Below are 57671 nucleotides of genomic sequence, written 5' to 3' on the forward strand. Positions count from 1 at the left end.
GAATGCCGTGCCGCTCATCCCACGACCTTCCGGGCAATCGGGGTCGATGGAGAGGCGGACGGTGCGCGTGGTGCCGGCCGCGGGTCCGGCGCTGGCGACGATTTCCAGCTGGTCGCTCTCGGCGCTCGCGAGCGCGATGGTGGTGGAGGTGAATTTTGCGCCATTCGAAGCAGCAAGGCAGACGAGGTCGAACAGTTCGGCGCGCGACTTCGCCCGCATGATCGCCTCGTTGGTGGCGCTCAGCGACGCAAACATCCGCGTCAGGCGTTCCTTCTGCGCTTCGGTGCGGGCCTTCTCCTCGGCACGATCGAAATTGTCGAGGGCGAAAGAGACGTTTTCAGCCAGACGTCCGAGCAGCTCGACCAAATCGGGTGTGAACGTATTCTCTTCCGGTGCGAGGAAAAGCAGGATGCCAATCGGCTCCTGGCCGCCCCGCAGCAGCGGGAAGCTGGCAGCAGCCCGGGTTCCATCCTCGATCGCCTTGGAATGCCAGTACACCGATCGCGGATCATTCAGATAATCGTTGATGACACTGGCCCGGCGGGTCCGCAGCGACATCCCTATGATTCCCTGGCCTTCAGGATGGTCGGCGGAAACAAGGCAGGTGCGTCCCACCATTCGTTCCTGCAGGCGTCCCTTCACGGCGACGACCCGGACAAGTTCACGTTTGTCGTCCAAAGTGGCGATTGTCGCGGAGGCGAACACCCCGCCGAGCACGGCGGCCTGGCACGCGACCTCGAACAGCTCCTCGCGCGTCTTGGCGCGCATGATGGCTTCGTTGGTCGCGCTCAGCGCCTCGAACATGCCACTCAGGCGATCGCGCTGCTTGTCGGCCCGCGCTTTTTCGTCGGCTCGATCGAAATTCTCGAGCGCAAAGGCGACGTTGGCCTGGAGCTTACGCAGGAGCTCGACGAACTCGTCCGTGAAAGTGCCGCGCTCGCGCGAGTTAAACAGGAATACGCCTTCGACCTTGTCGCCATTGAACAGCGGCAGCGCGGTTGACGACGCAATGCCGTTGCGACGCGCGCTGGCGTGCCAGGGCTCGAGGCGGGCGTCTGCCAGGATGTCGTTGCTAATGCAAGCCTTCCGGGTCCGGAACGCAGTGCCGGTCAACCCACGTCCCTCCGGCACCTTGTCGCTGACCGGCAATCTGAAGGTTCGTACCTCAGCGGCGTTCGGTCCAAAGGATGCGACAACGCGAAGCAGTCCCGCGTCGCGGTCGAGCAACGCAATCGAGGTCGAGGCGAACTTCGCGCCCTGCGCCGTGGCTTCGCAAACCAGGTCAAACAGTTCGCTGCGGGATCTTGCCCGCAGAATGGCCTCGTTGGTCGCGCTTAGCGCCGCGTACATGCGCGCCAGCCGTTCCTCCTCCAGCGCGATCTGGGCCTTCTCCTTATCGCGGTCAAAGTTCTCGAGCGCAAAGCATACGGTTTCGGTCATGCGCAGCAACAGTGCGACGATGCCTTCGTCTTTTGCCCAGGCTTTGCTCACGAAGAAAAACAGCACGCCGATGCTGGTGCCACGCTTGATCAAGGGAGCAGCCACGCAGGCGACGGCGCCGGCATCGACGTTGGTTTGCTCCCAGGTCGTCCCCTTGGTACGATTGAGGAGGTCGTCCTCGACGATCGCTTTCTGAGTCCGGAACACCTGGCCGGAGATGCCCTTGCCATAGGGACTCTCCGCATCGATCGAGTAGCGCGTGCGTCTGATCAGATCCAGATTTTGTCCGGTCGCTGCCACCGGCGTCAGCCATTCGGAATCCGGCTCGCGCAGCAGAACGAAAGTGGCAAGCGATTTGCCGCTATGCACAGCGGCGTCGCAGACCCGCTGGTATAGATCCTGCTCAGTGCTGGCGTGAAGGATTGCTTCGTTGGTCGCAGTGAGGGCGCCGAACATGCGGTTGAGCCGCCGCACTGCCCGCTCGCCATCCAGGCGCGCTGTCTCGCGCGCGAAATTCTCCAGCGCATGTGAGATATTGCTCGACATCCGCTCGAAGAGCGAGACCATCGCCTCGTCGAGCGTGCCTGCCCCCGAGCGCGTCACATACAACACGCCGATGCTGCGACCGCCACAGATCAGGGGAAGCGCCGCGGCTGCCCCGACACCCGCTCCGGCAGCGCCTTCGCGCCACGCGAGCGAGCGCGGATCGTTCAGATAATCGTTACTGATGCAAATCCCCTGGCTGCGAAAGGCTTCGCCGCCGACGCCCGACCCCTCCGGCGTGCCGGCCTGCGTGGTGATCGTGATCGCACGCAGCCGCGCAACGTCGTCGCCGCTGCCGGCCGCAAATCGGAGCCGCTGGCCATCCGGCTCCGCCAGGAACACGGCGACGGCCATGAAGTCCCCACTCGAAAACCCGGCGTCGCAGACCTTCTGGTACAGCTCGTCCGGCGACTTCGCGTAAAGGATGGCTTCGTTGATGTCGCTCAACGCTGCAAGTGTGCGCGCGAGGGTCGTCTGCACGATCTCAACTCCCCGGCATTTCTGCCATTTTCTCCCGGGTAGCTTATGAGGGCGATGGCCTAAGTGGTGGTTATTGGTTCCCGCAAACCGTCGATCAAAGTGAACGAGCTGCAAACAGCTGTCGCGAACCTGTCAAAATCGCTATACTGGATGGCGGTTTCAGCCACAGACGCGCTCCCTTTACGAATTTGCAGCCCTGTATTGGTTTACGGGAGATTGATATCGCACCGGTGCTTTGAGACGATGGCTTCCAACAGGCACAGCCCGCCAAGGGCGAGACCTGAGGAAACGCTATGCCGATCGTCCAGGCCGACCGCCTCACGCACATCAGCGCCGCGCTGCTTCGTGCCGCCGGAGCTTCCGCGGAAGAGGCCGACGCGATCGCATGCGGCTGCGTCAACGCCAATCTCGCCGGCCACGATTCCCACGGCGTGATCGCTGTTCCCGCTGATGGCGATGCGCGAAGGCATGATCGGGATCGCGACGGCGGATTCCGGCCGCTCGCGGAAGCACGTGGCGCCCTTCGGCGGCAAGGAGGCACGGCTCGGCACCATCCGATCTCGATTGCGGTGCCGTCCGACCTCGATGCGCCGTTCTACCTGGACATGGCGACCTCTGCGGCGCGCGCTGGCGCGCGAGTACAGGCTCGATACGATCCTCGACCTGGCCTGACGGATTTCGGCCTGACGCAATTCGGAGAACAGCAGCATGACGCGGCAGATGGTACTGGTCGGCTTCCTTCAGGCCCAGAACTGCACGAATTTGCCTAGCTCGTGGCGGCATCCGGACTCGCGCGACGATTCGATGTCGGCGGACTATTATCAGGAGATCGCCAAAATCCTCGAAGCCGGCAAGTTCCACATGGCGTTCTTCGACGACCGGTTGGCGATGCCGGACCGCTACGGCAACGATCACGCCCACACCGTCGAATACGGCATCCGCTGCGTGAAGATGGATCCGCTGATCGTGCTGACCACGATGGGCATGGTTACGGAGAAGCTCGGGTTGGGGGCGACCGGCTCGACGACTTATTTCGAACCTTTCGACATCGCCCGCCGCTTCGCAACGCTCGACCTGATGTCCGGCGGACGCGCCGGGTGGAACGTCGTCACCTCGCTCAACGACGGCGAGGCACACAACATGGGGCGCGACTCTCATCCCGAACATGATTCCCGCTACGACAAGGCCGACGAATTCATGGAGGTCGTGCTCGGCCATTGGGACACTTGGGAGGACGGCGCGCTCATCATGGACAAGACGAGCGGCCGCTTCGCCGATCCAGCCAAGGTGAAGCGGCTCGATCACAAGGGCCCATTCTACAAGTCGCGCGGTCCCTTCACCGTGCCGCGCTCGGATCAGGGCCATCCCGTGGTCATCCAGGCCGGCGCGTCCGGACGCGGGCAGCGCTTTGCAGGACGATGGGGCGAAGTAATCTTTACCGCTGCACGTAACCTCTCCGCCGCCAAGGACGGCTATGCGGCGGTGCGTAACGAGGCCGCGAAAGTCGGCCGCGATCCGGAGGCGATGTTCCTCTGCAACCTGACGACGCCGGTTTGCGCCGCGACCAAAGCCGAGGCCGAAGATAAGATGGCGCTGATCAACAAGCTGCCGCTGCAGATCGATGCGATGTCGCTGCTGGCCGAAGCACTCAACTACGACTTCGCCTCCAAGGATCTCGACGAGCCGCTGACGACTGAGGAGTTGAAGAGCATGCAGGGCATTCTGGGCATCCGGGACGGCGTGCTCAAGAACTCCGGTAAAAGCAATCCGAGCGCGCGCGACTTCGTCACCTTCTCCGGCCGCGGTCAGGTCCAGGATGCGATGGTTGGCGGCCCCAAGGAGATTGCGGACAAGCTCGAAGAAATGTTCGTCGAGCGCGGCTGCGACGGTTTTGTCATCGCCGCGACCTATGTGCCCGGCTCCTATGCCGATTTCGTGCAATATATCGTCCCGGAATTGCAGCGGCGCGGATTGTTCCAGAAGGAATATCGCGGCAAGACACTGCGGGAAAATCTCGGGCTGAAGCGGCCGGCGGCCGGAGACTGGAAAGTGCAGCCGCGCGATGCCGCGGAATAACAACGGAGACACGGCATGCGCTGGCTGACATTCACGGCCGCGGACAAGACGTCCTGGGGATTCGTCGAGGGTGACCAAGTGATTGCGGTCGACGGCGATCCCTTCGGCGAATGGCAGCGGACCTCGCGCACGCATCCGCTGTCGCAGGTCAGAATCGAGCTTCCGCTGATTCCGCGCACCTTCTACTGCGTCGGCCTGAACTATCTGAAGCACCTGAAGGAGGCCGCCGACAAGCGGGGCGAAGTGCCGGCAGTGCCTGACAGACCAGAGATCGGCTATCGCGCTCAGAATGCGCTGATCGCACATGACGAGGACGTCGTGATCCCGTCCTTTGCGACGGACAAGATCCACTACGAAGGCGAACTCGTCGTCATCATCGGCAAGAAGGTCAAGCATCTCACGAAGCAGAATGCGATGGATTGCGTGTTCGGCTACACCATCGGCAACGACGTCAGCGAACGAAGCTGGCAGAAAGCCGACCGCAGCCTGTGGCGGTCGAAGAACGCCGACACGTTCAAGCCGATGGGCCCGTGGATCGAGACCGAAGTCGACCTCGCCCGTATGGAGACCATCGTTCGCGTCAACGGCGAGGAAACCAACCGCTTCCGCACCAACGACATGATCTTCGGCGTGGTGCCGTTCCTTGTCGAGCTATCCAAATACTTTACGTTATGGCCCGGCGACATGATCTGGATGGGCACCGACGGTGCGTCGCCCGACATCAAGCACGGCGATGTCGTGGAGATCGACATCACCGGCATCGGCACGTTGCGGAATAGATTCGTGCGGGAGGAGCGGTAGCCCACGTTGCACCAACAGTGTCGTCCCGGCGAAAGCCGGGACCCATGCGCCGCAGCAGATGTTTTGATTAGGACTCGTCGTTACGGCTTCGCAAGGCAATTGGCATTCGTGGTTATGGGTCCCGGCCTTCGCCGGGACGACGAAGCGCTGCCTCTCAAAACGGTAGGGTCACGCTGGTCTTGATCTCCTTCAGCACCACATTGCTTCTGACATAGCGAATGCCGGGAATGCGGAACATGAACTCGTCGAGAAATTTGTTGTAGGCCGTCATGTCCTGCACGACGACGCGCAAATGGTAATCGGCATCGCCCGTGGTCGCAAAGCACTCCAGCACCTCACGCCGCGTGGTCACCCGCGCGACGAACTCGTCGACGAATTTTGCGTCGTGCCGTTCCAGCGAGACGTGGAGGATCGCGGACATCGCGAAGCCGGCCTGCTCGCGCGCGACCAGGGCCGCATAGCCCTGGATGGCACCGCTCTCCTCCAGCGCGCGCACCCGGCGCCAGCAGGCCGAGGTGGACATGCCGACCGCGTCGGCGAGCTGCTGGTTGGTGGCGCGGCCGTCCTTCTGGAGATAGGCGAGAATCCGCGCGTCTTGGTCTTCGATCATGGAAAGCACCAAAATGGATTACTCTACCGATTTGTAGATTATAACGGACAATTCTACCACAATGGATATCCTATTCGGGAAAATAGGTAGGACCTACCAGTTGCCGAGGCCTACCCTTCTCCCATCCGGCAAGGATGCCGCGGGAGGTCCGCATGGACGCCATTTCCTCACTCGACGCCTACCAGCTTTCCGACCGCTACGACCGCGAAGAAGGCCGCGTCTTCCTCACCGGCACGCAGGCCATCGTCCGCATCGCGCTCGACCAGGTGCGGCGCGACCGTGCCGCCGGGCTGAACACGGCGGGCTTCATCTCGGGCTATCGCGGCTCGCCGCTCGGCGGCATCGATCTCGAACTGTGGCGCATCCAGGAGCGGCTGAAGCGGGACGGCATCGAATTCCTCCCCGCGGTGAACGAAGACCTTGCCGCGACGGCGGTGCTCGGGTCGCAGCAGGTCGAGACGCAAGCTGACCGCGAGGTCGATGGTGTGTTCGGGCTCTGGTACGGCAAGGGTCCCGGCGTCGATCGCTCCGGCGATGCGCTGAAACACGGCAATGCCTACGGCTCCTCACCGCATGGCGGCGTTCTGGTGGTCGCTGGCGACGACCATGGCTGCGTCTCGTCCTCGATGCCGCACCAGTCCGACGTCGCTTTCATGAGCTGGTTCATGCCGACGCTCCACCCCGCAAGCGTCAGCGAGTATCTCGAATTCGGTGAATATGGCTATGCGCTGAGCCGCTTCACCGGCATGTGGGTCGGCTTCAAGGCGATCTCGGAGATCGTGGAATCCGGCGCCTCCGTCGCGCTGCGCCCGCCGCGCGCCTTCCACACTCCGGACGTCACGCCGCCACCCGGCGGCTTGCACTATCGCTGGCCCGATCTGCCGGGGCCGCAGATCGAGGAGCGGCTGGAGGCGAAGAAGCACGCGGTCTACGCCTTCGCAAAGGCCAATCCGATCGATCGTCACATCTACGATATCCCGGGCGCTACCTACGGCATCGTCACCACAGGCAAGGCCCATCTCGATCTGATGGAAGCGTTGCGGTTGATGGATCTCGACGAAGCGGCCTGCCGCAGCATCGGCATCGACATCTACAAGGTTGGCATGGTCTGGCCGCTGGCGCTGCATGACGCGATGGCCTTCGTGAAGGGCAAGCGCGAGATCCTCGTGGTCGAGGAGAAGCGCGGTATCATCGAAAGCCAGTTCAAGGAATATTTTTACGATTATCCGGGCGAAAAACCCGAGCGCATGGTCGGTAAGCACGACGAAACCGGCGCGCGGCTGATCTCCTGGATCGGCGAATTGTCGCCGCGCGCGCTCGCTGGGGTGCTTGCACGCCGTCTCGATCCGATGTTCCCAAGCCTTAATCTCGCCGCGCGCGCAGCCGGCTTGATGCCTGAGGCTGCGCGCACGATCAACGTCAGCGGTGCGACGCGCACGCCGTATTTCTGCTCCGGATGCCCGCACAACACATCGACAAAAGTGCCGGAGGGGTCGAAGGCGCTGGCCGGCATCGGCTGTCATTTCATGGCGAGCTGGATGGACCGCGAGACATCGTCCCTGATCCAGATGGGCGGCGAAGGCGTGAACTGGGCCGCCTCGTCACGCTTCACCGGCAACAAGCACGTGTTCCAGAATCTCGGCGAAGGCACCTATTATCATTCGGGCTCGATGGCGATCCGGCAGGCGATCGCGGCCAAAGCCAACATCACCTACAAGATCCTGTTCAACGATGCCGTCGCCATGACCGGCGGCCAACCCGTCGACGGCCCGATCAGCGTCCACGCCATCGCGCACAGCGTCCGCGCCGAGGGCGTTGCGCGCATCGCGTTGGTGTCGGACGATCCAGCGCAATTTTCGCCAGGCGACCTGCCGGTCGGCGTGTCCATCCATCCGCGCGAAGAGATGGACGATGTACAGCGCGAGCTGCGCGAGATTCCCGGCGTCTCGGTTCTGATCTATCAGCAGACCTGCGCGACAGAGAAGCGGCGTCGTCGCAAGCGTGGGCAGATGATCGATCCCAAACGCTTCGCCTATATCAGCGATCTCGTCTGCGAAGGCTGCGGCGACTGCTCGGTCGAATCCAACTGCCTCAGCGTCGAGCCCAAGGAGACACCCTTCGGCCGGAAGCGGCGGATCAATCTCTCGTCCTGCAACAAGGACTTTTCCTGCCTCAACGGGTTTTGCCCGAGCTTCGTCACCGTTGAGGACGCGACGCGCCGGAAGAAGGGCGCAAGCCGGACCGACGCGGTCGGCCACGCGGCCACACTTCCCCTGCCCACTCTCGCAACGCTCGACCGTCCCTATGATCTGCTCGTCACCGGCGTCGGCGGCACCGGCGTGATCACGGTCGGCGCGCTGATCGGCATGGCGGCGCATCTCGAACGACACGGCGTCTCGGTGCTGGATTTTACCGGCTTTGCGCAGAAATTCGGGCCGGTGCTGAGCTACATCCGGTTGGCCGCGTCCCCCGACGCATTGCATCAGGTCCGTATCGACCAGGGCGCGGCCGATGCGCTCATCGGTTGCGACCTCGTCGTCAGCTCCTCGCCGAAGGCGTCCGGCACCTATCGGAAAGGCACGCGAGCCGCGGTCAACACCGCGGAGATGCCGACCGGCGAGGTCGTCCGCTTCCGCGACGCGGATCTCGCCTCACCCGCCCGCCTGCGCGCGATCGGCCAGGTGATCGGCGACGGCAATCTCGACACCATCAACGCCAACGCACTGGCGGAGCGTCTGCTCGGCGATGCCGTCTATGCCAACATCGTCATGCTGGGCTTTGCCTGGCAGCGCGGGCTGTTGCCGGCCTCGCTGTCGGCGCTGTTGCGCGCGATCGAGCTCAACGGCGTCGCGGTCGAAAGCAACAAGCAGGCTTTCGCCTGGGGCCGGATTGCAGCGGCCGACCCTGACTTCTTGCCGAAGGTGGACGAAGCGCCCAAGGCCGAGACGCTCGACCAGCTGATCGACCGCCGCGCCGACTTCCTCGCGGCTTATCAGAACGATGCCTATGCAGCGCGCTATCGAGCACGCGTTGCAAACGTTCGCAATGCGGAAGCCAACCTGAATAGCGAGAAGTTGACCGAGGCGGTTGCGCGCGCCCTGTTCAAGCTGATGGCCTACAAGGATGAGTACGAGGTGGCGCGCCTGCACATGCAGAGCGGCTTCCTCGACGAGCTGAAGCGCGAGTTCGAGGACGGCTTCAGCGTCAAATACCATCTCGCTCCGCCCTTCCTGCCGTCCGAGCGCGACGCCCGCGGCCGGCCGCGCAAGCGCGCCTTCGGCCAGTGGATCCAGCTGCCGCTCGCCGCGCTCGCGCGACTGAAAGGGTTGCGCGGGACAGTATTCGATCCGTTCGGCTACACCGTCGAACGCCGCACCGAGCGAAACCTGATCGCCTGGTATGAGGGCGTGATCGAACGGATGCTCGGCGAACTCGATGCGGCGCGCCTGCCCGATCTCGTCGTGATCGCCAAGGCGCCGATGGAGATCCGCGGTTACGGGCCGGTGAAGGACATCGCGATCGCGAAGGTGAAGCCGGCGGTCGAACGGCTTCTCGCCGATGTGATCGCAGCGTCGCAGGCAAAGTTGCGCGCCCACGGTTGACGTGATGCCGGCGAGGCTTCAGCCTCCCGAATTCGAGGGCTCCATGATGGAGCCGGGCAAGCGGGTGACGCATCATGGATTTCGATCAGTTGACCCTGACCCAGGCCGCCGCCGACCTCCGCGCCGGCAAGGTGACGAGCACAGCACTCACGACGGAAGCGCTTGCCCGCGCCAAAGCCAATGCCGACCTCAATGCCTTCGTCACCCTGGACCAGGCCGGCGCCCTGAAGGTTGCTGCCGCATTCGACGCGACGGGCGACCGGACAAAACCGCTTGGCGGCGTGCCCATCGTGATCAAGGACAACATCGAGGTTGCCGGGCTGCCCTGTAGCGCGGGCACGCCGGCCCTGAAGGATTACGTTCCCACGGCCGACGCGCCAGTTGCGGCAAAACTGCGGGCCGCAGGCGCGGTCATCATCGGCAAGACCAGCATGCACGAGCTCGCCTTCGGCATCTCCGGCTACAACACCGCATTCAAGACCGCTGCCGAGTTCGGCGTGCGCAACGCCTATGACCGGGCCCTGATCGCCGGCGGCTCTTCCTCCGGGACCGGTACCGCGATCGGCGCGCGCATCGTGGCAGGCGGGCTCGGCACCGACACCGGCGGATCGGTCCGGGTGCCGGCTGCGCTGAATGGATGCGCCTCGCTGCGCCCGACCATCGGACGCTATCCGCAAGCTGGAATTGCGCCGCTCTCGCACACCCGCGACACCGCGGGTCCCATGGCCGCGACCATGGCGGATGTCGCGCTGCTCGACCGCGTCATTGCAGGCGGCGATGCCATCGCGCCGGCCGATCTGAAGCTGGTGCGGATCGGCATCGTAAAGGCGATGCTGAGCAATCTCGACGCCGACACCGACGCCGCATTCGAGGCGGCCGTCACGAAAATGAAGGCGCAGGGCGTCACCGTCATCGAAATCGAGATGCCGCTGCTCGCCGAACTCAACGGCCAGGTGAGCTTTCCCGTCGTGCTGTATGAGGCCTATGACGACATGGTCGCATATCTCAGACACAGCGGTACCGGCCTCAGCATCGCGGCGCTGGCAGCGGAGATATCCAGCGCAGACGTCAAGGGTACCTATGATGGGCTGGTGATCCCGCGCAAACTGCCCGCCCCCGATGGCACGCTGGTTGACGCCAAGCCGATCTACGACGCCGCGATCAACACAGCGCGCCCCGCGCTTCAGGCGCTCTACAGCAGGACTTTCGCCGACAACCGGCTCGATGCCATCGCCTTCCCGACCACGCCGCGCGTCGCCATTGCCTCCAATCCCGATTCCAGCAGCCTCGAAAATTTCGGCCTGTTCATCCAGAACACCGATCCCGGCAGCAATGCCGGAATTCCCGGAATCCAGATCCCGATTGCGCTCGGCCCGGTCAGCAAGCTCCCGATCGGGCTCGAGCTGGATGGCCCGTCCGGAAGCGATCGCCGCCTACTTGCGGTCGGGATGGCACTTGAAAAAGTGTTCGGACGGCTGCCGGCGCCGTCCCGATCATGAATAGGGATTGATCAGCTTCTGCTGCTCAGCGCTATGATGCACGAGCATGTCGATGAAGGTCCTGACCTTTGCCGACAGATGATGGCGGTGTGGATAGACGGCATTCATCGACATCTCGACTGGACGATATTCGGGCAAGAGGCGCACGAGCCGACCGGCCTCGAGATCGTCGCGGATCAGAAATCCGGCCATCAGGCAGACGGCAGCGCCTTCCAGCGCCACCTTTCGCAAGGCCTCACCGCTGTTGGTGATGAAGCTGCCGGAGATGCGCACCGATGCCGGCGCGCCCTTGCGATCGAAGAAGCGCCAATCGTCGCCGAACGGATAATTCAAATGGCGCCCGCAATTGTGCGCGGCGAGCTCGTCGAGCTTCTGCACGCGACCGTGCTTGTCGAGATAGTCGTGCGAGCAGCACAGGACGTGGCGCCAGGTGGCCAGGCTGCGGACGATCAGGCTCGAATCCGGCGGCGCGGTCATGCGCAGAGCAACGTCATAACCTTCTTCGATGAGATCGATGTCGGCCTCGCCCATGCGCAGATCGATCTTGAGCTCCGGATAGGCCGACAGGAGCTTCGCCACCACGGGCGCAACGAACGGCACCATATGCGTGGCGACGTGGATCCGTAGCGTGCCGCGGGGCACCGACTGCAATTCGCTCGCGATATCGTCGGCCTGTTTGATTTCGGCGAGTATCTGGATGCAGCGGTCGTAATAAGCCTTGCCGATGTCGGTGAGGCTGACCTTGCGCGTAGTGCGCTGAAGCAGCCTCACCCCGAGGCGGTCTTCCAGCGCCTGGACGTGATTGCTCACCATGGTGGTCGACATGTTGAGCTTGCGGGCTGCTGCAGAGAAGCCGCCGGCCTCGGCCACCCGGCTGAAGACTTCGAGACTTGTCAATCGGTCCATACCGACTGATTATCCGCTCTTGGTCGATAATCGCAAGGAATTCTGTCCGATTATCCATCAGATCGTCTCGCGCGCGGATGGCGGATGGGTTAGCCGCAATCGCTCGACAGAGGCGGCAATCGCTCTGGGGCAGTCGCACCTCCGGCTCGGTAGACCATACGCGAAGGCCGGTCCCCGGACTATCCACTCTCAGCGGATAATCCTTCCGGTATTTCGCCGATTATCGATCGAGCGAAGAAGACCGATAGTCTCAGCCACCAGACAGGAGACTGCCATGTCCGAGATGCCCCGCACCGAAAACTTCCAGCAAGCGACTGAGATACTGCAAGCTTCTCCGCCGGTGCCGGTGCGTGGTCCGACCCGGAATATGGTCCGGCGGGCGGCGTTGGCGCTCGCGTTCCTCGCGGGCACAGCAGCGATTGTCCATTACGGACACGACTACTGGGTCAACGGCCGTTATCTCGAGACAACCGACGACGCCTATGTGAAGGCCGACTCCACGATCGTCGCGCCAAAAGTCTCGGGCTACATCGCCAAGGTGCTGGTCAGCGACAACGAAAAGGTCAAAGCGGGCCAGGTGCTGGCGAAGATCGACGACCGCGACTTCAAGGCGGCGCTCGACCAGGCCCGCGCTGATGTCGCTGCGGCGGAAGCATCGGTGCGCAACCTCGACGCCCAGCTCGAACTCCAGCAGCCGATCATCGAGCAGAGCACGGCCGATGTTGCTGCTGCGGACGCGAATCTGAAATTTGCGCAGGAGGAGCGCGCCCGCTACGACGATTTGATGAAGTCGGGCTCCGGCACGATTCAGCGCGCACAACAGACTGACGCTGCGTTGCGCGCCAGCAATGCACAGCTGCAACATGCCAGGTCGGGCCTCGTGGCCGCGCAACGCAAGGTCGACGTGCTCACCACCCAGCGCGCGCAGGCTACGGCCCAACTCGAACATGCGCGCGCGGTCGCGGAGCAGGCGACGCTGAATCTCTCCTACACCGAGATTACCGCGCCGGTCGACGGCACGGTCGGCGCCCGCTCATTGCGCGTGGGACAGTTCGTGCAGGCCGGCACGCAATTGATGGCGGTAGTGCCGCTCGATGCGGTCTATGTCGTGGCAAATTTCAAGGAGACGCAACTCACCCGTGTCCGCTCCGGCCAGCCGGTCGAGCTGCACGTCGACAGCTTCCGCAACCAGACCCTGCGCGGCCATGTCGACAGCCTGTCGCCGGCGAGCGGCCTTGAATTCGCGCTGCTGCCGCCCGACAACGCCACGGGCAATTTCACCAAGATCGTGCAACGGGTGCCGGTGAAGATCGTGCTCGACGACCACAGCCTGACCGGCCTGCTGCGCCCCGGCATGTCCGCGGTGCCGACCGTCGACACCAAACAGGCCGTCATGGCCGAGCGCGAGACGGCAAAGCATCTCGCCGACAACGCGGCCCGTCCTAACGGCGGCTGAAGCCGGGAGGGTCCCGTGGGATTTTCAAATCCTGCCGGATGATCCTTCCTGCGCTTCTCCGATTATCGAAACCAACTGCCTGATCCATCCTGTCTCCGTAACTGAGACGAGGCTTCGATGAGCACGCTCCAAATGACCGTCAACGCCGCCTCCGCCGCCAATATCCCCGCTTCAGTCGCGGCCCCCATAACGCCTGCCGTGTCGACCAAGACCTGGATTGCCGTGATCGGCGCGACGCTCGGCGCCTTCATGGCGGTGCTGAACATTCAGATCGTCAACGCGTCGCTCGCCGACATCCAGGGCGCGATCGGCGCCGGCATCGACGATGGCGGCTGGATCTCGACCTCTTATCTGATCGCGGAGATCGTGGTGATCCCGCTCTCGGGCTGGCTGGCGCAGGTGTTCTCGATCCGCATCTATCTCCTCACCAACGCGGTCCTCTTCCTGGTCCTATCGGCCGCCTGCGCGTTGGCGCAGGACCTGCCGCAGATGATCGTGCTGCGGGCGGTGCAAGGTTTTACCGGCGGCGTGCTAATTCCGATGGCGTTCACCCTCATCATCACATTGCTGCCGCGCGGAAAGCAGCCGGTCGGCCTCGCGCTGTTCGCGCTGTCGGCGACGTTCGCGCCCGCGATTGGCCCCACCATCGGCGGCTATCTCACCGAGAATTTTGGCTGGCAGTACATCTTCTACGTCAACGTCGTCCCGGGCGGGATCATGGTCGGCATGCTCTGGTACGCCCTCGATGCAAAGCCCATGAAGCTGTCGCTGCTGCGCGACGGCGACTGGGCCGGCATCATCACCATGGCGATCGGACTGTCGGCGCTGCAGACAGTGCTCGAGGAAGGCAACAAGGACGACTGGTTCGGCTCGCCCTTCATCGTCAAGCTGTCCGTCATCGCGGCCGTGGCCCTGATCGCCTTCCTGATCATCGAGCTCACGGTGAAGAAGCCGCTCCTCAACCTGCGTCTGCTGGTACGCCGCAACTTCGGCTTCGGCATGCTCGCGAACTTCCTGCTGGGGATCGCACTCTACGGCTCGGTGTTCATCCTGCCGCAATATCTGGCCCGCATCCAGGGCTACAATGCCGAGCAGATCGGCATGGTGCTGGCCTGGACCGGCCTGCCGCAACTTCTGCTGATCCCGCTGGTGCCGCGGCTGATGCAGAAGCTCGATGCGCGGCTCATCATCGGCGTCGGCTTCGTCCTGTTCGCGGCCTCCAACTTCATGAATATCTATATGACCGGCAACTATGCCGCCGATCAATTGCTCTGGCCCAATGTGGTCCGCGCGATCGGCCAGGCGCTGGTGATGGCGCCGCTGTCCGCGGTGGCCACGGCCGGCATCGAGGCGGAGAATGCGGGCTCGGCGTCCGGCCTGTTCAACATGATGCGCAATCTCGGCGGCGCCGTCGGCATCGCGCTGTTGCAGACCCTGCTGACCAAACGCGAGCAGTATCACTCCAACGTGCTGATGCAGTCGGTCTCGGTATTCGAGCAGTCCACCCGCACGAGACTGGAACAGCTCACGCAATATTTCATCAATCACGGCGTGCTCGACCGTGCGGATGCCGCGCATCGCGCCTATGTCGCGATCGGTCACATCGTCCAGAAGCAGGCTTACATCTTCGCCTTCAGCGACACCTTCTATCTGCTCGGCATGGCGCTGATCGTGGCGCTCGCCGCCGTCCTGTTCTTGAAGAAGCCCGGCCATGCCTCGGCCGGCGGCGCCCACTGACATCAACCCGGCAACCAAGGAGAACGACCATGAAACCCCGCATGAATTTCTACCAGGCCGCACCCGACACGATGAAGGCCCTGATGGGGCTGGAAGAGCAGATCCAGTCGACGGGCCTTGAGAAATCGCTGATCGAGCTCGTCAAGATCCGCGCGTCACAGATCAACGGATGTGCCTTCTGCATCAACATGCACACCGAGGACGCGCGCAAGCGCGGCGAGACCGAGCAGCGCATCTATCTGCTCAACGCCTGGCGCGAATCCCCGCTCTACACCGACCGCGAGCGCGCCGCACTGGCCTGGACCGAGTCGGTGACGCTGATCTCCGAGACGCACGCGCCCGATGACGTCTACGAGCAGGTCCGCGCGCAATTCTCCGATGCGGAGACGGTGAACCTGACCATGCTGATCGGCGCCATCAATGCCTGGAACAGGATCGCAATCGCATTCCGCGCGGTTCACCCGGTGAAGGTGAAGGCGTCGGTGGCCTGAGGTGCTGACGCATGAGGCCAAACTGCCTCCATGCATTCGACTGTCATGCCCCGGCTTGACCGGGGCATCCAGTACGCCGCGGCTTCTCGAGTCAAGCACTCCCGTCACGGCGTACTGGATCGCCCGGTCAAGCCGGGCGATGACACCGGGCGTGTGGCTAAACCGCCGTCGCCTTGGCGAACTCCACGTAGATCTCGCGCAGCCGCATGGCCATCGGGCCGGGCTTGCCGTCGCCGACCTTCTTGCCGTCGATCGCAACCACCGGCTGGACGAACAGCGACGCCGAGGTGGCAAAGGCTTCCTTGGCGGCGAGCGCCTCGGCGACCGTGAAGGAACGCTCTTCGACGCGGAGCTGACGCTCTTCAGCCAGCGCCACCACCGCCTTCCGGGTGCAGCCCGGCAGGATCGCGTTTGAGTTCTTGCGGGTCACGATGACGTCGTCCTGGGTGAGAATGAACGCCGAGGACGAGCCGCCTTCGGTGACGTAGCCGTCTTCCAGCATCCAGGCTTCGCCCGCGCCGGCTTCGGCCGCGGCCTGCTTCGCCAGCACTTGCGCCAGCAGCGCGACGCTCTTGATGTCGCGCCGCTCCCAGCGGATGTCGGGCACGGTGATCACGTTGATGCCGGTCTTGGCCGAGGCGGCGTTGATGATGTCCTTCTCCGACGTGAACATCACCAGGCTCGACTTGACGTCGCCCTTGGGGAAGGCGAAATCGCGGCCCTTGTCGGCGCCGCGGGTGACCTGGAGATAGACGAGACCGTTCTCGACCTGGTTGCGCGCGATCAGCTCTTTCTGGAGCTCGGTGATACGCTCGACCGTCTCGGGCAGCTTCAGCTGGATCTCGCCGACCGAGCGCTCCAGCCGCGCCAGATGCGAGGCATTGTCGATCAGCTTGCCGTCGAGCACGGCCGAGACCTCATAGATGCCGTCGGCGAACAGGAAGCCGCGATCGAGGACCGAAATTTTGGCGTCCGAGAGCGGGACGAATGAGCCGTTGACATAGGCGATCGGATCCAAGGCAGGTCTCCTGGGGAGGAAGGGATTTGGCGCGCTTATACGTGAAATGGGGGCGGCGATCACCCCTCTATTCGTCATTCCGGGGCATTCGCGCAGCGAATGAGCCCGGAATCCATTCCGCCTCGTACAATGCCGCCCGATGGATTCCGGGCTCGCGACTACGTCGCGCCCCGGAATGACGGCGGAGTTAGTGGGAGAGAATCTTCGACAAGAACTTCTGCGCGCGGTCGCTGCGGGGCTTGCCGAAGAAATCGTCCTTCGGGGCGTCCTCGACGATCTCGCCGCGATCCATGAAGATCACGCGGTTGGCAACCTTGCGGGCAAAGCCCATCTCGTGCGTCACGACCATCATGGTCATGCCCTCATGGGCGAGGTCCACCATGACGTCGAGCACCTCGCTCACCATTTCGGGGTCGAGCGCCGAGGTCGGCTCGTCGAACAGCATGACAATGGGATCCATCGCGAGCGCGCGAGCGATCGCCACCCGCTGCTGCTGGCCACCGGACAGGTTCGCGGGATACTTTTGCGCCTGTTCCTTCAGGCCGACGCGCTCCAGCAGCTGCATGCCTTTCGCCATCGCCTTGTCGCGCGACCGGTCGAGCACCTTCTGCTGTGCGAGGCAGAGATTATCGATGATCTTCAGATGCGGAAACAGCTCGAAGTGCTGAAACACCATGCCGACACGCGAGCGCAGCTTGGGCAGATTGGTCTTGGGATCGTTGACCTTGGTGCCATCGACGCTGATGTCGCCTTTCTGGAACGGCTCCAGGGCGTTGACGCATTTGATCAGCGTCGACTTACCTGATCCCGACGGGCCGCAGACCACGACCACCTCGCCCTTGGTGACGCTGGTGGTGCAGTCGGTCAGCACCTGGAAGCTCGGGCTGTACCATTTGTCGACGTGGCTGATCTCGATCATGACAGACTCTATCGAATGATGGCGATGCGCGCCTGCAGGCGGCGAACGCCGAAGGACGCAACACAGGAAATGGTGAAGTAGACGATTGCTGCGAACAGATACATTTCGACCAGACGGCCGTCGCGCTGCGCGACCTTGCTTGCCGCACCGAGGAAATCGGTGATCGACAGCACGTAGACCAGGGAGGTGTCCTGGAACAGCACTATGGTCTGCGTGATCAGCACCGGCAGCATGTTACGGAAGGCCTGCGGCAGCACGACGTAGCGCATGGTCTGGGCGTAAGTCAGGCCAAGGGCGTTGGCTGCGGCCGGCTGGCCGCGCGAGATCGACTGGATGCCGGCACGCATGATCTCGGAGAAGTACGCGGCCTCGAACATGATGAAGGTGATGAGCGAGGATGCGAACGCGCCGACGCTGATCGGGCGCGAGGCGCCGGTTACCCACTGCCCGATATAGGGCACCAGGAAGTAGAACCAGAAGATCACCAGCACCAGCGGCAGCGATCGCATGAAGTCGACATAGACCCCGGCGATGCGGCCCAGGATCTTGAAGCCAGACAGCCGCATCAGCGCGATGGCCGTGCCAAAGATCAGGCCGCCGAGCGCCGCAAGCCCCGTGAGCATCAGCGTGAACGTCATGCCCTCGTAGAACAGATAGGGCAGTGCGCGACGGATGACCTCGAAATCGAAATTGCTGAACATGATGCTATTTCCCCGTGATGTAGCCGGGGATCGCGACGTAGCGCTCGAGGAAGCGCATTGCGGTCACGACGACGGCGTTGACGAGGAGATAGAGAAGGGTCGCGGCGGTGAAGGCCTCGAACACCTGGAACGAGAATTCCTGCATCGAGCGCGCCTGTCCGGTCAACTCAAGCAAGCCGATGGTGATGGCCACAGCCGTGTTCTTGATGGTGTTGAGGAACTCGGACGTCAGCGGCGGCAGGATGATGCGGAACGCCATCGGCAGCAAAATGTAGCGATAAGCCTGCAAGGTCGTCAGGCCGAGCGCGGTCGCCGCCATCTTCTGGCCGCGCGGGAGCGATCCGATGCCGGCCTGCAACTGCACGGCGACGCGCGCCGACATGAAAAAGCCGATGCCGATCGCCGCCGTCCAGAACGGCGCATTCGGCAGCTGCTTCAGCCAGAGGCCGGCAGATCTCGGCAGCAGTTCCGGCAGCACGAAGAACCACAGGAAGAGCTGCACCAGCAGCGGCATGTTGCGGAAGAATTCGACATAAGCAAAGCCGAACCAGTACGCTCCCTTCGACGGCAGCGTGCGCATCACGCCGACGATCGAGCCCATGATCAGCGCGATGATCCATGCGAGCGCACCCGTCTTGAGGGTCAGCACCAGGCCCGACAACAGCATGTCGAGATAGGTGCCGGTCCCCATCGGGTTCGGCTCGAAGAAAATTCCCCAGTTCCAGTGGTAATTCACGTGTCCCCCGCGCGAACGCTCCAGTCATGGATGTCCCGGCGCCTATGCAAATGTCCGGCCACCTTGGAGTCAAGATGGCCGGACACGATCCGGATCGAAAGATCGCGGTTATAGCTTACTTATAATCGTCCGGGTTCGGCGAGTCCGTCGGCTTGGCGAACTCGTTCTTCAGCTCGGCCGAGATCGGCGTGTTGAGATTCAGGCCCTTCGGCGGAATTTTCTGCGTGAACCACTTGTCGTAGATCTTCTGGCCCTCGCCGGAGGTGTAGAGCGCGGCGGTCGCCGCATCGACCACCTTCTTGAACGGCGCGTCGTCCTTGCGCAGCATGATGCCGTAGGGCTCAGGCTTGGAGAACGCGTCCTTGGAGATGACGTAGTCGTCGGGCGACTTCGAGCCGGCCACGAGGCTCGCGAGCAGGATGTCGTCCATCACGAAGGCGACGGCACGGTCGGTCTCGACCATCAGGAAGGATTCGGCGTGGTCCTTGGCCGGGATGATATTGGCGCCGAGGCCTTTCGCAACATTGGCTTCGGTGAGCTGCTTGATGTTGGTGGTGCCGGCGGTCGAGACCACGGTCTTGCCCTTGAGATCGTCGATCGACTTCAGGCCGCTCGACTTCTTGAAGACGTAGCGGCTGGCGGTCAGGTAATGGGTGTTGGTGAAGGCGACCTGCTTCTGGCGTTCGGCATTGTTGGTGGTCGAACCGCATTCGAGGTCGATGGTGCCGTTCGCCATCAGCGGAATACGGGTCGCCGAAGTCACCGGGTTGAGCTTGACCTCGAGCTTGTCGAGCTTGAGCTCCTTCTTCACGGCGTCGACGATCTTGTAGCAGATGTCCATCGCGAACCCGATGGGCTTCTGGTTGTCGTCGAGATAGGAGAACGGGATCGAGGAGTCACGGAAGCCGAGCGTAATGGCGCCGGTGTCCTTGATGTTCTTCAGCGTGCCGGTCAGCTCCTCGGCCCCGGCCTGGCTGACAGCGAAGGTCGCGGCGAGCGCGAGGCCGATGCTACGGAAATGTTTCACTTTTTGGTCCCCTTTCAGGATGATGCCGGCGGGATGCAAGCACAAATTGGGTTGGAATAGAATGTGACTTTTGGCTGGATCGCGGCTCCGGTTAACGGCTCAGGCCGGCGGGCGCGTTAGCGGTCTTGTTAGCGCGCTTGGCAATTCCCCGAGATCCCAGAACAGGCCGGCCATCACCGTCAAGGCCTCTTCGGTCAATGGCAGCAGGATGTGCTCATTGGGCGCATGCTGGGAGCAGCCGGGATAGGAGTGCGGCACCCAGATCGTCGGCAGGCCCAATATCTCGGAGAACACGTCGTTGGGCAACGAGCCGCCGAAATTCGGCAGCACCGCCGGCACTTTGCCGGTGGTCTGGCGCACCGAATCCGCCGCCCATGTGATCCAGGGGCTGTCGAAATCCGTGCGCGAGGCGGCAAAGCTCTGCGCCGCCCGGACCTCGACCATCGGAAAGCCCTTTGCGACGAGATGCGCGCGAACCGCCTCGATCAGCCCATCGATCTTGGTGCCGACCACGAAACGCAGTTGCAGCACGGCATTGGCGTGGCCGGGAATGGCGTTGGCCGGCTTCTCGATATTGCCCGACGACATCGCCAGCACTTCGAGCGTGTTCCAGGCATAGAGCCGCTCGGCCGCCGAAAGACCCTCCTCGCCCCAGTTCTCGGTTAACGCCGGCTCGTCCTCGGTCGGCACCACCTGCACGTCCGCAAGATAGCTGCGGATCTGGTTGGTGAGGCGCGGCGGCTTCAGCGCGTCCAGCTGAAGGCGGCCGTGGCCGTCGACCAGCGTCGAGATCGCGTTGACCAGAATGGTCGCGGGGTTGGCGAGCACGCCGCCCCAATTGCCGGAGTGATGGCCGCCGTCGCGAAGGTTCACATCGAGATGAATGCGGATGCCGCCACGGCAGCCGAGGAACAGGGTCGGACGGTCGGCGGACAGGCGCGGCCCGTCGGAGGCCATGAACAGATCGGCCTTGAGCGCATCGCGATGGAGATCGCAGACCTTGCCGAGATCCGGCGAGCCGATCTCCTCGCCCATCTCGAGGATGAACTTGGCGTTGAAGCCGAGCTTGCCGCCGCGGGCCTCGCGCACCGCGCGGAGTGCGGCCATGTTGATGCTGTGCTGGCCCTTGTTGTCGGCGGTGCCGCGACCGTAAAGACGTGTGCCCGAAACCGTGGTGCGCCAGGGATCGCGGCCGTCGCGCCACTCGCCTTCCATGCCGTCGACGACGTCGCCATGGCCGTAGATCAGCACGGTCGGCGCCGTCTCGCTCTCGCGGTGTTCGGCGAACAGGAACGGCGCCTTGCCGCTGGGAGATTCGATCATCCGGCTTTCGAAATCGAGCGCGGCGAAAGCGGGCACCATCTCCTGTTCCAGATAGGCGCGCAGCTCGACACTCCGGTTCGGATTCTGGCTCTCGGTCCGGTAGGCGACGCGGCGGTCGAGTTCAGCGAGGAACGCGCCGGATTTGAAATCGTCACGGGCGCGGGCGATGGCATCGGCTCTGGTCATTATTTTCTTTTTTAGGTTGCGAGGCGAAGGAGCATACCCGATACGGGCAGGCCTCCGAAAGTGGCGGGGACTTCGATAGTCTTGGGATTTCGTTCTTGCTCTCTTGAGATTGGCTTGCCAAGCGCGGCAGCGCCGCTGATTTGGGCCTTGCCAACGTCGCGCTATATGCAAGAACTTCGCCAAGTTCGGGCGCAGCTCTATCATTCGAAGAGCGCCCGGTACAGGGCGCCGGGGGACCATCATGGCCAAGCAGATCAGGCTCAATGCATTTGCGATGAATTGCGTCGCGCACCAATCACCGGGCCTGTGGACCCATCCGCGCGACCGCACTGCCGAATATAACCGCCTGCCCTACTGGATCGACCTTGCCAAAACGCTGGAGCGCGGCCGTTTCGACGGACTGTTCCTGGCCGACGTGCTCGGCGTGTATGACGTCTACGGCAACAGCCCTGACGCAGCCTTGCGCAACGCAGCCCAGTCGCCGTCGAACGATCCGCTGCTGCTGCTATCGGCAATGGCGGCGGTCACGCAGAATCTCGGCTTCGGCGTCACCAGCAATCTCTCCTTCGAGCCGCCCTATCCGTTCGCGCGGCGGATGTCGACGCTCGATCATCTCACCGAGGGACGTATCGGCTGGAATGTCGTCACCGGCTATCTCGACAGCGCCGCGCGCGGCGCCGGCAAGGACAAGCAGATCGGGCACGACGACCGCTATGAGATCGCGGACGAATATATGGAGGTCGTCTACAAGCTCTGGGAAGGGAGCTGGGAAGACGACGCCGTGCTGCGCGACCGCACGCGCGGCATCTTCACCGATCCCTCAAAAGTTCATCGCGTCAACCACGAGGGCGCGAACTGGCGCATCAACAACACCATTCATCTCAGCGAACCGTCGCCGCAGCGCACGCCGGTGCTGTACCAGGCCGGCACCTCGCCGCGCGGACGGAAGTTCGCAGCACAGCACGCCGAATGCGTGTTCATGTCGGGACCGTCGGCCAAGGTGATCGCGCCGCGCGTGTCGGCGATCCGTCAGGAGGCCGCCGCGTTCGGCCGCAATCCGGCGGAAATCCTGATGTTCTCGATGATGACGATCATCCTCGGGCGGACGGAGGCCGAGGCGAACGAAAAATATGCCGACTATCGCCGCCACATCAGCCCGGAGGGCGCGCTGGCGCTGATGTCGGGATGGACCGGAATCGACTTCTCCGGCTACGAGCTCGACCAGCAGGTGCGTCATGTCCAGAACGACGCCGGTCGCAGCGCACTCGATAACGTCACCCGCGCCGATCCCGATCGCGTCTGGACCGTGCGCGACGTCATCGAGCATGTCGGCGTCGGCGGCGCCGGCCCCGTCGTGGTCGGCACGCCGGAGATGGTCGCGGACAAGATCGAGGCGTGGTTCGAGGCGACCGATGTCGACGGTCTCAACGTCGCCTTCGCGATCTCACCCGGCGATTTCGAGGACATCGCCGATATGCTGGTGCCGGAGCTGACGCGCCGTGGGCGGTACAAGGCGGAGTACGCGCAGGGCACGCTGCGCGAGAAGCTGTTCGGTGACGGGCGGGCAAGGCTGGTGGCGCCGCATCCGGCGGCGGGGTTCAGGGTGGGGAGGAAGGGGTAGCGTCTTAAGGTACGCTGTCATGCCCCGGCTTGACCGGGGCATCCAGTACGCCGCAGCGTCTCGACTCAATCACCGCCGCCTCTGGAATACTGGATCACCCGCCTTCGCGGGTGATGACGACTGAGAACGTGGCGGGCATCAGCGCCGCAAGTGACGCTGCCTCACACCTTCCCGTCCACCATCACCTCGATCAGTTTCGTCCCCGGCCGGCCAAACGCCGACGCCAGCGTCGCCTTCAACTCGCGGGGATCGCTGACCTTGATCGCCTCGCATCCCAGTGCCTTCGCCACGCCCGCGAAATCCACCGGCGGATCGACAAAATCCATGCCGACGTAATTGTCGTCGCCATGGAAGGCGAGCAGACGCTGCTTGATGATGCGATAGCCGCCATTGTTGGCAATGACCACATTGAGCGGCAGCTTGTGATGCGCTGCCGTCCACAGCGACTGGATTGAATACATCGCGCTGCCGTCGCCGGAGAAGCAGACCACGGGGCGATCGGGATTGGCGATGCTGGCGCCGACGGAGGCCGGCAGGCCCCAGCCAATGCCGCCCGAGGCAAGGCCGTGATAGCCGAAGCGGTCGCGGTGCGCACGGAGCGCCGTGATCTGGCGGCTCGAGGTGAGGCCTTCGTCGACGAGGATGGCATTGGCGGGCATGGCCTCCACCATTTGCAGCACCAGCCAGTCCGGATCGATGGGGCTGCGGTCCGCGGCCTTGCCGATCTGCTCGACCAGCGCGGTGCGCCGCGCGGTCCAGTTCTTCGGCGCAAGCTCGGCGAGACGTTGCTTCGCACGTTGCGCCAGGGCAGCGCCGCCCATCTCCTTCAGCACCGGGATCAGCGCGCGCAGCGTTTCCTTCAAATCCGCCTTCAGCGCGATCTCGGCACCGTAATTCTTGGCGATCTCCCAATCGCCGAGGCCGATCTGCACGATGCCAAGGCCCTCCGGCAGCGCATCGACCTCGCTGTAGACCGACATTCGCAAGGGATCGCCGCCGAGCGCGATCAAGAGGTCGTAGGCCGCAAGTGTGTCGCGCGCGACTTTCTGGACACGTGCCAACGTGCCGACGAAGCTCGGGCTCTCCGAGAGGAAGTGCGAGCCATAGGGCGTCGAGGATTGGTAGGCAGCCGCACCGAGCACCTCGGCGAGTTCGGCGGCCTCCTTCAGCGCGCCGCTCTTCACCACCTCGTCCATGGTGACGATCACGGGACGCTCGGCCCTGAGCAGCCGCGCGGCGAACGCGTTTAGTGCCTCATCCGATGGCCTTGTGCGGGCATCAATGCGGGTGGAGCGGCCGAGATCGATCCCGGCCTCGCTGTTGAGGATGTCGCCGGGCAACGAAATGAACACCGGCCCGGTCGGCGGCGTGGTCGCGACTTTGGCGGCGCGGCGCACGATGCGCGGCAGATCCTCGAGGCGCGTCACCTCGACCGCCCATTTCACCAGCGGCTCGGCCATGCGGACCAGCGGTCCGTACAGCACCGGCTCCATCAGGCCGTGGCCCTGCTCCTGCTGACCCGCGGTCAGGATCATCGGCGTGCCCGTGAACTGGGCGTTGTAGAGCGAGCCCATCGCGTTGCCGAGGCCGGGCGCAACATGGACGTTGCAGGCGACGAGCTTTCCGGAGGCGCGGCTGTAGCCATCCGCGATCGCCACCACCAGACTCTCCTGCATCGCCATCACATAGGTGAGATCAGGATGGTCCTTCAGCGCATGCATGATCGGTAGCTCGGTGGTGCCGGGATTGCCGAACAGATGCGTGATGCCCTCGTCCTTGAGCAACGCGAGAAAGGCGGAGCGGCCGGTGATCTTGTTCTTCATGCTTCCTCCAGAGGCGGACGTTGCCGCAAGGACGGGCGCATGATGGCCGAAATCGCGGGAGGCGCGCAAGGAAGCGCAGTCATGGCTGCGTTGCGTGGGCGGGCGCTACATCTCCTCGCGCCCCAGCTCGAACGGATCCTCCCCGCCCGCCCGCTTCTTCTTTTTCGAGCGCTGCCAGACCACACCGGGAAAACCTTTCAACGGCACCAGCGGCTCGCCGGTATAGGCCCATTCCTGCAGCTCTTCGATGGCGATGTGATAGAGCGGCTGGCGGCCGGTGCGTTCCCTGAACAGCGCACGGGGGATGTTGACCATATGCGGCCCGCGCGGGCGCTCGTACGTGATCGGCGTGCCGCAATGCGCGCAGAAGCTGCGCGCGGTCTTCGTTGCCTTGTCCTCGTAGCGGGTCAGCGCCGTCTTGCCTGCGGTGATGCGAAACCGCTTCTTCCAGCTTCCGACATAGGTTGCATAGGCGGCGCCGTGGGCGCGACGGCTGGCGGCGGAGTGATCGTGCCAGGCCCAGCGTGCGGGCACGTCGATCTCGAAGGTGACCTTGCCGCAGAGGCATTGCCCGGTGGCTATACCTGCGGCGGCTGCGGCTTTGGCCATAGCACTTCCCCCATCGCTCGCAATGACGAAATTCGTGGTGTCCGTCGGGGCAACACAATAACTCCGTAGCCCGGATGAGCGAAGCGACATCCGGGAAGACCAGAGCTTGGGTGAAGACCCCGGATATCGCTTCGCTCATCCGGGCTACAGCAGTGTCAGACCGGCGTCAGTTCGTCATACACGGGATAATCCGTATAGCCCTTCTCCTCGCCACCATAGAATGTCGTACGGTTATACGGCGTGAGAGGGTAATCGTGCTGCAGGCGCCGCGGCAGATCGGGGTTGGAGATGAAGATGCGGCCGAAGGCGATGAGGTCGGCGTGGCCATCGGCGATCGCCGCATTCGCGGTTTCGCCGCTGAAGCCACCGGCCGTCATCAGCACGCCGCCGTAGAGCGGCCGGAACAGCAGCATCGCCGAGGGCACGTTCTGCCAATTGACTTCTGCGCGCCCCGAGCCGCTGGAGCGCGGTTCGATGAAATGCAGATAGGCTAGACCGAGCTTGTCAAGCGCCTTGACCACGTGCGTGTAGAGCGGCATCGGATCGGGCTCGCCGGAATCATTGGCAATGCCGTGGGGCGACAGCCGCACGCCGATGCGGCCCGCGCCCCAGACCCCGATCGCGGCCTCGGTCACTTCGAGCAGAAGCCGCGCGCGGTTCTCGATCGAACCGCCATATTGATCGGTGCGCTGGTTGCTGCGTGATTGCAGGAATTGCTCGAGCAGATAGCCGTTGGCGCCGTGGATCTCGACACCGTCGAACCCGGCGGCCAACGCGTTCTTCGCGCCCTGCCTGAACGCCTCGACGATGCCCTTGACCTCGTCCGTGTCCAGCGCGCGCGGCGTCTCGTAGTCGGAGATCTTGCCGTCGGCGGTCATTGCCTTCATGCCTTCGGCCCTGATCGGGATCGCCGAGGCCGAGACCGGCAGCTCCCCGCCGTGGAAGGAGGAATGCGAGACGCGGCCGACATGCCAGAGCTGGAGAAAGATGATGCCGCCCTTGGCGTGCACGGTGTCGACCACCTTGCGCCAGCCCGCGATCTGCGTCTCCGAATAGATGCCAGGCGTCGCCGGATTGCCGCGGCCGTGCGAGAGCACGGGCGAGGCCTCGGCGATGATCAGGCCGCCTTGAGTGGCGCGCTGACCGTAATATTCGGCGTTGAGCGGCCGCGGCGAAAAGCTCTCGCGCTCGGCCCGCATGCGCGTCAATGGCGCCATCGCGACGCGATGCGCGAGCTTGTACGGACCGACCTGCAACGGTTGAAACAACGCCTCGAATTTCATGCTGGTTCCAGAATGGCTAAGGAAGGATGCGCGTCATATAGCGAGGGGCGGCCACCCGAAAAGGCGCCGCCCCCACAAAAGCAGATATTCCCTGCCACGGAATCCGCGAAGAGAACAGACCTCAGCCCGTCTTGATCCACACCGCCTTCACGTTGAGATATTCCTCGACGTGCTGCTTGCCGGATTCGCGGCCGTAGCCGCTCATCTTGTAGCCGCCGAAGGGGACTGCCGGGTCCATCGCCTGGTAGCAATTCACCCACACCGAGCCGGCGCGCAGGCGCTTCGCAACCGCATGCGCCTTGCTGACGTCCCGTGTCCACAGGCCCGAGCCGAGACCGAACGTGGTGGCGTTGGCGCGCTTGACCAGCTCGTCCATGTCCTTGAATGCGATCGCGGAGATGACGGGTCCAAAGATCTCCTCCTGCGCGATCCGCATATTGTCCTGGACGCCCGCGAACACCGTCGGCGAGACGAAGAAGCCTTTTGAAAGCGCGCCTTCGGTGACGCGGCCACCGCCGGCGAGCGCCTTGGCGCCTTCCTTCTGGCCGATGTCGAGATAGCTGGTGACGCGCTCGAGCTGCTGCTCGGACACCAGCGGTCCGATCTGGGTGTTGGGGTCGAGACCGTTGCCCACTTGCAGCTTCTTGCCGAACTCGGCGACGCGGCCGACGAACTCCTCGTAGATCGACTGCTCGACGAACAGCCGGGTGCCGGCGCTGCAGATTTGCCCCGAATTGGCGAACACCGCCATCGCGGCGCCCGGCACGGCGGCATCGAGATCGGCGTCCGCGAACACGATGTCCGGCGACTTGCCGCCGAGCTCGAGCGAGACACGCTTGAGGTTGCCGGCCGAGGCGCGAATGATCGACTGGCCCGTGACATGCGAGCCGGTGAAGGCAACCTTGTCGACGTCGTGATGTGCGGCAAGCGCCGCGCCCGCGGTCTCGCCAAAGCCAGGCACGACATTGATGACGCCGGGCGGGACGCCCGCTTCCATCGCGAGCTCGGCGATGCGCAGCGACGTCAGCGGCGCTTCTTCGGCGGGCTTGAGCACGACGGTGCAGCCGGTCGCGATCGCCGGGCCGATCTTCCAGATCGTCGCGGTCAGCGGACCATTCCAGGGAATGATGGCGCCGACGACGCCGATCGGCTCCTTCAGTGTGTAGGAGAAGATTTCGCCGGGCAGCGAGTTCTCGATGGTCTCGCCATGGATCGCTGTGGTCTGGCCGGCATAATAGCGCAACATGCCGACGGCGCGCAGACGATAGGCGCGGGTACGGCTGAGCGGCGCGCCCATGTCGAGCGTGTCGAGCTGCGACAATTCGTCGAAATTCTTCTCGACGAGGTCGGCAAGCTTCAGCAGCAGGTTCTGCCGCTCGAACGGCTTGACCTTGCTCCAGGGCCCTTCGAAGGCGCGGCGAGCGGCAGCGACCGCACGGTCGATATCTTCCTTGTCGCCCTCGGCAACGGTTGCGAGCAGTTCGCCGGTCGCGGGGTTATGGGTCTCGAAGCGCTTGCCGGAGGCAGCATCGACCCACTTCCCGTCGATCAGCATCTGCTTGTAGGACCCGTTGGCGAACGGGTGGCGCGTGATTGGAATAGCCTGCGACACAGCCATGGCTGAACTCCCTGTCAATGATTGATTGGTTCGATCTGGGCGGGATCGTTAGGTCGATAGAATACTGCGATGCCGGACAGGCGTAAAGGAGAGGCGCAAAGTCGGTGCGGAACGAAGACCTCCCATGCCGACTTGTGCAGGGTCGCGCAAGTGTCGTGTTATGGCACGACCGAGCCCCTCCCCCGGAGACCGAACCATGCCGCATCCCGCGATCGTCAAAGACAATGTAGCCGTGATCACCGGCGGTGCGTCCGGCATCGGATTCGCCGCCGCAGCAGCCTTCGCGCGGAACGGCATGAAAGTGTGTATCGCCGATGTGGATCAAACGCGGCTGGCGGACGCCGCAACAAGACTCTCATCCCTGACGTCCGCCACACATGTGATGCCCTTCGCGATCGACGTCAGCAAGGCCGAGAGCGTGGCGGAACTCGAGCGCGCCGTGCGCGAGCGCTTCGGCGGCACCGACATCCTCATGAACAATGCGGGCATCCAGCCCGGCAGCACGTTGTTCGGCGAACCCGACAATTGGCAGCGCATTATCGGCGTCAACATGTGGGGCATCATCACTGGCTCGCGCATCTTCGCGCCCAACATGATCGCGCGCGGCAGGGCGGGGCTCATCATCAACACCGGCTCGAAGCAGGGCATCACCACCCCGCCCGGCGATCCCGCCTACAACGTCTCCAAGGCCGGCGTGAAGGCCTTTACGGAAGCGCTGCAGCACGAGTTGCGGAACACTGCGGGTTGCCGCATCACCGCGCATCTGCTGATTCCCGGCTTCGTCTTCACGGCCCTTACCGCGAAGGGCCGGACAGAGAAGCCGGCCGGCGCCTGGACGGCCGAGCAGACCGTGGATTTCATGTTGGCGCGGCTGGAGGCCGGCGATTTCTACATCCTGTGCCCGGACAACGACGTCCCGCGCGCGCTCGACGAAAAGCGCATGCTGTGGGCCGCCGGTGACATCGTGGAGAACCGCCCTCCGCTGTCACGCTGGCATCCGGACCATGCGGATGCATTCGCGAAGTTCGTGAAGGGGAATTAGGCTGTTTGATCCTCATGGTGAGGAGCGCGGAACGCGCGTCTCGAACGATGCAGGCCCGGTTGGGCCTCGATCCTTCGAGACGCCCGCTTCCGGCGGGCTCCTCAGGATGAGGGTTTACACAGGGGGCGCTCTACAGCGTCTCTTGCTGATGCCCGCAATTCTTGCAGGCGAACTTGATGCGGGTCTGGCCCTTTGGCGCCTGCACACGGTTCGGGGCGCCGCATTTACCGCAGACGGCCTCGATGCGGGTATCACCCTGCTTGACGACGACGGTTTTCTTTTCCATCGATTCGCGGATCAGGCGCTCGGCCTCCTCACGCAGGGATTGTTTCGACAAAGCTCGTCTCCGCCATAAATGCGGGCGAGGCTTATCCCACCTGCGGCAAAATCACAATCCGAAACGGCTGCTCAGACCTCCACAATCACGTAGCTGTCCTCGACATGCACCGGAAAGGTCTCGGCAACATACGGGCCTTTCTGGAGTTCCTCGCCGCGCTCCACAGCGACCGGATATGACCTTATCTTGACGCGCTTCGGATCGAACCACGACTGGCCGTTGCGCATGTCGAACTCCCAGCCGTGCCAGGGACAGCGCAGCATCTCGCCGACGCGCGAGCGCTGATAGATGCCGGGCTCGGGCGAGGTCAGCCGCGCCACGCACGCCGCTTTCTCCAGCGGCGCGCCTTCGTGCGGGCAGCGGTTCAGCAGCGCGAAGAACTCGCCATGGACGTGGAACACGACGATGTCGCGGCCGGCGACATCGACCACCTTGTTGCCACCGGGTGGGATCTCCGAGGTGGACGCGACGATGTGACGGGCCATACCGTGCAGACCTTCTCAGAACTTGTAGACCGCGCGGGCATTGGTGCTGAAGATCTTCTTTCGCTCGGCCTCCGTCAGCGGCGTCTTGAAGGCGAAGCGCGGATCGTCGAAATCCCAGTGCGGATAGTCCGACGAGAACAGGAGACGATCGATGCCAACCCATTCGATCAGAGAGCGCAGGTGGCGGGCTTCGTCAGGCTCGTCGATCGGTTGCGTCGTGAACCAGAAATGCCCGCGGACATATTCCGACGGCTTGCGCTTGAGATGCGGCACCTCGCTGCGGAAGCGCTCGAAATGCTGGTCCATTCGCCACACCGCGGACGGAATCCAACCGAAGCCGCCCTCGATGAAGACAAACTTCAATTTCGGAAAACGCTCCGGCACACCCTCGATCACGAGACTGGCAAGCTGCGCCGCAATGGTGTGCGCGTTGGACTGGTGTTCCTCGACGTAATAGGACGGCCAGCCGCCACCGGTCGGCGCATGCCCGCCATAGCCGCCGACATGGATGCCGAGCGGCAGACCTAGTTCCTGGGCACGCTCGTAGATCGGCCAGTAGCGGCGACGGCCCAGCGGCTCGTTGGCGCGCGGCGAGACGTTGATCTGGACGTATTCGCCGATTTTCGCGCAGCGTTCGATCTCGGCGATGGCGAGATCAACACCGTCCTGCCCGACCAGGATCGAAGCCTTCAGGCGCGGGTCGCGATGCGACCAGAACGCCAGCTGCCAATCGTTGATGGCACGCTGGATTGCGGCGCCGAATTCGAGGTTCTGCTGCGAGAAGATGAAGAGATCGAGCACCTGCAAAATCCCGAACTCGACGTCGAGCGGATCGAGATGCTGCTTCTGCATGAAGGCGAGATCCGAACCGGGCGGCCCGCCCGTCGGCGGCCACGCATCGCGGCGCGCGATCAGCGGCGAAGAGCGCGGATAGGGCGTGGTGAACAGATAGGGCGTGCGCAAATGGCTGCCATATTCCTTCAGATGCTGCTGCCAGCGCTTTGGCAGGAACTCGTTGAGATCGTCGAACGAATGCAGACTCGGATGGACGTCGCAATCGACGATGCGCAGCCGCGAAGCGGCGGGCTTCTCGTCTTCCCGCAGCGGGCGGTCGATGACCTCACTCATGCAAACCTCCAAGGTCAGTTAGCGAGCGACAGCCGCGGAAACGTCTCCAGCGGGTTGTCCACGCACATCTTCGAGATGATGCTGTTCGGCAGGTTCGGCGGGATCGGATCGTCGCCGTCGAACTGCCAATGCGGATAGTCGGACGCGAACAGGAACATCTTCTCAGAACCGATCTGGTCGATGATCTCCTCAACGCTTCTGACGTCACCCGGCGCATCGAACGGCTGCATGGTGACGCGAAAATTGTCGCGAATAATCGCAGCCGGCTCGCGCTCGACCCAGGGCACCTCGACGCGCACCCCGCGCCAGGTCTTGTTGGCTCGCCACATGAAGGCCGGCAGCCAGCTCACGCCGGATTCCATCAGCACGACTTTGAGATTCGGAAACTTGCCGAACACGCCCTCATAGATCAGGCTCAAGATCTGCGCCTGAAATGCCTGTGCCTCGACGAAGTAATATTCGTAGCGGTGCGACGGCCATCCGGCCGAGCTCGGCGCCTGCCGATATTGCGTGCCGGCGTGGATCGCGAGCGGCAGCTTGTACTTTTCCGCGAGCCGATAGACCGGCCAGAAATGCCGCCGTCCCAAGAGCGTCTCGCCCTGCGCCAGCACGAGGATAGAGACGAAGCGGTGATCGCCGGCGCGGCGCTCGATCTCCTCGACCGCCAGATCCGGGTCCTGCATCGGCACCACGATCGAGGCACGCAAGCGCGGATCGCGCGACAGCCACTCAGTGGCGATCCAGTCGTTGATCGCCTTGCAGAAGTCGGCCGCCATGTAGGGGTCGAACACGGCCTGCGCGCCATAGAGCACGTTGATGATCGCGTGACTGGCACCCAACTGCTCGAACGCGCCCTTCTGCACCATCGCGAGATCGGAACCGGGCTTTGTGCCGTTCGCCGGACGCCAGTCGGCGCGGCCGCTTAGCGGCATGCTGGGCGGATAGGAGGTGAGATCGAGCCCGTCGATGGCGCGGCTCACGACCTGCTCTTTCCAGTGATCGCTGAGATAGGGCAGTAGCGTCGTGCGCGTGCCACCAACCGCCGGGTGGATGTCGCAGTCGATCCGCGTCGCTGCCATGAGGTTCCTCGCCGAGATCTTGTAAGCACATCTTATTGGCGGCGTTCTTGTGCGCCGCCTGTGAAGACTGCCCCTGCCCGTGCGGTTGCGCAAGAGCGCACGCCCGCGCGATCGTCATGGCTCTGTTGCATTTCGCAGGCGCGATATGAGGTGTGGCGACATGCGTTCCGGCGCCGAAGCCGCGGAGCGCATTGCTCCGCTGCTTCCTTGCGGATTGTCTATGCCCGTCAAGCGGCCTTGGAGACTTCCATCAGCAGACGTTCCGCCTTGGCATCCTCGATGCGGTTTACCATCCGGCTGCTTTCGTGATTGTCGCGGATGGTCTTGGTCAGGGTGACGCAGGTCTGGATCAGCATCACAACACCCATGGTGAGATAGCCCTTCATCCAGAAATCGATCGGCAGGAAGAAGATGCCGATGGCGACGAGAAAGGCGGAGGCTGCGAAGGACACGTAAGTGAAGGTCACCCAGGCGCCGCTGTGGGGCTGGCCATTCTGGTTCATGATGGTCTCCTGTTGGTTCGAATGACGATGGGTTCGGGATCAGACAGTCGGCGTGCGCTTGGACTTCAACCGCGCCAGCACGTCGTCTGCGGTCGTCTTGAGCCGGGGGCCAAAACCCTGCTCGGCGAGTTTTTCGGCGGTGGCGCGCGGGCCGGTGGCCGCGTCGAGCTCGACCAGCGCGTCGTCAGCGGCCTGGGCTTCCATCTGCCGCTCACGAAGACGCCTCAAAGTGCTCTCCGCCTCCGGCAGCGTGGATTCGTAGGGGCGTGCCGCCTCGATGCCGCTGCGGCGAAGCGAGCGCACCGCTTCCGAGGCACGGGCGACGCGGCGGCCGCGGTCGAGCTCGGTGATGCGGGCTTGCGCGCTTGCGACGTGCCGCTTCAGCCGCGCAATCTCGGTTGCGAACAAGGCGCGTGCCGTCAGCGCTGCATCGCGATCGGCCTCCAGGCCTGCGATGACTTCGGCGGCATCGTTGGCGAGATCCTCGCGGCCGCCGTCGAGCGCCGCAACCGCGCGCGTCTCGAGATCGGCGATGCGGGCGACGGTCGCCTCGAGCTTGCGACCTTCTTGCTGGTCCTGCGCGATCGCCAGCGCCAGGGTCCGTTTGCCACGCTCGAGGGCGGCTGCCGCGTCGCGCATCTGTTGATCGAGGATCAGAAGGGCCGTCCGGTCTTCCAGCTCCTCGCCGGCGGCGGCCACGCTGCCGCGGAAAAGTGTCACTACGGTCTTGAACATTGTTGGCTCCCTGTTATGAGCGCTGCTCACGTTTGTTTGTAGCAAGAAACTTGAACTTCGTTCAAGAAATGTTTGAGCAGCGCTCAGAAATTTGATTGCAAATGGCTAAGGCATTGGAACGCAGAGAGAAACTTCGATCCGATCTGATCTTGGCGGCGGAACGAATGATCGCCGAGAAGGGATTGGCGGGCCTGAAAACCCGCGATCTCGCCCGCGAGATCGGCTGCGCCAACGGCGCGGTCTACAATCTCGTCGCCGATGTGGACGAGCTGATCCTGCGCGTGGGCTCGCGCACTTTGCTTCGGCTCGACCAGGCCCTGAGCACGGCGGAAAGCGCGGGCGAGCCGTCGCCGCAGGGGAGGCTGGTCCGCATCGCCCTCGCCTATTGCGATTTCGCCGCGGAAAATCTCGAACTGTGGCGCGCTCTGTTCGAGCACCGCATGGACGCCGACAAGCCCCTTCCTGATTGGTCCATCGACGACCAGATGCAGCTGTTCCGCCACGTCCACGAGCCGCTGGCCGCGCTGTTTCCAAAACGCGGTCGGGAGGAGCTCGGCATCACTGCGCGCAGCCTGTTCTCGGCGGTGCATGGCATGGCGGCGCTGGGGCTGGAGCAGAAGCTGGTCGCGGTACCGCTACCGGCGCTTCGGGCGGAAATCGCGGGCTTGGTGCGCGCGATGATCGACGGGCTGATCGCGCGGGCGGCGTAGAGGCTGAGAGCGCACAGCTCAACTGTCGGCGGCGACTGGCTAAAATTTCACCTGTCACATCCCATGCAGCGCGCTTAGCTTCGCGAGGTCCACTTCCCTCTCCGGAGCATCCAATGCCCCTCCTCATCCGCGGCGGCACCGTCGTCAATCATGATCATTCGCGCCGCGCGGACGTGCTAATCGACGGCGCGACCGTCGTCGCGGTCGGGCAATCGCTCGACGCGCCCACCGGCAGCGAGATCATCGATGCCGGCGGCGCCTACGTCATCCCGGGCGGCATCGATCCGCACACCCATCTCGAAATGCCGTTCATGGGCACTGTCACCGCGGACGATTTCGAATCAGGGACTAAGGCGGCGCTGGCCGGTGGCACCACCATGGTAGTGGATTTCTGTCTGCCCGATCCCGGCCAGTCGATGCTCGCGGCCTATCAGGAGTGGCGGCACAAATCCGAGAAGGCGGCCTCCGACTACGGCTTCCACATGGCCGTAACATCCTGGTCGAAGCAGATCCATGACGAGATGGAGACCGTGGTCAAAACCTACGGCATCAACACCTTCAAGCACTTCATGGCCTACAAGGGCGCGCTGATGGTGAACGACGACGAGCTCTACAACTCGTTCGCCCGCTGCGCCCATCTCGGCGCCATGCCCGTCGTGCATGCGGAGAACGGCGACGTCGTCGCCCTGATGCAGGAGGCGCTGATCGCGCGCGGTGTCACCGGGCCAGAGGGACACGCGTATTCACGGCCACCGGAGGTCGAGGGCGAAGCCACCAACCGCGCCATCATGATCGCCGACATGACGGGGACGCCAGTCTACATCGTACACACGAGCTGCCGCGAAGCGCATGAGGCGATCGCGCGGGCACGCGCAGCTGGCAAGCGCGTCTATGGCGAGCCGCTGATCCAGCACTTGCTGCTGGACGCCGGTGAATATCAGAACAAGGATTGGGATCATTCCGCGCAGCGCGTGATGTCGCCGCCGTTCCGCGACAGGTCGCATCAGGATAGTCTTTGGGCCGGTCTCCAAGCCGGCTCGCTGCAAGTGGTCGCGACCGACCACTGCGCCTTCACTACCGAGCAGAAACGATTCGGGCTCGGCGATTTCAGAAAGATCCCGAACGGCACCGGCGGCCTCGAAGATCGTCTTGCGCTGCTGTGGACAGCGGGCGTTGCAACAGGACGGCTGACCAAGGAAGAGTTCGTCGCGGTGACCTCGGCGAACATCGCCCGCATCCTCAACATCTATCCGCGCAAAGGCGCGGTCGCCGTCGGATCGGACGCGGATGTCGTGGTTTGGGACCCCAAGGCGAGCAGGACCATCAGCGCGAAGCGGCAGATGAGCCGGATCGACTACAACGTGTTCGAGGGCTTTTCCTGCACCGGCGGACCGGCGGCGACGCTGTCGCGCGGCCGAATCGTCTGGAAGGATGGCGATCTGCGCGCCGAGGCCGGTGACGGCCATTATGTCGAGCGCCCGGCGTTCTCGCCGGTGCATGTCGCCAATTCCACTTGGAAAGAGCTGACCGCCCCGCGCGCCGTGCGCCGCGGAGCGGTGACGCCGTAGGACTGAGATCCGCACGGGATGCGACGCCGTGAAGCGCGGCCGATGGCATGCGCCTTGCTTCTTTATGGTGCAAATTTCTCAAGAGTGGGGCACCCATGAGCGCATCATCATTCGAACTAAACCGTCGCGGCGTGCTCGGCGGCCTCGGCCTCGCCGGAATGACCGCCCTCGCTCCGCGCTTTGCCACGGCGCAAGGGCGCAGCGAGACGCTGCTGGTGGTGCAGGAACTCGGGCCGAACTCGCTCGACATGCAGGGCGTCGGCTCCAACCAAACCGTGAACGGGCTGTCCTGGAATTGCTACGATCGCCTGCTGAGCTACGCCTCCAAGACGCTCCCCGACGGCACGCTGTCCTATGACCGCGAAACGCTCGCGCCTGAACTCGCCGAGAGCTTCGAGGTTGCGGCCGACGGCATGTCCTGCACTTTCAAATTGCGAAAGGACGCGAAATTCCACGACGGCACGGCGGTCACGGCGAAAGACGTCAAATGGTCGTTCGACCGCGCGGTGAAGGTCGGCGGCTTTCCGACCTTCCAGATGTCGGCGGGATCGCTGGAAAAACCCGAGCAGTTTATCGTGGTCGACGATCACACCTTCCGCATCGACTATGTGCGCAAGGACAAGATGCTGCTGTTCAACGTCGCGGTGGTCGTGCCCTTCATCATCAACTCGGAGCTTGCGAAAAAGAACGCGACGGCGGAAGACCCGTGGGCACTGGCGTGGCTCAGGAACAACGAGGCCGGCGGCGGCGCTTACAGGATCGAAAGCTGGAAACCGGGCAGCGAGACCGTGCTGGCGCGCTTCGACGATTGGAAGAGCGGACCTCTCCCGAAGCTCCGGCGCGTGATCGCGCGCGACGTCCCTTCCGCCGGCACCCGCCGCGCCATGCTGGAGCGGGGTGATGCGGACATTTCCAGCGGCTTTGCACCGCGTGACTTCGAGCAGATCATCAAGGAGGGTAAGGTCAAGGTTTCGGGCGTGCCGATCCCGAACGCGCTCTGGTCCGTCGCGCTCAACACGGCAAAGCCGCCGTTCGACAATGTGAAGCTGCGCCAAGCCGTCGCCTGGGCGATGCCGTATGAGCAGATCCAGAACAGCGCGTTCTTCGGGCGTGCCGTTCCCATGTATGGCGGAGCAGCAGACGTCTCAAAGCCGGTCTGGCCGCAGGCGTTTCCCTACGTCACCGATCTCGACAAGGCCAAGGCGTTGATGAAGGAGGCGGGATTCGAAAGCGGCTTGGAGACAACGTTGTCGCTCGACACCGGTACCGCCACGGTCGGCGAGCCGACCGCGATCCTGATCCAGGAAAGTCTCGCCAAGATCGGCATCAAGGCGGCGATCGAGAAGATCCCCGGCGCGAACTGGCGCACGACGCTGAACAAGAAAGAGCTGCCTCTGGCGCTCAACCGCTTCAGCGGCTGGCTCGACTATCCCGAATACTACTTCTACTGGAATTTCCACGGCAACAATTCGATCTTCAACATCTCCTCCTACCAGAACAAGGAAATGGACGCGCTGATCGACAAGGCACGGTTCACCACGGATGCTGCCGAGTACGACAAGGCCGTGAAGGATTTCATCGCGCTCTGCATGCGCGATGTTCCCGTCGTCCCGCTCAACCAGCCGATCCACGATGTCGCCATGCAGAAGGCCATCACCGGTTACGAGTTCTGGTTTCATCGCGAGCCGGACTACCGTCAGTTCGCGAAGGGCTAGTTTTGGCGGGCGACGCTCACGGGGCGTGAGGCGGCTCGCGCCTGCTCGGACGGGAAACCCCGCGCGAGCCGCGCTTGGCTCGCGCGCAGCATCGCCATATCGAGCTTGCCTTGCCGTGATCCATCCAGGGCGCAAGCGAAAATCCGGTAGAATTGCGCGCCGTCATAGGCGACCAGCAGCAGATCGACGCCCGCGTTGATAGCCTCGACAACGGCCCGGCAGACGTCGCGCTGGTAGATCGCCCCCATCACGAGATCGTCGGTCATGACGACGCCCTTATAGCCCCATTTGTCGCGAATGATCCCCTCGACGACGCGCTTCGAATGCGAGGCAGCTCGGTCGGGATCGACGGCCGTGAGCGTGACGTGCCCGACCATGAGCGCGCTGCGCGAATGCGACAGCACCTCGCGGAACGGAAGCCAGTCGGTTGCTTCCAACTCCTTCACCGGCGTGTCGAGATTGGCGCTGAAATGATGCGTGTCGGTGCGAACGCGGCCGATGCCGGGAAAATGCTTGAGCGTGGCACCGACGCCGGATTCTTCCAGCCCACGCACATAAGCGCTCGCGATCGCGCCGACGACGGCCGGATCGGTCGCAATCGCGCGCTGACCGATGAGTGTGTGAAAGTCGAGGCGATTGCGCCGGACCGGCGGTTTGAGATCGAGCACTGGTGCAAGATTGAGGTTGACGCCGAGCCCGGCGAGTTCACGTCCGTGGATGCGGCCGAACCCTGCCGCTTTGGCCTGCTGGTCATCGGGGGCAAGCCCGGCAAGCGTCGCCAGCGCCGGCAGCTTCGTCAACGGCGGCGCAAGATGCCCGACGATGCCGCCCTCCTGGTCCGCGGCGACGACCAGCGCCGGCAGGCCGGCGGCTCGCCGCTTGTCCTGGAGCGCCGCGATCTCGGCACGCAGCGCCTCCACGGTCCGACCCCGGATGTTGTGCCGGGTGACGTAGATGCCGCCGATCAATCCTTGCTCGGCAAGGCGCGCGATCTCCGGGAAGGAGGAATAACCGACCACGAAGTGAGGTCCGAGCTGACGCGCCTCGGCCGCACTGGCGGCAAGAACATCGTGCTTGCGCAGTTCGAATTTCAGGTGCGCCGCCGACATCAGGAGCGGCGGAACGCACCAGAGCATGACGAGGAGCCTGCCGGCGATTGTGCGCCAGCGCCCCCTGCGCAGCAGCACGATGACGATCACGATGCTTGTGACGACAAGCGCGATGTTTCCGCCGCCCCGCAGCACGAGCAGATAAGGATCATTCTTGTTCGCGGCCATGAATGCGACGAGAGGCGCGGCGAGCCAGAGCAGGATGAGACCGATGCGATTGAGGAGCTGCATGATTGCGTCACGCCCAAAGTGATGAACGCATCGCACCTATCAAAGCGATTTGCGCCGCGCGAGGACCAAAACCGCGCCTGCACGAAATCTGCAAAAGACTCCTGAAGCCATGCAGACGACGATCCCGCCTTCTGCACAAACGACGTTCAGACTTCGTGATGCCACCATTCACGAAAGGTCATCTGGACATGACGAGCCTGGCTTCGACGTCGACGACGGAAATCAAACCGATCAGGCCTTCGGCGCTGTCGGCAAAGCTCGCGTTGGCATTGGTGCTCGCCGCGCTCGCCGACTTTCTGCTCTACGGGCAGCGATTGGGGCTGTCACTGGTGATCATGGCCATCGCGATCGCCTGCGCCTCGCTGCTCGCCAACCACGCGACGCTGGATCATCGGCGTGCTGCGATTGGCGGCGCGATCGTTGCGCTTGGTCTCGTTCCGGCCGCGGAAGAGCTCAACACGCTCTCGTTTCCAATCCTCGTGGCAGCGCTGGTCATCGCCCTCCTGCTCGCGACCAATCCGGAGACGACCGGGCTCGCCGACCGCACCCGCGCGCTGCGAAACTTTGTCCTGATCAATCCCTTCAGGGTCTTCCCCGATGCACTTCAAATCTTCAACATGTCGGCACTCACTCGGAGCATCGCACTCTGGCTTCTGCCTGCAGCGCTGGGCGCGGTCTTCACCGCATTGTTCGCCGCAGCCAATCCGCTGATCGAGCAGTGGGTGTTCCTGCTCAATCCAAAGCTCATCCTCGACTATGTCAGCATCCCGCGCGTGCTGTTCTGGACCATGATGCTGGCGCTCGTCTGGCCGTTCATCCATGTGCGCTGGCGGCGCAAGACGATTGCCACAACGACGATCGTCGATGGCCCCGTGCCGCCGCCACTGCCGTCCCAAGTCTCGGCTGAGTTCCTGGGCCCCTCCACCATCCTGCGCTCGCTGATCCTGTTCAATCTGCTGTTCGCGGCACAGTCCATTCTCGACGGCATCTACCTCTGGGGCCATGTCGCGCTGCCGGCCAACATGACTTATGCGGCCTACGCCCATCGCGGCGCCTACCCGCTGATCGCCACCGCGCTGCTTGCCGCCGCCTTTGTGCTGGTCGCGATGCGTCCGGGCGGGCCGGCGGAGAAATCGAAGATCATGCGGCCGCTGGTTTATCTCTGGGTGGGGCAGAACGTTCTTCTCGTCGCCTCCTCCATCCTTCGCCTCGATCTGTACGTCGACATCTACATGCTGACCTATTGGCGCATCGCGGCCTTCATCTGGATGGGGCTGGTGGCGCTCGGACTGATCCTGATCGTCGCCCGCATCGTGCTCGACAGGTCAAACCAATGGCTCGTCGGCGCCAATCTGATCGCGTTAACGATCACGCTGTATGGCTGCTCGCTGGTGAACTTCGATGCGTTCATCGCCGACTATAATCTGAGCCACAGCAACGAAATGTCGGGTAAGGGCTTGAACATCGATGCCAACTACCTCTTCACACTTGGACCGCAGGCGCTGCCTGCCCTCGACAAGGTCATCGCTCATCGGTCGGACGACAACTGCCTTGTGTCGCGGCGCGATCGGCTTGTAGAAGTCCAGCTTCAGGATCTGGCCTGGCGGAGCTGGGGCTTCCGGAATTGGCGACTCCAGCGCAGGCTGGACGCGCTGGCGAAAGCTCGGCCGACGGGCTAACGAGGCAGCGGAGAGATTCTTGGCGCACCGCATTCTCATCGTCGACGACGAGGGTCACATCCGCGAGGTCATCCGCGTTGCCTTGAAGAAAGCCGGCATGGACGTGATCGAGGCGCGCGACGGCAAGGAGGCGCTGAGCCGCTTTGCCGCCGACAAGCCCGACCTGATCGTACTCGACATCGGCATGCCCGAGTTCGACGGCCTCGACGTCTGCCGCGAGGTGCGCAAAGCCTCCGACGTGCCGATCCTGTTTCTGTCGGCCCGCGACGAGGAGATCGACCGCATCCTCGGCCTCGAGATCGGCGGCGACGACTACGTGACGAAACCGTTCAGCCCGCGCGAGCTGGTGGCGAGGGTCAACGTCATCCTGCGCCGTCTCGGCCCGCGCAATGGCGAGGCCAAGGCGGGGCCGTCGGCCCTCGCGCAAGGCGGCCTTCTGGTCGATCCCGAGCAGCATGTCGCGTCCTTCGCCAGCACGCCGCTGAAGCTGACCGCGATCGAGTTCGGCATTTTGCGCGCGTTCCTGACTCGGCCGACCTCAGTGTTCAACCGCGAGCAGCTGATGCGGGCCGCCTATCAGCTCAACATCCAGGTCTCCGACCGCACCATCGACAGCCACATCCGCAACATCCGCGCCAAGCTCGCGGCGCTGGCCTGTGACAACGTCATCGAGACCATTCACGGCGTCGGCTTCAAGCTCGGCCGCTGCGAGAAGGACGCATGAGCGCGGCGCCCGACAAATGGCGGCCGTCGCTTACCCTGGTGATCTTCACGGTGCTGGCGACCGTCGGCGTGCTGCCGCTGGTCGGCCTGTTCTTCTTCCGTCTCTACGACAACCAGCTCATCCGCCAGACCCAGGCCGAGCTGATCGCGCAGAGCCGCGTGCTCGCGACGATCTATGCGCAGGAGGTCACGGCAAGGCTCGACAGTGGCCTCACGCTCGGCGCCGAGGTGCCGCCGAACGTGCTGCCCGACCCCGGCGACCAGGTCACCCCGATCCGCCCCGCGCTCGATCTCACCGCCAACGACCTGCTGCGGCGGCGGCCCGAGGCGCTGGCGGCGGCCCGGCCGGCGCAACCCGCCTATGTCGAGATCGGCGCAAAGCTGACGCCGATCATCCGCGAGACCCAGAAGGTGACGCTGGCAGGCTTTCGCATCCTCGATCCTCAAGGCGTGGTGATCGCGGGGCGGCAGGAGGTCGGGCAATCGCTCGCCCATATCGAGGAGGTCGCCGACGCGCTGCACGGCCAATACCGCGCCACCTTGCGCAACCGCGTGCCGGACAAGCCGCCGCCGTCGATCTATTCCTTCAGCCGCGGCCTCGGCGTCCACGTGTTTTCGGCGATGCCTGTCATCGTCAACAACCGCGTCGCGGGGGTGATCTACACGACGCGGACCCCAAGCAACATCTTCGACCATCTCTACCAGGAGCGGGCCAAGTTCGTGCTGGCGGGGCTTGCCGTGATTCTCGGCACCATCGCGATCGGCCTCGTATTCTCGCGCACCATCACGCTGCCGATGCGCGAGCTGATCGATCGCGCCACCAGAATAGGCCGCGGCGACCGCGAGGCGTTCAGGCCGCTCCGACATTACGGCACACGCGAGTTCGCGCAACTCTCGCACAGCTTTCTCGGCATGGCCGAGCAGCTCGCAAGGCGCTCGGACTATATCGCGACCTTCTCGGCCCACCTCACCCACGAACTGAAATCGCCGCTGACCTCGATCAAGGGCGCCGCCGAGCTGTTGCAGGATTCGGTTCAGGGCAAAGCGGGGAGCCTGACGCCCACCGAGCAGGAGACGTTCATCGCCAATATCCTGTCCGACACAAAGCGGCTGGAAGCGATGGCGCAGCGGCTGCGCGAACTCGCGCGTGCCGAAAGCCTGCCGCAAAACGAGCGCACCGAATTGGCGCCCGTGATTGCCGACCTCAGGAGCCGGTTTCCAGCGAGCTCAATCGAGGCCAGCGGCAGCCTTGACCTGATGATCGGCATGTCGGCTGAGAAGGCGCTGATCGTGCTGTCGCACCTCGCGGACAATGCGATGCGGCACAACGCCGGGACAATCAGGCTGGAGGCGATCGACGAGCGCACGACCCTGCGTCTGACCGTGAGCAATGACGGCGATCCGATCTCGGCGCCGAACCGCGACAGGATCTTCGACGCGTTCTTCACCACCCGCCGCGACCAGGGCGGCACCGGGATGGGGCTCGCGATCGCGCGCGCGGTGATGGCGAGCCATGGCGGCTCGATCAGGCTCAAGCCGACCGAGGACGGCGCGGCATTCGAGCTCCAGTTTCCAATGGGCTAGATCGCGAACACCCAGGCGGCGACGATGGTGCCGATCGTGACCAGACCGGCGATGGTCCAGCCGGCGGCGTATTCCAGCTCAGGATGACCGGTCGCCCGCATGATCTCTGCCGGATCGGCGGTATGCTTCTCTGCCATGACAGCCTCGCACGTTACTTTCCGCGTCATATGTAAGTCGCATCAGCCACCATTAGGTTCCATCACGGAAATGCGAGGAATGACGCAGCTTGGTTTGTTCGCCGATCCGCAAGCAGGGCCTGCCGGCCTTCGCTACACCGATGACTTCGTCGAGGCCGCCGCCGAGCAGGCGCTCATCGGCCGCATCGCAGCATTGCCGCTCCAGCGCTTCCAGTTCGGCGCCTTCGAGGGCAACCGCCGGGTGGCGTCCTTCGGCTATCGCTATGACTACACATTGCAGCGGCTGGCCGAGGCCGAGCCGATCCCGGACTGGGTCGTCCCCGCCGCACGGCAGGTCGAGGCATGGGCGGGGCTTGCCGCCGGCAGCGTGCGGCAAGTGCTCTGCACCGAATACGACGCCGGCGTCGGCATCGGCTGGCATCGCGACAAGCCGCATTTCGACAAAATCCTCGGCCTGTCGCTCGGCTCGTCCTGCAAATTCCGCTTCCGCCGCCGCGGCGGCGACAAATGGGAGCGCCACACGCTCGAAGCTCTGCCGCGCTCGCTTTACATGATGGACGGGGAGGCGCGGTCGCAATGGGAGCACAGCATCCCGCCGGTCGAGGCGCGCCGCTATTCCATCACCTTCCGGACGATGAAGCAGGCCTGAAGAGCGGGCCAAAACAAAAAAACGCGAAAACAACCCCATGCACAGTAGAACGGCCGTGTCGGCGCGAGGCTCGGCCCCGCGGCATAACCGTTTGACACCTCGGGGCAAAACAGCCGCACCGCGCAAAGGCGCAAGGCCCGGCGAACTTGCCTTCCAATTCGCGTTTACATGCTAAACTGGTTCCACGCGCCGCGCGGGAGGAAGCCGCGACTGCAGGTCCAGGGAGCCAAGATGAAGCCCGGTCGATTGATCCTCGCCTGCACCCTCGTTGTCGCTACCGCCTCCGGCGTCGCCGATGCCTCCGACGCGACGCCCGCAAAAGTCTCGGGCTCGACGGCGCTGGCGCTCGCGGGGGTGATCGCGCCGCTGTCGTCGGTCCTGTCCGGCGCCGAGAAGAAGGCGATGGCGATGCTGTTCGCCGCCAACAGCGACATTCCCTACAAGAAGCCGATCGTGGTGACCGCCGATCGAATCGTTTGTCGCGCCGGCAATGTCGACATCACCGTGCGGAACTGCGAGGTCACCTTCGGCAAGAAGACCAGGACGGTGAACGGCTCCACGGCCAGCGAGATCTTCGCCACCGAAGCACTGGCCGGCATTCCGTCCGACGGCGCCGCGGGATCGAATTTCGAGAGCCTGACCAAGCTGAGCTGCACGATCGACCCCAACGCAATCCGCCGGAAGGACGGCAGCGGGGCGGAGTGCACGTTTCAGCCGGGGAATTGAACCACGCGCGGAGGACGAGCCGAGAGAACCATGGGTGCCGTGAAATCGCCTCATGACCAGCTAACTAATAAGGCGAATTGAAAAGACGGGCCAAACGCGCGAGCCCATATCGGGCACGCAGGGCCAACACCGACATGAAGAATTTTCTCGCATTTTTTCTGACTCTGGGCCTGACGGCAGCCTCCGCACAAGGTCCCCTACCGATGCGGCCGGACGCGCCGTCCGATCTCGTCCGGGTGGGCCTCACCGACAACGACACCACCGCGGGCGGCACCGCGCGGCTGTGCGAGCAGGTCACCTTCTCGCGCGGCCTGCGCTACGGCGAGAGCGAAGCCAATGTGCTCGATGTCGCCACCGCCACGACCAAGGCGGATACGCCGCGGCCGGTGCTGCTGTTCGTGACCGGCGACACCTTCACCGGCGACCGCGCCGCGCCGGAGCTGTCGCGCCAGATCCAGGACCAAGCCATGTGCTTTGCCGCACGCAACGACATGGTCGGCGTGCGCGTCAACTATCGGCTGGCGCCCTCGGCGACGTGGCCGGCGGGTGCGACCGACGTAGCGGCGGCGCTGTCCTGGGTCCACGGCAATATCGACCTGTTCAACGGCGATGCCCGCGAGATCGTCGCAGTCGGCTACGGCGCCGGCGCCTTCCATGTCGCCACCCTGCTGGCCCATCCCGAACTCCAGACCGACCGCGCCGATGTTGCGGCAGTCGTGCTGGTGTCCGGGGTCTACCGCGCCGGCAAGGACGCGAGCGACAGCGAGAAGGCCTATCTCGGCAGCGACGCCAGCCAGTACAACAAGCGCTCGGTCTTCCCCGGCATCCTCAATGTCGACGTCCCGATCGTGCTGGCCTGGGCCGCGGATGATTCCGCCGGCGTCACGGCGCAGGGCGAGACCCTGAAGAAGACGCTCTGCGGCGCCGGCCATTGTCCGCGCAGCGCGCTGCTGCGGAGCCGCGACGGCATCGCGAGCGCCTTCGGTCTCGACGGCTCCGGCGACAGCCTCGCCGAGCCGACGCTGCTGCTGGTGCATCAGCTCGAGGCGCGCGGGCTGCCGTAGCGGCGTGCCGGGAGCACGCCGATACCGGCCACGCCTCGCCGACGTTAGCACGCCTTAAACCACGATTCGCGATCCTGGTCGCCGCCTGGAGCACCGCGTGCTATCTAGGAGAGTTACTTGAAGTAGTTCAATCTATGAGGGTCCGCTACAGACCGAGAAAATCGGCGTTTCGCACAACTGTGTGACCCGTCGCTGCCACGATCGGAAAACCGATGCTTACGTTGCTGGCACGATGCGCGGTGATCTCGTTTGCGTTGATTTCGACCTCAGCCGCCGAACCGGTCAAGCTCAAATTGGCCTTCTTCAGCTCCGACCGCTCGACGAGTTATCTCGCCGCGGTCAAGCCGTTCGTCGAGGCGGTCAACACCGAGGCCAGAGGCCAGATCGAAATTGAAACCTATTTCAGCGGCGCGCTTGGCAAGGATCCGGCTGAGCAGCCCCAGCTCGTGCTCGACGGTAGGGCCGACATCGCCTACGTCGTGACGGGGCTGACGCGCAACCGGTTTGCGGATAACGCAATCATCGAAATGCCCGGCCTGTTTGCGAGCATGCGGGAGTCCGTTGCGGTGTTCGGCCGGCTGATGGCCGCCAACGCGCTGCAAGGATACGATGACTACATCGTGATCGGCGCTTATGTCAGCGAGCCTGAGACGATCCACAGCAATATCGCGATCACGTCGTTGAACGATCTCAAGGACAAGAGAATTCGCGTCAACAATCCTGGCGAAGCCGCAGCGCTCGAAAAGCTCGGGGCGCGGCCTGTGCTCCTGCCGGTCAACAAGATCTCCGAAGCCATCGGCAACGGCAGCATCGATGGCGCCCTCGTGAACCCTGCTTCAGTGGTCGATTACGGCATCAAACGCGTTGCGACTTATCATTACCTTCTTGGTGTCGGCGGCGCGCCGCTGATGGTCTTGATGAATCGGAAGACGTTCAACCGGCTGCCGAAATCGGCGCAGGCGATCATCCTCAAATACAGTGGTGCATGGTCTGCCGGGCGCTTCATGGATACCTACGAAGCCGTGGAAAACAGCATCATGGGTGAGCTGAAGACCGATCCCAAACGCCAGGTGACCATACCCTCGCCGTCGGACCTCGATGCGGCCAATGCCGTGTTCGCGGCCGTTGCCGACGATTGGGCTTCGAAAAGTGAGCGCAATGCCGAGCTGCTGAAAACCGCTCGGGCCGAGCTCACGAAAATGCGATCGACGCGGTAGCACTGATGCCGTCACTCGCCAGGATCCGGCCTCAGCGAAACATCGTCACCATCGTCGCCGCGCTCGCCATTCTGTTGCTGGGCGCCGGGACCACCCTGAAAATCACGACCGAACATCTTCTCCGTCAAGATGCGACGTCGACCGCTCGTAGCTGGGCGAGGTTCCTTGCGGCCAGTGTCGCCGATCTCGAGCAGATCGCCGGCGGCGAGCAGCCTTCCGCCGCGAGCATGGCGTTCTTCCGGTCGGCGCGAAATTCCGGCGAGGTCTTTCACTACGAAATATTCAACCGTAATGGCTACTCCCAGTTCGTTTCGACCCGCGAAAAGATCGCGCTCGTCGACTTGTCTGAATATAGCCCCGATGCAGCGCGATCAGCGGTTGACGGTCAACCGATCATCGACGTCGGGGAGGGAAATTCGCCCGACCGACCGGCATTCTTCGCCCGCGCCTATGTCCCGATCCAGACCGACGGTCGCCTCACCGCTGTCGTTGCGGCCTACGTGGATGAAACCGAGCAACGCAAGAATGTCCACAATACGTTCCTGACCGCAGCCGTGTTTCTTTGCCTGCTGTCAGGTCTCGCCTTCTCCATTCCCGCAATTGCCTGGTATCGGGAAACAAAGGTGAAGCACGCTGACCGGCGCATCCGGTTTCTCGCCCATCATGACGCGTTGACCGGGCTGACCAATCGCCCGCAGCTGATCGAAAAACTGGAGAGCGCCATCGCTCGCCTGCCGATGCGGGGCAGCAGCCTTGCCGTACACTTCATCGACATCGACCGTTTCAAGGAGGTCAACGATTCGCTTGGTCACGACGGCGGCGATTTTCTGCTCAAGTCCATCGCCAAGCGTCTTCGCGCCGCGGTCAGGATCGACGACGTGGTGGCGCGGCTCGGCGGCGACGAATTCGTGGTCGTGCAGTGCGGCATCGCCGGCAAAGCTCAGGCCGAGTCGTTTGCGAGCCATCTCGCCGCCGCGATAAATGCGACCGTGAAATTCAAGCAGCACGAGATCCTCACCACCGCTAGCATCGGCGTGGCGCTGGCGACGGGGGAAGACACCAGCCCCGAGGGGTTGCTCAAGAGTGCTGACCTCGCGCTCTACGCGGCCAAGGCCGCCGGCCGCAACTGCATCCGGTTTTTCCTGCCCGAAATGGACACCGAGCTGCAAGCGCGCATCGAGCTTGAGAGGGCGATTCGCGAGGCGGTGCTGAATGATCGCTTCGAATTGCATTACCAGCCGCTCTTCGAAGTATCCCGGCGCCGCCTTGCCGGGTTCGAAGCGCTGATCCGGATGCCTGCGGCGGACGGAACCCTCATTCCGCCATTGACCTTCATTCCGGTCGCCGAGGACTTGCGGCTTATCGACAAGATCGGGGCGTGGGTATTGCGGGAGGCATGCCGCACGGCCGCGACCTGGCCGGCGCACCTGACCGTTGCAGTGAACCTGTCACCCGCGCAGTTCGTGGCGGGCAACATCGGTGACATCGTCGCCACCGCACTAACAGAGGCTGGACTCGCGGCGCACCGGCTCGAACTGGAGATCACCGAAAGCCTGCTGCTCGGCAACACCGAAACGATCATGGCGCAACTCCGGACGCTCAAGACGATGGGCGTTGCCATCGTGATGGACGATTTCGGGGCTGGCTATTCGAGCCTCAGCTATCTGTGGCGCTTTCCGTTCGACAAGATCAAGATCGATCGAGCCTTCATGCAGAGCCTCAACGGCCCCCATTGTCAGGTCGGGACAGTAGTGAAAGCGATCATCGCGCTCGGACGGGAACTGCACATGCGCGTCACGGTCGAAGGCGTCGAAACCGCCAACCAGGCAGCTTTTCTCGAGGCGGCCGAGGGTGATCAGGTGCAAGGCTTCTTCTTCGGCCGGCCGATCCCCGCCTCGGAGCTCGGCGCCAGCATTCTCGCGGACTTTGAGAAGGCAATGCCACCGGCTTCGCCCGCGCCGGCCCAAGCCACCAAGCTGCACCTCGTCAACTTATCAGCCGAACGGTAGCACCGACCCTGTTCCCGTTCGGCCAACGCGGCTCTTGGCGGCTCTCTATTGCAGACAGTTCTCTTGTTTCAACTAACTGTTTCAACACCAAGATTGCATTTGGGTCCGGCCGACGGCATCTCGCTCTGAGGTTGCGCGTTAGCTGTCAGGTGTATGATGCAAAACAAAACGCGTTTCGGTTCGACGCTCGAAAGCGGCGGTCCAGATATCGCGAAGCCTCTCGCGATGGACGGAAACCATGACGCGCACAGTTTGCAACGCGCGTTGGATGCGCGTCTCAGTCCCGGCAATACCGATGCCCCGGCAACTGGCGGCGCTGCGGCCGCGGATCTGGCGCAATCCAAGCCGAGCCGGACGCTTCGCCGATTTGTGAAGGCCGCAGCGGGCATCGCCATCGTCGCAGTATTCGGCTGGCTGCCGCTCAGGGCGCTTTTCCAGACGTCAAGCGTCGAAGCCGTCGTCAATTCTAGGCTCGTGACATTGAGGTCGCCGATCGACGGGAAGATTTCAGCGGGGGCCAGTCTGGCAGGCGATTTAGGCATCGTCAGCGAGGGCACTTTCATCCTTCGTGTCGTCAATCCGCGCGGAGACCGCGTGCGGCTCGATGATCTACGCAGTCAGATGTCTCGCCTCGAAAACGAAAGGCCGAGCCTCGTTTCGAAGATAGCTTCAGCCCAGGCGGCGCAGAAGGATCTGGCGCGTCAGGCGGCCCTGTTCACAGCGGGGCGCATCCGTCAGCTCGAGGCGCGCATCGCAGAAATCCAAACATCAATCGAAGCCGCCGCAGCGCGTCGCGAGGAGGCGGCGGCCGCGGTGGAACGAGCTTCATCGCTTATCAAATCGGGCAGCGTTTCGTCTGTCGAGCTTGGGCGCTTGACGCGGGATCAAACCATTGCCCAGCAAACCGAAATCGGCGCGCGCCGCCGCCTGGATGCAACCCAGGTTGAGCTCACCGCCGCGCGCGAGGGCACGTTCCTCGGCGACAGCTACAACGATCGTCCGAGCTCGGTGCAGCGTGAGGAGGAAATGCGGCAGCGGGCTGAAGGGCTCACCGCGGACGTAGCGCATGCTGATGCGCAAATCTCGTGGCTCGTCGGCGAGATTGAATCCGAACGATCTCGTTACATCAGCCGCTCCGAGGCGGACATCAAATTCCCCATCGCCGGCCGAATATGGGAGGTCATGACGGCGCCTGGAGAGGACGTCCGGGCCGGACAACCGCTCGTCCGTCTACTCGATTGTTCCGGTGCCGTGGTGACGGCGAACGTCACTGAGAGCGTGTATAACGGGCTGAAACTGGGATCTCTCGCACATTTCCGGCCGAGCGCCGGCGGGCCCGAATTGGCTGGCACCGTCGTCAATCTCACCGGCTCCGCAGGGGCCGCAGCGAACCTCGCCATTAATCCCGATGCGCTGAGCAAGGAACCGTATCGCGCGACGATTTCTGTCCCCGACCTCAACGATGGCTCCAACGATTGTCCGGTCGGGCGAACCGGACGCGTCATCTTCTCGGCAGACACAGCGAGAAAGCCATGATCGCCGCGCTGACGCCGGGCCTTATTGCGCTCGGGTTCTGCGTTGCCGTCCTTCCCTGGCTCAGGCACGAAAACTCCGCGGCGCGTTCGCTGATGATTTCAATCGTGTTGCTGCTCATGCTCCGTTATTTTGGATGGCGTATGACGGCAACGGTCCCGCCCGTCGGCTGGACCGCCGATTTCGCCGTGGGATTTCTGTTCCTCATCGTCGAGGCTGCATCGCTTGCAGCGGGTGCACTGTCGCTGGTATTTCTCAGCCGCACGACCGATCGTACGCCGCAAGTCGAAGCCAACGGGCGGTGGTTTGCCGGGCGGCAAGCTCCGCTGATCGACGTATTCGTTTGCACCTACAACGAGGAAACGTCGATCCTGGAGCGCACAATCATCGGCGCCACGGGAATGAACTATCCCAACTACCGTGTCTGGGTTCTGGACGACGGGCGGCGTGACTGGCTCGAAAAGCTTGCCGGCCAGCTCGGCTGCCGCTATCTGGCGCGCCCCGACAACACCGACGCCAAGGCTGGCAACATCAATCACGCCCTGCGGCATGTGGCGGAGCTCGCCGATCCCCCTGACTTCATTTCGATCCTCGACGCCGATTTCGTTCCGATGCCCGAATTCCTCGCCCGCGCGATGTGCTTGTTCGGCGATCAGCGCGTAGGCGTGGTGCAAACGCCTCAGCATTTCATCAATGCGGATCCGATCCAAACCAACCTGGCCGCGACCAAGGTCTGGCCGGACGAGCAGCGTTTCTTCTTCGATATTCTGATGCCATCGAAAGACGCTTGGGGCGTGGCTTTTTGTTGCGGCACGTCGTCGGTCATCAGATTCTCATCCCTCGCGAAAATTGGCGGCTTTCCGACCGACTCCGTGACGGAGGACTACTTGCTGACGCTGCGGCTGAAGGAAATTGGCGCGGGCACGGTGTACCTGAACGAACGTCTGACCTTGGGGCTGGCCCCGGAGGGCCTCAAGGAGTACATCACCCAGCGCAGCCGATGGTGTCTTGGCTTCATGCAGATCTTTCGCGGGCGAAGTGGCCCTTTTTCCCGAAGATCGCAGCTGGATGTTATCGACAGGCTGTCTCTCATCGAAGCATTCATGAGTTGGACCTCGACCTATGTCGTCAAGGTATTCGGTCTCGTCGTTCCGAGCCTTTATCTTCTCTTCGGCGTCAAAGCCGTCCAGGCGGATCTTTTCGAACTCCTCGGATATTTCCTACCCTTCTATGTCTGGTATTCGCTCACCATGGCCTGGATTTCCCGCGGACGCTCCATGGCGGTGATGTCGGATGTCGCTCAATACATTGCACTGCCGGCGGTTCTCAAGGCCGTGGCGGCGGGGCTGCTCAAGACGCAGGGGCACAAATTCAAGGTCACCGCAAAGGGCGGGGATCGCGATCAACGCTTCATCGAGTGGCCACTGCTCAGGGTATACGGCACCGCACTGGCGATTACGCTCGCGGGTATCGTCTATGCCTTCGTGCTTCATGTGCAAGGCGACATGATCGCCTATGGCAGCCTGGCGCTCGCCTGGAGTTTGTACAACGCGATCATTCTGATGATCGTCTGCTTGGTGTCGATCGAGCAGCCGCGGCGACGGAAGGCCGAGCGGTTCGAGCGAGATGAGCCGGTTCTTTTCAATCTCGGTGGCCGGCAGTTCATCTACCGTTTGGCAGACATGTCGATCACGGGCGCCCGCTTCGTGAGCGACAAGCCACCGCCAGTCGGGACCGCGGTTCATTGCACCCTCCAGGAAAGAAAAGTAGCTGCCCTGGTCGTGCGACGAACCGGGGATGGATTTGCGGTCCGGTTTGATGAAACCCTGAACACGCGCATCGATCTCATTCGCGCTTTCTATTCCGGTGACTACGTCAGTGCATTCACCGGCATACGCGCCGCTCCCGTCGGCAAAGCATTATTGATGCGGATCTTCGGGTGACTACGTCTACCACCGGCGGCAGGTAGAAGGGTTGGACAACATGGCTGTCCTAGCAGGCCTCATTTCCTCACAGCGAGGAGATTCGTAGCAAGGAGCATCGTATCCGAGTGCGGCGACTGAGAGCGCCCCGGCAAATCGAGCCTTCTGATACCCAATGCGATAACCGCCGAAGCTGAGCAATATTGAGCTGCGAATCGTCGTTGAGAGCACGTAGTTTTTTTGGGGGGCGTCATGCCAAAGAGCGCGAAGAGATACGTAGCGCTGTTGGGAGGAAGGGATGATCACCGAGCGAAGACAGCCAACCCTTTGGCCCCGGAGTCTCGAAGACGAACTGCGAATGGAGCGCGCCCTCCACTCTCTCGAAAAGGAGAACAAGGACTTGAAAGAATTGGTCGTCCGTCTTTCGGAAACCCTCCTTCGACATGTTTGTCAAAGCGCAGCACTAAGATCGCTGAAGAATAGCGCTGAGCGGAACACTCAAGGTCGGACCGATCCATACTGAGCACGTCACCGTCCCTGCCAAGCCGAGCGCTGCAATCGGTTATTCTCAACCAACGCCCACGTCCAGGCTTTCGGCGCTCGATCGTTCCGGGTAGGGCGCGTTCCTACGTAGGCGCCCGCAATTCGCTGTGAAACCAAGCCAAGGTATGGGCCGATCTCATCGGGTCGACCAGATCGACCGCGATCTGATCGACGAAATCGCAAGCGGGACATTCGAAGGTACGAATGTCAAAACCGGCGGGGCCAGGTGTGATGCGCACCAGCATCGTTGTTGCCTGGCATTTAGGACAAGGCGGTCGTTGAATGGTCATGAGGCTTGCCTGGATCCGGCGGGAGCGCAATACTCTCTGTCATCGATGGATGCCAATGGGAGCGGTGATGGAACATGATGGAACGGCAAGCTCTGCTGCCACCGGTCAATATTGACCACCAGCCAAACTAAGGCCCGCTATCCCAAATGTGAACTTTCACAGATAGAATCATTTTTCATCGGCAACCTGCGCTGTATCGTCCGGTTTCGCGACCGCGGGGTCGAGATCGAGTTCGAGGTCCGCGGACGGCCCGCCACGGTCGGCACGTCAATACGCTTGCCATTCCGTTCGGCCGGCAAGAAGCCCGCCGTCCGGCCACAGCTTTGACAAACGCTTGACGTAGATCAATCGCCTTGCTGCGGAGTGAGCCGACCTCGTTGGGGGCCAACGACAAGGTGTCGAGCATGCGCGTCACCGGCAGGCTGCTGTTCGTTCTGATCATCTCCTACGCCTCGCTCGGGGCGATGTCGCAGGAGCGCGCCGATCAACCCACCGCCGACAACGAAATCCGCATCGGCAATGTCATGCCCTATTCGGGACCCCTCTCGGAGTTCGGCGCCATTGGCCAGGCGGAAGCCGCCTATTTCGACATGATCAATGCGCGCGGCGGCATCAACGGCCGCAAGATCCGCTTCATCACCCGCGACGACAATTCCGACCCCACGACCGCGCTGGAGCTGACCCGCAAGCTGGTCGAGACGGACGACGTGCATTTGATGTTCGGCTCGTTCGGCACGCCGGGCAATCTCGCCGCGCGCTGGTATCTGAACGCGAAGAAGATTCCGCAGCTGTTCGTCGCCTCCGGCGACGAGGAGCTGAGCCAGGCCAAGGCGTTTCCCTGGACCATGGGCTGGCAGCCGTCGTTCCGGTCGGAGGGGCGCATCTACGCCAACTATCTCCAGGCCTATTATCCCAGGAAGAAGATCGTGGTGCTCTGGCAGAACGACCAGTTCGGGCGTGCGCTTCTCAAGGGCATGGAGGAAGGCCTTGGCGATCTGAACCGTCTCGTCCTCGTCGACATCGCCTTCGACATTGCCGACGAGCATCTCGACGGACACGTCTCGATCCTCAAGCGCGCCGGTGCCGATATTTTCGTCTTTCTCGGCGTACCGTCGACGGCGTCCAAGGTGATCAAGCTGGCAGCGTCAATGAAATGGCGCCCGGTCTTCATCGTCAACGACGCCTCGGCCTCGATCGCCAACGCGATGGCGCCCGCAGGCCTAGAGAATTCCTCCGGCGTGATCTCGGCGGCCTTCCTGAAGGATCCTAGCGATCCCGCATGGAAGGACGATCCCGCCATGAAGGACTGGTTCGCCTTCATGGACAAATACCATCACGACGAAAGCACCAACAGCAGCGCGGCGCTCTATGGCTATGCCGCGGCCGAGGCGCTGACGCAGGTGCTGAAGCAATGCGGCGATGATTTCTCGCGCGAGAACATCATGCGTCAGGCGGCTTCGCTGAGGAATTATCAACCCTCGGTCGCGCTGCCCAACATCAGGATGAACACCTCGCCGAACAGCTACCTGCCGATCAGGCAGATGCGGCTGGTCCAGTTCGACGGCCGCTCCTGGCAACCCTTCGGCGATGTGATCGAGACGGCCTTCACGGAAGGCGCGGCGCGGTGAGCTGACTCGGGCAGGGCAGTTGCCCGCTTGAGGGAGCGTCGGCGTTTATCGCATCGAAGGGAGAGGTGCGCTCCCTCCCCCGCTTGCGGGGGAGGGTTGGGGAGACGGTGCATCCGCAATCGAGAGCCCCCAAGAGGAGAAAGCCCTCACCCGGCGCGCGGGACGATGCTTCGCATCGCCCGGACGGCGCCGACCTCTCACGCAAGCGGGAGAGGCGACGCACCTGCGTCTTGGTAACATCCGGGCACGCCCGGACTGAATTCGGCTTCTCACGCCGGCTTCAACTCCCGCGCAACCCCATTTTATGGTGGTCGCGGTCGGCGGCTTTTCGTTTCATCACAGACGTTTAAGATCGGCACGAACCTGCATTCACTTCCGGAGATCATCCGAATGACCGAGACCATCCGCATCAGGCGCTTCACTGCCCGCGCCGTGATCGTGCCGATGAAACTGCCGCTCCAGACCTCGACCGGTGCGGTTGCCAAGGCGCCGCTGGTGCTGATCGACTGCGAGACCGACAAGGGTGCCGTAGGGCACGCCTATCTGTTCTCGATCACGCCGTCGGCCTTGAAGCCGTTGACGGCAATGGTCGCGGAAATGTCAGAGCTGCTTGCGGGCGACGAGCTGCTGCCGTTCGAGATCGAGCGCAAGCTGACCCAGCGCTTCACCCTGCTCGGCCTCGCCGGCCTGCAGCGGCTGGCGCAATCCGGCATCGACATGGCGGCGTGGGACGCGTTGGCACGCGCACGCGGCCTGCCGCTGGCGCGGCTGCTCGGCGGCGCGCCAAAACCGGTCAGGGCCTACAATTCGAAGGGGCTCGGCATCATGCCGGCGGATGCCGCGGTGGAGGAAGCCCACAAGCTGCTGGCCGAGGGCTTTCAGGCCGCAAAGATCCGAGTCGGCCGTCCCGATGCGCGGGAAGACCTCAAGGTGGTGCGCGCGGTGCGCAAGGCCGTCGGCGACGACGTGACGCTGATGTGCGACTACAACCAGGCGCTGACGGTGACCGAGGCGATCCGCCGCGGCGAGATGCTCGACGACGAGGGGCTGACCTGGATCGAGGAGCCGATCCGTCACGACGATTATGAGGGCAACGCCCGTATCGCGGACGCGCTGCGCACGCCGGTCCAGATCGGCGAGAATTTCGACAGCGCGTTCGCGATGCAATCCGCGCTCTCCGCCGAGGCCTGCGACTTCGTGATGCCCGACGTGCAGCGCATCGGCGGCGTCACCGGCTGGCTGCGCGCCGCCGCGCTGGCGCACGCCGCCGGCATCGAGATGTCGACGCATCTGTTCTCGGAAGTCAGCGCGCATCTTTTGTGCGTAACGCCCACCGCGCACTGGCTCGAATATGTCGACTGGGCCGACGCGGTGCTTTCAACGCGGCTGATCGTCAAGGACGGCTTTGCCCTGCCGGGCGAGGAGCCCGGCAACGGAATTGTGTGGGACGAGGCGGCGGTGAAGAAGTATCTCGTGAGCTAATCGTTGAAAGCGATGCCCTTCGCGGCCTCGCCCGGAGCGCCGGGCTCGGCAATTCCCGCGCAATTGGCCTGCGGCTTTTGTCCGGCGAGCATGCCGCGGAAGAACGCGAGCGCATCCGGGAAGGCCGCGTTCAGGCCGCCATTGTGCGTCGCGCCGGGATAAGTCTTCCAGACCACCTCGTTGCCGGCCGCGCACAGCGCCGCGACTTCGGCATATTGCCGTGTCGGGACCAGCGTGGAATCGGCAAGACCGGTCCCGAGCAGCACCGGCACCTTCAGCCGCACGGCCTTCATGTCCGTGATCGGCGTCAACCGCGCCAGCACATTGGCGATGGGCTCGACATAGACGTTCTCGGCGGTAATGCCGTCCTTGCGCGCGACCTCGCGCATCTCAGGCGTGCAGCTTTCACGCGCCGCTTTCAGGACCGGCTTGCCCTTGTCGGAGACGAGATCGTCGGCGGACGGCGCGCCATCCGGCAACGAGCCGCCGAGCATCATCAGCGACGTATAGATCGGCGAAGCGATCGCGGTCGTCTGCGGCGGCTTATAGGGGCCATCGGGGAACGTGGACACCAGGCCCGTCGCCACGGTGGCGATCAGCGGCACGTCGGGCGCGTAGCTTTCCGTGATCACGGTCGCGCCGATTGCGGCGCCCGAGCCTTGCGATTGTCCGGTGACGAAAACCTTTGAAGCGAGCTTGTCGCGATACGCGGCGAGCGCAGCACGCGCGCCGTCGAGCACGGAGCGCCCTTCCGCCTCCCAGATCAGATACGGATGCGGCCCCGCGCCGCCGAGCCCCTGATAATCGGTCGCCACCACCGCAAACCCGTTCTCGAGCCAGCGCTGGATGTAGGTGGCATCGCGCGGCTTGTGCCCGGTCCAGGACGGCGCACAGGAATCCGACACGCCGAGCGTGCCGTGCGCCCACGCGACCAGCGGCCAGCCTCCGGCCGGCGGCTCGCCCTTGGGCAGATAGACCGTACCGCTCACCGGCACGATACCGGCGTGCCAGCGCACATCCGTGGACGTGTAGAGGATGCGCTCGGCGACACCGGCGCTCGTGATCTCCGGCTGCGCAAGCATCGCCTCCCTGCGCAGCATCACGCCGGGGCTTTCTGGGAGGGCTTGGGGCCAGCGATAAAAGCCGGACAGGTCCCGATCGCCGACTTTCGGTCCCACCGGCAGCGACGAATCCGCGTGGGCTTGCGCCATCGCGAGGCCTGTGACGACGGCGAGCGCCATCACGAATTTCGGACTCGGGGTTTTGAACATCGGCGTCTCCAGTTCCCTTGCAGTGTGCCGCATTTTTGTTGGCGGGTTGATTGCCGCAGCAATGCAC

Annotated in this window: 48 protein-coding genes (1 of these 48 only partly in view); 25 read left to right on the forward strand and 23 right to left on the reverse strand. The window is 63.5% G+C overall.

Translation table 11 applies throughout. The features are described 5' to 3' along the window. A protein-coding gene (locus ABIB90_RS26295; RefSeq protein ID WP_354201649.1) for a GAF domain-containing protein crosses the window boundary here: on the reverse strand, positions 1-2463 show its 5' portion. 1653 nt of this gene lie to the left of the window's left edge; 2463 of the gene's 4116 nt are visible here — the first part of the coding sequence; its start codon is at positions 2461-2463; the stop codon falls past the left edge of the window. Positions 2464-2756: 293 nt separating this feature from the next. Here ABIB90_RS26295 and ABIB90_RS26300 point away from each other — a divergent pair, with 293 nt between their 5' ends. The 3 genes from ABIB90_RS26300 to ABIB90_RS26310 are packed head-to-tail and all read left to right on the forward strand — an operon-like array spanning position 2757 to position 5340. Beyond that, positions 2757-3233 (forward strand): hypothetical protein, encoded by a 477-nt coding sequence (locus tag ABIB90_RS26300; RefSeq protein ID WP_502918244.1) that lies wholly within the window; start codon positions 2757-2759, stop codon positions 3231-3233. Beyond that, on the forward strand, positions 3172-4539 hold the full coding sequence (locus ABIB90_RS26305) for an LLM class flavin-dependent oxidoreductase (protein ID WP_354201650.1): 1368 nt from the start codon (positions 3172-3174) through the stop codon (positions 4537-4539). The genes ABIB90_RS26300 and ABIB90_RS26305 overlap by 62 nt, the downstream gene beginning before the upstream one ends. A gap of 15 nt (positions 4540-4554) precedes the next feature. After that, complete coding sequence (locus ABIB90_RS26310) at positions 4555-5340, forward strand: fumarylacetoacetate hydrolase family protein (RefSeq protein WP_007597011.1); 786 nt, start codon at positions 4555-4557, stop codon at positions 5338-5340. A gap of 154 nt (positions 5341-5494) precedes the next feature. Here the strand turns inward: ABIB90_RS26310 and ABIB90_RS26315 are convergent, their stop codons facing one another. Continuing rightward, a complete protein-coding gene (locus ABIB90_RS26315) occupies positions 5495-5950 on the reverse strand; it encodes an Lrp/AsnC family transcriptional regulator (RefSeq protein WP_219680713.1) in 456 nt (151 codons plus the stop codon). Positions 5951-6102: 152 nt separating this feature from the next. On the opposite strand from ABIB90_RS26315, the gene ABIB90_RS26320 reads away from it, so the two are divergent. Next, a complete protein-coding gene (locus tag ABIB90_RS26320) occupies positions 6103-9552 on the forward strand; it encodes an indolepyruvate ferredoxin oxidoreductase family protein (RefSeq protein WP_354201651.1) in 3450 nt (1149 codons plus the stop codon). Between the two features lie 74 nt (positions 9553-9626). After that, complete coding sequence (iaaH, locus tag ABIB90_RS26325) at positions 9627-11051, forward strand: indoleacetamide hydrolase (RefSeq protein WP_354201652.1); 1425 nt, start codon at positions 9627-9629, stop codon at positions 11049-11051. Here the strand turns inward: iaaH and ABIB90_RS26330 are convergent. Next, positions 11046-11957 (reverse strand): LysR family transcriptional regulator, encoded by a 912-nt coding sequence (locus ABIB90_RS26330; protein WP_354201653.1) that lies wholly within the window; start codon positions 11955-11957, stop codon positions 11046-11048. The genes iaaH and ABIB90_RS26330 overlap by 6 nt on opposite strands. A gap of 274 nt (positions 11958-12231) precedes the next feature. Between ABIB90_RS26330 and ABIB90_RS26335 the strand changes: the two genes are divergently transcribed. From ABIB90_RS26335 to ABIB90_RS26345, 3 genes are all read left to right on the forward strand, one after another. Beyond that, complete coding sequence (locus tag ABIB90_RS26335; protein ID WP_354201654.1) at positions 12232-13413, forward strand: HlyD family secretion protein; 1182 nt, start codon at positions 12232-12234, stop codon at positions 13411-13413. Between the two features lie 117 nt (positions 13414-13530). After that, the gene (locus ABIB90_RS26340) at positions 13531-15150 is read left to right on the forward strand and encodes an MDR family MFS transporter (RefSeq protein WP_354201655.1); all 1620 of its coding nucleotides are present in this window, start codon (positions 13531-13533) and stop codon (positions 15148-15150) included. 29 nt (positions 15151-15179) lie between these two features. Beyond that, positions 15180-15641: a carboxymuconolactone decarboxylase family protein gene (locus ABIB90_RS26345; RefSeq protein WP_007597023.1), complete on the forward strand. Its 462-nt coding sequence runs from the start codon at positions 15180-15182 to the stop codon at positions 15639-15641. A 157-nt stretch (positions 15642-15798) separates the two neighbouring features. Here the strand turns inward: ABIB90_RS26345 and ABIB90_RS26350 are convergent, their stop codons facing one another. The 6 genes from ABIB90_RS26350 to ABIB90_RS26375 all read right to left on the reverse strand — a co-directional run bounded on the left by ABIB90_RS26350 (position 15799) and on the right by ABIB90_RS26375 (position 21551). Continuing rightward, on the reverse strand, positions 15799-16659 hold the full coding sequence (locus ABIB90_RS26350; protein WP_354201656.1) for a D-amino-acid transaminase: 861 nt from the start codon (positions 16657-16659) through the stop codon (positions 15799-15801). Between the two features lie 187 nt (positions 16660-16846). Continuing rightward, positions 16847-17578, reverse strand: coding sequence for an amino acid ABC transporter ATP-binding protein (locus ABIB90_RS26355; RefSeq protein WP_007597027.1), 732 nt, complete (start codon positions 17576-17578; stop codon positions 16847-16849). An 8-nt stretch (positions 17579-17586) separates the two neighbouring features. Next, positions 17587-18279 carry an amino acid ABC transporter permease gene (locus ABIB90_RS26360; RefSeq protein WP_007597029.1) on the reverse strand — a complete coding sequence of 231 codons (693 nt, stop codon included), beginning with the start codon at positions 18277-18279 and terminating at the stop codon, positions 17587-17589. A 4-nt stretch (positions 18280-18283) separates the two neighbouring features. After that, on the reverse strand, positions 18284-19015 hold the full coding sequence (locus ABIB90_RS26365) for an amino acid ABC transporter permease (RefSeq protein ID WP_007597031.1): 732 nt from the start codon (positions 19013-19015) through the stop codon (positions 18284-18286). A gap of 115 nt (positions 19016-19130) precedes the next feature. Then, entirely contained in the window at positions 19131-20042 is a 912-nt protein-coding gene (locus ABIB90_RS26370) for an amino acid ABC transporter substrate-binding protein (RefSeq protein WP_035995282.1), read from the reverse strand. Positions 20043-20141: 99 nt separating this feature from the next. Further along, positions 20142-21551, reverse strand: a complete 1410-nt coding sequence (locus ABIB90_RS26375) for a M20 family metallopeptidase (RefSeq protein WP_354201657.1) — start codon at positions 21549-21551, stop codon at positions 20142-20144. 241 nt (positions 21552-21792) lie between these two features. On the opposite strand from ABIB90_RS26375, the gene ABIB90_RS26380 reads away from it, so the two are divergent. Further along, positions 21793-23172: an LLM class flavin-dependent oxidoreductase gene (locus tag ABIB90_RS26380; RefSeq protein WP_354201658.1), complete on the forward strand. Its 1380-nt coding sequence runs from the start codon at positions 21793-21795 to the stop codon at positions 23170-23172. Positions 23173-23333: 161 nt separating this feature from the next. On the opposite strand, the gene ABIB90_RS26385 is transcribed toward ABIB90_RS26380, so the two are convergent. From ABIB90_RS26385 to ABIB90_RS26400, 4 genes are all read right to left on the reverse strand, one after another. After that, positions 23334-24995, reverse strand: a complete 1662-nt coding sequence (locus ABIB90_RS26385) for a thiamine pyrophosphate-binding protein (protein WP_354201659.1) — start codon at positions 24993-24995, stop codon at positions 23334-23336. A gap of 105 nt (positions 24996-25100) precedes the next feature. Further along, entirely contained in the window at positions 25101-25604 is a 504-nt protein-coding gene (locus ABIB90_RS26390; RefSeq protein ID WP_007597039.1) for a GFA family protein, read from the reverse strand. Positions 25605-25759: 155 nt separating this feature from the next. Beyond that, positions 25760-26887, reverse strand: coding sequence for an alkene reductase (locus tag ABIB90_RS26395; RefSeq protein ID WP_354201660.1), 1128 nt, complete (start codon positions 26885-26887; stop codon positions 25760-25762). Positions 26888-27008: 121 nt separating this feature from the next. After that, the gene (locus tag ABIB90_RS26400) at positions 27009-28505 is read right to left on the reverse strand and encodes an aldehyde dehydrogenase family protein (RefSeq protein WP_007597043.1); all 1497 of its coding nucleotides are present in this window, start codon (positions 28503-28505) and stop codon (positions 27009-27011) included. Positions 28506-28701: 196 nt separating this feature from the next. Between ABIB90_RS26400 and ABIB90_RS26405 the strand changes: the two genes are divergently transcribed. Further along, entirely contained in the window at positions 28702-29547 is an 846-nt protein-coding gene (locus tag ABIB90_RS26405; protein WP_007597044.1) for an SDR family NAD(P)-dependent oxidoreductase, read from the forward strand. 130 nt (positions 29548-29677) lie between these two features. Here ABIB90_RS26405 and ABIB90_RS26410 read toward each other — a convergent pair whose 3' ends face one another. The 6 genes from ABIB90_RS26410 to ABIB90_RS26435 form a co-directional block, all read right to left on the reverse strand. Beyond that, positions 29678-29884 carry a hypothetical protein gene (locus ABIB90_RS26410; RefSeq protein WP_007615092.1) on the reverse strand — a complete coding sequence of 69 codons (207 nt, stop codon included), beginning with the start codon at positions 29882-29884 and terminating at the stop codon, positions 29678-29680. A gap of 71 nt (positions 29885-29955) precedes the next feature. After that, positions 29956-30369, reverse strand: a complete 414-nt coding sequence (locus ABIB90_RS26415; RefSeq protein ID WP_007597046.1) for a Rieske (2Fe-2S) protein — start codon at positions 30367-30369, stop codon at positions 29956-29958. A 15-nt stretch (positions 30370-30384) separates the two neighbouring features. Beyond that, positions 30385-31497: an amidohydrolase family protein gene (locus tag ABIB90_RS26420; protein WP_007597047.1), complete on the reverse strand. Its 1113-nt coding sequence runs from the start codon at positions 31495-31497 to the stop codon at positions 30385-30387. 14 nt (positions 31498-31511) lie between these two features. Further along, a complete protein-coding gene (locus ABIB90_RS26425) occupies positions 31512-32576 on the reverse strand; it encodes an amidohydrolase family protein (protein ID WP_007597048.1) in 1065 nt (354 codons plus the stop codon). Between the two features lie 227 nt (positions 32577-32803). Further along, positions 32804-33079, reverse strand: a complete 276-nt coding sequence (locus ABIB90_RS26430) for a YiaA/YiaB family inner membrane protein (RefSeq protein ID WP_007597050.1) — start codon at positions 33077-33079, stop codon at positions 32804-32806. A 39-nt stretch (positions 33080-33118) separates the two neighbouring features. Beyond that, positions 33119-33814 (reverse strand): PspA/IM30 family protein, encoded by a 696-nt coding sequence (locus tag ABIB90_RS26435; protein WP_007597052.1) that lies wholly within the window; start codon positions 33812-33814, stop codon positions 33119-33121. Positions 33815-33915: 101 nt separating this feature from the next. Here ABIB90_RS26435 and ABIB90_RS26440 point away from each other — a divergent pair, with 101 nt between their 5' ends. From ABIB90_RS26440 to ABIB90_RS26450, 3 genes are all read left to right on the forward strand, one after another. Further along, positions 33916-34524 (forward strand): TetR/AcrR family transcriptional regulator, encoded by a 609-nt coding sequence (locus ABIB90_RS26440; protein ID WP_354201661.1) that lies wholly within the window; start codon positions 33916-33918, stop codon positions 34522-34524. 113 nt (positions 34525-34637) lie between these two features. Beyond that, positions 34638-36092 (forward strand): dihydropyrimidinase, encoded by a 1455-nt coding sequence (gene hydA / locus ABIB90_RS26445; protein ID WP_007597060.1) that lies wholly within the window; start codon positions 34638-34640, stop codon positions 36090-36092. 95 nt (positions 36093-36187) lie between these two features. Next, on the forward strand, positions 36188-37807 hold the full coding sequence (locus ABIB90_RS26450; RefSeq protein ID WP_354201662.1) for an ABC transporter substrate-binding protein: 1620 nt from the start codon (positions 36188-36190) through the stop codon (positions 37805-37807). Here ABIB90_RS26450 and ABIB90_RS26455 read toward each other — a convergent pair. Beyond that, positions 37804-39147 carry a glycoside hydrolase family 3 N-terminal domain-containing protein gene (locus ABIB90_RS26455; protein ID WP_354201663.1) on the reverse strand — a complete coding sequence of 448 codons (1344 nt, stop codon included), beginning with the start codon at positions 39145-39147 and terminating at the stop codon, positions 37804-37806. The two genes, ABIB90_RS26450 and ABIB90_RS26455, sit on opposite strands and share 4 nt — an antisense overlap. 188 nt (positions 39148-39335) lie before the next feature. Here ABIB90_RS26455 and ABIB90_RS26460 point away from each other — a divergent pair, with 188 nt between their 5' ends. From ABIB90_RS26460 to ABIB90_RS26470, 3 genes are read left to right on the forward strand one after another with little or no spacing between them, the layout of a single operon-like run. Beyond that, positions 39336-40826: a DUF4153 domain-containing protein gene (locus ABIB90_RS26460; protein ID WP_354201664.1), complete on the forward strand. Its 1491-nt coding sequence runs from the start codon at positions 39336-39338 to the stop codon at positions 40824-40826. Between the two features lie 19 nt (positions 40827-40845). Next, entirely contained in the window at positions 40846-41550 is a 705-nt protein-coding gene (locus tag ABIB90_RS26465) for a response regulator (RefSeq protein ID WP_007597067.1), read from the forward strand. Next, positions 41547-43133, forward strand: coding sequence for an ATP-binding protein (locus tag ABIB90_RS26470; protein WP_354201665.1), 1587 nt, complete (start codon positions 41547-41549; stop codon positions 43131-43133). The genes ABIB90_RS26465 and ABIB90_RS26470 overlap by 4 nt, the downstream gene beginning before the upstream one ends. Here the strand turns inward: ABIB90_RS26470 and ABIB90_RS26475 are convergent. After that, positions 43130-43270: a hypothetical protein gene (locus ABIB90_RS26475; protein ID WP_007597071.1), complete on the reverse strand. Its 141-nt coding sequence runs from the start codon at positions 43268-43270 to the stop codon at positions 43130-43132. The two genes, ABIB90_RS26470 and ABIB90_RS26475, sit on opposite strands and share 4 nt — an antisense overlap. Before the next feature lie 79 nt (positions 43271-43349). Between ABIB90_RS26475 and ABIB90_RS26480 the strand changes: the two genes are divergently transcribed. The 7 genes from ABIB90_RS26480 (at position 43350) to ABIB90_RS26510 (ending at position 52411) form a co-directional block, all read left to right on the forward strand. After that, positions 43350-43919, forward strand: coding sequence for an alpha-ketoglutarate-dependent dioxygenase AlkB (locus tag ABIB90_RS26480; RefSeq protein ID WP_219680681.1), 570 nt, complete (start codon positions 43350-43352; stop codon positions 43917-43919). A 231-nt stretch (positions 43920-44150) separates the two neighbouring features. Then, positions 44151-44645 (forward strand): hypothetical protein, encoded by a 495-nt coding sequence (locus ABIB90_RS26485; protein ID WP_007597073.1) that lies wholly within the window; start codon positions 44151-44153, stop codon positions 44643-44645. A 134-nt stretch (positions 44646-44779) separates the two neighbouring features. After that, on the forward strand, positions 44780-45709 hold the full coding sequence (locus ABIB90_RS26490) for an alpha/beta hydrolase (protein WP_354128670.1): 930 nt from the start codon (positions 44780-44782) through the stop codon (positions 45707-45709). A gap of 212 nt (positions 45710-45921) precedes the next feature. Continuing rightward, positions 45922-46926: a TRAP transporter substrate-binding protein gene (locus ABIB90_RS26495; RefSeq protein ID WP_007597075.1), complete on the forward strand. Its 1005-nt coding sequence runs from the start codon at positions 45922-45924 to the stop codon at positions 46924-46926. Positions 46927-46931: 5 nt separating this feature from the next. After that, complete coding sequence (locus ABIB90_RS26500; protein WP_354201666.1) at positions 46932-48935, forward strand: putative bifunctional diguanylate cyclase/phosphodiesterase; 2004 nt, start codon at positions 46932-46934, stop codon at positions 48933-48935. Between the two features lie 153 nt (positions 48936-49088). Next, positions 49089-50471, forward strand: coding sequence for an HlyD family secretion protein (locus tag ABIB90_RS26505; protein ID WP_354201667.1), 1383 nt, complete (start codon positions 49089-49091; stop codon positions 50469-50471). Further along, a complete protein-coding gene (locus ABIB90_RS26510; RefSeq protein ID WP_219680673.1) occupies positions 50468-52411 on the forward strand; it encodes a glycosyltransferase in 1944 nt (647 codons plus the stop codon). Before ABIB90_RS26505 ends, ABIB90_RS26510 begins: the two co-directional genes overlap by 4 nt. Positions 52412-53016: 605 nt before the next feature. Here ABIB90_RS26510 and ABIB90_RS26515 read toward each other — a convergent pair. After that, positions 53017-53178 carry a response regulator gene (locus tag ABIB90_RS26515; protein WP_219680670.1) on the reverse strand — a complete coding sequence of 54 codons (162 nt, stop codon included), beginning with the start codon at positions 53176-53178 and terminating at the stop codon, positions 53017-53019. A gap of 449 nt (positions 53179-53627) precedes the next feature. On the opposite strand from ABIB90_RS26515, the gene ABIB90_RS26520 reads away from it, so the two are divergent. Both ABIB90_RS26520 and ABIB90_RS26525 read left to right on the forward strand, forming a co-directional pair. After that, on the forward strand, positions 53628-54851 hold the full coding sequence (locus tag ABIB90_RS26520) for an ABC transporter substrate-binding protein (protein WP_354201677.1): 1224 nt from the start codon (positions 53628-53630) through the stop codon (positions 54849-54851). A 390-nt stretch (positions 54852-55241) separates the two neighbouring features. After that, positions 55242-56333, forward strand: a complete 1092-nt coding sequence (locus ABIB90_RS26525; RefSeq protein ID WP_219680668.1) for an enolase C-terminal domain-like protein — start codon at positions 55242-55244, stop codon at positions 56331-56333. Here the strand turns inward: ABIB90_RS26525 and ABIB90_RS26530 are convergent. After that, entirely contained in the window at positions 56330-57604 is a 1275-nt protein-coding gene (locus ABIB90_RS26530; RefSeq protein ID WP_354201668.1) for a lipase family protein, read from the reverse strand. The two genes, ABIB90_RS26525 and ABIB90_RS26530, sit on opposite strands and share 4 nt — an antisense overlap. Between the last annotated feature and the right edge of the window lie 67 nt (positions 57605-57671).

It is taken from the genome of Bradyrhizobium sp. JR4.1 (genome assembly GCF_040548605.1).
GTDB classification, from domain to species: Bacteria; Pseudomonadota; Alphaproteobacteria; order Rhizobiales; family Xanthobacteraceae; genus Bradyrhizobium; species Bradyrhizobium canariense.

Coding starts and splice junctions, on each gene's coding strand:
- ABIB90_RS26300 (WP_502918244.1), top strand. CDS start 2,757: ATGCCGATCGTCCAGGCCGACCGCCTCACGCACATCAGCGCCGCGCTG.
- ABIB90_RS26305 (WP_354201650.1), top strand. CDS start 3,172: ATGACGCGGCAGATGGTACTGGTCGGCTTCCTTCAGGCCCAGAACTGC.
- ABIB90_RS26310 (WP_007597011.1), top strand. CDS start 4,555: ATGCGCTGGCTGACATTCACGGCCGCGGACAAGACGTCCTGGGGATTC.
- ABIB90_RS26315 (WP_219680713.1), bottom strand. CDS start 5,950: ATGATCGAAGACCAAGACGCGCGGATTCTCGCCTATCTCCAGAAGGAC.
- ABIB90_RS26320 (WP_354201651.1), top strand. CDS start 6,103: ATGGACGCCATTTCCTCACTCGACGCCTACCAGCTTTCCGACCGCTAC.
- iaaH (WP_354201652.1), top strand. CDS start 9,627: ATGGATTTCGATCAGTTGACCCTGACCCAGGCCGCCGCCGACCTCCGC.
- ABIB90_RS26330 (WP_354201653.1), bottom strand. CDS start 11,957: ATGGACCGATTGACAAGTCTCGAAGTCTTCAGCCGGGTGGCCGAGGCC.
- ABIB90_RS26335 (WP_354201654.1), top strand. CDS start 12,232: ATGTCCGAGATGCCCCGCACCGAAAACTTCCAGCAAGCGACTGAGATA.
- ABIB90_RS26340 (WP_354201655.1), top strand. CDS start 13,531: ATGAGCACGCTCCAAATGACCGTCAACGCCGCCTCCGCCGCCAATATC.
- ABIB90_RS26345 (WP_007597023.1), top strand. CDS start 15,180: ATGAAACCCCGCATGAATTTCTACCAGGCCGCACCCGACACGATGAAG.
- ABIB90_RS26355 (WP_007597027.1), bottom strand. CDS start 17,578: ATGATCGAGATCAGCCACGTCGACAAATGGTACAGCCCGAGCTTCCAG.
- ABIB90_RS26360 (WP_007597029.1), bottom strand. CDS start 18,279: ATGTTCAGCAATTTCGATTTCGAGGTCATCCGTCGCGCACTGCCCTAT.
- ABIB90_RS26375 (WP_354201657.1), bottom strand. CDS start 21,551: ATGACCAGAGCCGATGCCATCGCCCGCGCCCGTGACGATTTCAAATCC.
- ABIB90_RS26380 (WP_354201658.1), top strand. CDS start 21,793: ATGGCCAAGCAGATCAGGCTCAATGCATTTGCGATGAATTGCGTCGCG.
- ABIB90_RS26385 (WP_354201659.1), bottom strand. CDS start 24,995: ATGAAGAACAAGATCACCGGCCGCTCCGCCTTTCTCGCGTTGCTCAAG.
- ABIB90_RS26390 (WP_007597039.1), bottom strand. CDS start 25,604: ATGGCCAAAGCCGCAGCCGCCGCAGGTATAGCCACCGGGCAATGCCTC.
- ABIB90_RS26395 (WP_354201660.1), bottom strand. CDS start 26,887: ATGAAATTCGAGGCGTTGTTTCAACCGTTGCAGGTCGGTCCGTACAAG.
- ABIB90_RS26400 (WP_007597043.1), bottom strand. CDS start 28,505: ATGGCTGTGTCGCAGGCTATTCCAATCACGCGCCACCCGTTCGCCAAC.
- ABIB90_RS26405 (WP_007597044.1), top strand. CDS start 28,702: ATGCCGCATCCCGCGATCGTCAAAGACAATGTAGCCGTGATCACCGGC.
- ABIB90_RS26415 (WP_007597046.1), bottom strand. CDS start 30,369: ATGGCCCGTCACATCGTCGCGTCCACCTCGGAGATCCCACCCGGTGGC.
- ABIB90_RS26420 (WP_007597047.1), bottom strand. CDS start 31,497: ATGAGTGAGGTCATCGACCGCCCGCTGCGGGAAGACGAGAAGCCCGCC.
- ABIB90_RS26425 (WP_007597048.1), bottom strand. CDS start 32,576: ATGGCAGCGACGCGGATCGACTGCGACATCCACCCGGCGGTTGGTGGC.
- ABIB90_RS26430 (WP_007597050.1), bottom strand. CDS start 33,079: ATGAACCAGAATGGCCAGCCCCACAGCGGCGCCTGGGTGACCTTCACT.
- ABIB90_RS26435 (WP_007597052.1), bottom strand. CDS start 33,814: ATGTTCAAGACCGTAGTGACACTTTTCCGCGGCAGCGTGGCCGCCGCC.
- ABIB90_RS26440 (WP_354201661.1), top strand. CDS start 33,916: ATGGCTAAGGCATTGGAACGCAGAGAGAAACTTCGATCCGATCTGATC.
- hydA (WP_007597060.1), top strand. CDS start 34,638: ATGCCCCTCCTCATCCGCGGCGGCACCGTCGTCAATCATGATCATTCG.
- ABIB90_RS26450 (WP_354201662.1), top strand. CDS start 36,188: ATGAGCGCATCATCATTCGAACTAAACCGTCGCGGCGTGCTCGGCGGC.
- ABIB90_RS26455 (WP_354201663.1), bottom strand. CDS start 39,147: ATGCAGCTCCTCAATCGCATCGGTCTCATCCTGCTCTGGCTCGCCGCG.
- ABIB90_RS26460 (WP_354201664.1), top strand. CDS start 39,336: ATGACGAGCCTGGCTTCGACGTCGACGACGGAAATCAAACCGATCAGG.
- ABIB90_RS26470 (WP_354201665.1), top strand. CDS start 41,547: ATGAGCGCGGCGCCCGACAAATGGCGGCCGTCGCTTACCCTGGTGATC.
- ABIB90_RS26475 (WP_007597071.1), bottom strand. CDS start 43,270: ATGGCAGAGAAGCATACCGCCGATCCGGCAGAGATCATGCGGGCGACC.
- ABIB90_RS26480 (WP_219680681.1), top strand. CDS start 43,350: ATGACGCAGCTTGGTTTGTTCGCCGATCCGCAAGCAGGGCCTGCCGGC.
- ABIB90_RS26485 (WP_007597073.1), top strand. CDS start 44,151: ATGAAGCCCGGTCGATTGATCCTCGCCTGCACCCTCGTTGTCGCTACC.
- ABIB90_RS26490 (WP_354128670.1), top strand. CDS start 44,780: ATGAAGAATTTTCTCGCATTTTTTCTGACTCTGGGCCTGACGGCAGCC.
- ABIB90_RS26495 (WP_007597075.1), top strand. CDS start 45,922: ATGCTTACGTTGCTGGCACGATGCGCGGTGATCTCGTTTGCGTTGATT.
- ABIB90_RS26500 (WP_354201666.1), top strand. CDS start 46,932: ATGCCGTCACTCGCCAGGATCCGGCCTCAGCGAAACATCGTCACCATC.
- ABIB90_RS26505 (WP_354201667.1), top strand. CDS start 49,089: ATGATGCAAAACAAAACGCGTTTCGGTTCGACGCTCGAAAGCGGCGGT.
- ABIB90_RS26510 (WP_219680673.1), top strand. CDS start 50,468: ATGATCGCCGCGCTGACGCCGGGCCTTATTGCGCTCGGGTTCTGCGTT.
- ABIB90_RS26515 (WP_219680670.1), bottom strand. CDS start 53,178: ATGCTGGTGCGCATCACACCTGGCCCCGCCGGTTTTGACATTCGTACC.
- ABIB90_RS26520 (WP_354201677.1), top strand. CDS start 53,628: ATGCGCGTCACCGGCAGGCTGCTGTTCGTTCTGATCATCTCCTACGCC.
- ABIB90_RS26525 (WP_219680668.1), top strand. CDS start 55,242: ATGACCGAGACCATCCGCATCAGGCGCTTCACTGCCCGCGCCGTGATC.
- ABIB90_RS26530 (WP_354201668.1), bottom strand. CDS start 57,604: ATGTTCAAAACCCCGAGTCCGAAATTCGTGATGGCGCTCGCCGTCGTC.